40 protein-coding genes and 2 rRNA genes (1 of these 42 running past the window's edge) are annotated in these 57,671 nt (G+C 68.7%); 31 read left to right on the top strand and 11 right to left on the bottom strand.

The window, feature by feature from the left end; translation table 11 throughout:
• The 8 genes from nusA to ACFW5B_RS27360 form a co-directional block, all read left to right on the top strand.
• A protein-coding gene (gene nusA / locus ACFW5B_RS27395) for a transcription termination factor NusA (RefSeq protein ID WP_386444932.1) crosses the window boundary here: on the top strand, nucleotides 1–128 show its final stretch. It extends 871 nt beyond the left edge of the window; 128 of the gene's 999 nt are visible here — the last part of the coding sequence; its start codon lies beyond the left edge, outside the window; its stop codon occupies nucleotides 126–128.
• A gap of 135 nt (nucleotides 129–263) precedes the next feature.
• The gene (locus ACFW5B_RS27390; protein WP_386444929.1) at nucleotides 264–551 is read left to right on the top strand and encodes a YlxR family protein; all 288 of its coding nucleotides are present in this window, start codon (nucleotides 264–266) and stop codon (nucleotides 549–551) included.
• Between the two features lie 161 nt (nucleotides 552–712).
• Nucleotides 713–3,799: a translation initiation factor IF-2 gene (infB, locus tag ACFW5B_RS27385; protein WP_386444926.1), complete on the top strand. Its 3,087-nt coding sequence runs from the start codon at nucleotides 713–715 to the stop codon at nucleotides 3,797–3,799.
• 198 nt (nucleotides 3,800–3,997) lie between these two features.
• Entirely contained in the window at nucleotides 3,998–4,291 is a 294-nt protein-coding gene (locus ACFW5B_RS27380) for a DUF503 domain-containing protein (RefSeq protein ID WP_386444923.1), read from the top strand.
• A gap of 65 nt (nucleotides 4,292–4,356) precedes the next feature.
• A complete protein-coding gene (gene rbfA, locus ACFW5B_RS27375) occupies nucleotides 4,357–4,812 on the top strand; it encodes a 30S ribosome-binding factor RbfA (protein WP_386444920.1) in 456 nt (151 codons plus the stop codon).
• Nucleotides 4,809–5,792 carry a tRNA pseudouridine(55) synthase TruB gene (truB, locus tag ACFW5B_RS27370; RefSeq protein WP_386444917.1) on the top strand — a complete coding sequence of 328 codons (984 nt, stop codon included), beginning with the start codon at nucleotides 4,809–4,811 and terminating at the stop codon, nucleotides 5,790–5,792. Before rbfA ends, truB begins: the two co-directional genes overlap by 4 nt.
• Before the next feature lie 325 nt (nucleotides 5,793–6,117).
• Nucleotides 6,118–10,185, top strand: coding sequence for a hypothetical protein (locus ACFW5B_RS27365; protein ID WP_386444915.1), 4,068 nt, complete (start codon nucleotides 6,118–6,120; stop codon nucleotides 10,183–10,185).
• Between the two features lie 241 nt (nucleotides 10,186–10,426).
• On the top strand, nucleotides 10,427–11,374 hold the full coding sequence (locus ACFW5B_RS27360) for a bifunctional riboflavin kinase/FAD synthetase (protein ID WP_386444912.1): 948 nt from the start codon (nucleotides 10,427–10,429) through the stop codon (nucleotides 11,372–11,374).
• Nucleotides 11,375–11,955: 581 nt separating this feature from the next.
• Here the strand turns inward: ACFW5B_RS27360 and ACFW5B_RS27355 are convergent.
• The 3 genes from ACFW5B_RS27355 to eccE all read right to left on the bottom strand — a co-directional run bounded on the left by ACFW5B_RS27355 (nucleotide 11,956) and on the right by eccE (nucleotide 17,201).
• Entirely contained in the window at nucleotides 11,956–14,802 is a 2,847-nt protein-coding gene (locus tag ACFW5B_RS27355; protein ID WP_386444909.1) for an SCO5717 family growth-regulating ATPase, read from the bottom strand.
• Between the two features lie 333 nt (nucleotides 14,803–15,135).
• Nucleotides 15,136–15,975: a hypothetical protein gene (locus tag ACFW5B_RS27350; protein ID WP_386444906.1), complete on the bottom strand. Its 840-nt coding sequence runs from the start codon at nucleotides 15,973–15,975 to the stop codon at nucleotides 15,136–15,138.
• Nucleotides 15,975–17,201: a type VII secretion protein EccE gene (gene eccE / locus ACFW5B_RS27345; RefSeq protein ID WP_386444904.1), complete on the bottom strand. Its 1,227-nt coding sequence runs from the start codon at nucleotides 17,199–17,201 to the stop codon at nucleotides 15,975–15,977. The genes ACFW5B_RS27350 and eccE overlap by 1 nt, the downstream gene beginning before the upstream one ends.
• 346 nt (nucleotides 17,202–17,547) lie before the next feature.
• Here eccE and ACFW5B_RS27340 point away from each other — a divergent pair, with 346 nt between their 5' ends.
• The 9 genes from ACFW5B_RS27340 (at nucleotide 17,548) to ACFW5B_RS27300 (ending at nucleotide 27,783) form a co-directional block, all read left to right on the top strand.
• Nucleotides 17,548–19,149: a type VII secretion protein EccB gene (locus ACFW5B_RS27340; RefSeq protein ID WP_386444901.1), complete on the top strand. Its 1,602-nt coding sequence runs from the start codon at nucleotides 17,548–17,550 to the stop codon at nucleotides 19,147–19,149.
• A gap of 385 nt (nucleotides 19,150–19,534) precedes the next feature.
• Nucleotides 19,535–19,858 (top strand): WXG100 family type VII secretion target, encoded by a 324-nt coding sequence (locus ACFW5B_RS27335; protein WP_386444898.1) that lies wholly within the window; start codon nucleotides 19,535–19,537, stop codon nucleotides 19,856–19,858.
• Nucleotides 19,859–19,977: 119 nt separating this feature from the next.
• A complete protein-coding gene (locus ACFW5B_RS27330; protein WP_018093366.1) occupies nucleotides 19,978–20,271 on the top strand; it encodes a WXG100 family type VII secretion target in 294 nt (97 codons plus the stop codon).
• A 319-nt stretch (nucleotides 20,272–20,590) separates the two neighbouring features.
• Entirely contained in the window at nucleotides 20,591–21,742 is a 1,152-nt protein-coding gene (mycP, locus tag ACFW5B_RS27325) for a type VII secretion-associated serine protease mycosin (protein ID WP_386444895.1), read from the top strand.
• Entirely contained in the window at nucleotides 21,735–22,040 is a 306-nt protein-coding gene (locus tag ACFW5B_RS27320; protein WP_386444892.1) for a hypothetical protein, read from the top strand. The genes mycP and ACFW5B_RS27320 overlap by 8 nt, the downstream gene beginning before the upstream one ends.
• A gap of 42 nt (nucleotides 22,041–22,082) precedes the next feature.
• The gene (locus tag ACFW5B_RS27315) at nucleotides 22,083–23,570 is read left to right on the top strand and encodes a WXG100 family type VII secretion target (protein WP_386444889.1); all 1,488 of its coding nucleotides are present in this window, start codon (nucleotides 22,083–22,085) and stop codon (nucleotides 23,568–23,570) included.
• Between the two features lie 91 nt (nucleotides 23,571–23,661).
• The gene (locus ACFW5B_RS27310; RefSeq protein ID WP_386444886.1) at nucleotides 23,662–24,972 is read left to right on the top strand and encodes a S8 family serine peptidase; all 1,311 of its coding nucleotides are present in this window, start codon (nucleotides 23,662–23,664) and stop codon (nucleotides 24,970–24,972) included.
• A gap of 81 nt (nucleotides 24,973–25,053) precedes the next feature.
• Complete coding sequence (locus ACFW5B_RS27305) at nucleotides 25,054–26,361, top strand: S8 family serine peptidase (protein ID WP_386444883.1); 1,308 nt, start codon at nucleotides 25,054–25,056, stop codon at nucleotides 26,359–26,361.
• 81 nt (nucleotides 26,362–26,442) lie between these two features.
• Nucleotides 26,443–27,783 carry a S8 family serine peptidase gene (locus tag ACFW5B_RS27300; RefSeq protein WP_386444880.1) on the top strand — a complete coding sequence of 447 codons (1,341 nt, stop codon included), beginning with the start codon at nucleotides 26,443–26,445 and terminating at the stop codon, nucleotides 27,781–27,783.
• A gap of 103 nt (nucleotides 27,784–27,886) precedes the next feature.
• Here the strand turns inward: ACFW5B_RS27300 and ACFW5B_RS27295 are convergent, their stop codons facing one another.
• Both ACFW5B_RS27295 and ACFW5B_RS27290 read right to left on the bottom strand, forming a co-directional pair.
• The gene (locus ACFW5B_RS27295; RefSeq protein WP_386444877.1) at nucleotides 27,887–28,915 is read right to left on the bottom strand and encodes a PE-PGRS family protein; all 1,029 of its coding nucleotides are present in this window, start codon (nucleotides 28,913–28,915) and stop codon (nucleotides 27,887–27,889) included.
• A 169-nt stretch (nucleotides 28,916–29,084) separates the two neighbouring features.
• Nucleotides 29,085–29,414, bottom strand: a complete 330-nt coding sequence (locus ACFW5B_RS27290; RefSeq protein ID WP_386444874.1) for a WXG100 family type VII secretion target — start codon at nucleotides 29,412–29,414, stop codon at nucleotides 29,085–29,087.
• Between the two features lie 477 nt (nucleotides 29,415–29,891).
• Between ACFW5B_RS27290 and ACFW5B_RS27285 the strand changes: the two genes are divergently transcribed.
• The gene (locus ACFW5B_RS27285; protein WP_386444871.1) at nucleotides 29,892–30,191 is read left to right on the top strand and encodes a hypothetical protein; all 300 of its coding nucleotides are present in this window, start codon (nucleotides 29,892–29,894) and stop codon (nucleotides 30,189–30,191) included.
• 114 nt (nucleotides 30,192–30,305) lie between these two features.
• Here ACFW5B_RS27285 and ACFW5B_RS27280 read toward each other — a convergent pair whose 3' ends face one another.
• From ACFW5B_RS27280 to ACFW5B_RS27270, 3 genes are all read right to left on the bottom strand, one after another.
• The gene (locus tag ACFW5B_RS27280) at nucleotides 30,306–31,637 is read right to left on the bottom strand and encodes an SUKH-4 family immunity protein (protein WP_386444868.1); all 1,332 of its coding nucleotides are present in this window, start codon (nucleotides 31,635–31,637) and stop codon (nucleotides 30,306–30,308) included.
• Complete coding sequence (locus ACFW5B_RS27275) at nucleotides 31,634–33,856, bottom strand: ATP-binding protein (RefSeq protein WP_386444865.1); 2,223 nt, start codon at nucleotides 33,854–33,856, stop codon at nucleotides 31,634–31,636. The genes ACFW5B_RS27280 and ACFW5B_RS27275 overlap by 4 nt, the downstream gene beginning before the upstream one ends.
• A 437-nt stretch (nucleotides 33,857–34,293) precedes the next feature.
• A complete protein-coding gene (locus ACFW5B_RS27270) occupies nucleotides 34,294–34,701 on the bottom strand; it encodes a hypothetical protein (RefSeq protein WP_386444862.1) in 408 nt (135 codons plus the stop codon).
• 239 nt (nucleotides 34,702–34,940) lie between these two features.
• Between ACFW5B_RS27270 and ACFW5B_RS27265 the strand changes: the two genes are divergently transcribed.
• Complete coding sequence (locus ACFW5B_RS27265; RefSeq protein WP_386444860.1) at nucleotides 34,941–35,249, top strand: hypothetical protein; 309 nt, start codon at nucleotides 34,941–34,943, stop codon at nucleotides 35,247–35,249.
• Nucleotides 35,246–35,983, top strand: coding sequence for a WXG100 family type VII secretion target (locus ACFW5B_RS27260; protein WP_386444857.1), 738 nt, complete (start codon nucleotides 35,246–35,248; stop codon nucleotides 35,981–35,983). Before ACFW5B_RS27265 ends, ACFW5B_RS27260 begins: the two co-directional genes overlap by 4 nt.
• Before the next feature lie 131 nt (nucleotides 35,984–36,114).
• Here ACFW5B_RS27260 and eccCa read toward each other — a convergent pair whose 3' ends face one another.
• A complete protein-coding gene (gene eccCa, locus ACFW5B_RS27255; RefSeq protein ID WP_386444854.1) occupies nucleotides 36,115–40,071 on the bottom strand; it encodes a type VII secretion protein EccCa in 3,957 nt (1,318 codons plus the stop codon).
• A 256-nt stretch (nucleotides 40,072–40,327) separates the two neighbouring features.
• Between eccCa and eccD the strand changes: the two genes are divergently transcribed.
• The 6 genes from eccD (at nucleotide 40,328) to ACFW5B_RS27225 (ending at nucleotide 47,396) form a co-directional block, all read left to right on the top strand.
• The gene (eccD, locus tag ACFW5B_RS27250) at nucleotides 40,328–41,794 is read left to right on the top strand and encodes a type VII secretion integral membrane protein EccD (RefSeq protein ID WP_386444851.1); all 1,467 of its coding nucleotides are present in this window, start codon (nucleotides 40,328–40,330) and stop codon (nucleotides 41,792–41,794) included.
• Between the two features lie 155 nt (nucleotides 41,795–41,949).
• Entirely contained in the window at nucleotides 41,950–42,237 is a 288-nt protein-coding gene (gene rpsO / locus ACFW5B_RS27245; RefSeq protein WP_006602744.1) for a 30S ribosomal protein S15, read from the top strand.
• 293 nt (nucleotides 42,238–42,530) lie between these two features.
• Entirely contained in the window at nucleotides 42,531–44,750 is a 2,220-nt protein-coding gene (locus ACFW5B_RS27240) for a polyribonucleotide nucleotidyltransferase (RefSeq protein WP_386444847.1), read from the top strand.
• On the top strand, nucleotides 44,747–46,126 hold the full coding sequence (locus ACFW5B_RS27235; RefSeq protein ID WP_386444844.1) for a M16 family metallopeptidase: 1,380 nt from the start codon (nucleotides 44,747–44,749) through the stop codon (nucleotides 46,124–46,126). Before ACFW5B_RS27240 ends, ACFW5B_RS27235 begins: the two co-directional genes overlap by 4 nt.
• Nucleotides 46,127–46,183: 57 nt before the next feature.
• Nucleotides 46,184–46,936, top strand: coding sequence for a 4-hydroxy-tetrahydrodipicolinate reductase (dapB, locus tag ACFW5B_RS27230; protein ID WP_386444841.1), 753 nt, complete (start codon nucleotides 46,184–46,186; stop codon nucleotides 46,934–46,936).
• A gap of 4 nt (nucleotides 46,937–46,940) precedes the next feature.
• The gene (locus ACFW5B_RS27225; protein ID WP_386444838.1) at nucleotides 46,941–47,396 is read left to right on the top strand and encodes a hypothetical protein; all 456 of its coding nucleotides are present in this window, start codon (nucleotides 46,941–46,943) and stop codon (nucleotides 47,394–47,396) included.
• A 57-nt stretch (nucleotides 47,397–47,453) separates the two neighbouring features.
• Here ACFW5B_RS27225 and ACFW5B_RS27220 read toward each other — a convergent pair whose 3' ends face one another.
• Nucleotides 47,454–48,011, bottom strand: coding sequence for a PH domain-containing protein (locus tag ACFW5B_RS27220; RefSeq protein WP_386444835.1), 558 nt, complete (start codon nucleotides 48,009–48,011; stop codon nucleotides 47,454–47,456).
• Between the two features lie 101 nt (nucleotides 48,012–48,112).
• On the bottom strand, nucleotides 48,113–48,349 hold the full coding sequence (locus tag ACFW5B_RS27215; protein ID WP_386444832.1) for a hypothetical protein: 237 nt from the start codon (nucleotides 48,347–48,349) through the stop codon (nucleotides 48,113–48,115).
• A 230-nt stretch (nucleotides 48,350–48,579) separates the two neighbouring features.
• Here ACFW5B_RS27215 and thyX point away from each other — a divergent pair, with 230 nt between their 5' ends.
• From thyX to ACFW5B_RS27190, 5 genes are all read left to right on the top strand, one after another.
• Nucleotides 48,580–49,338 carry an FAD-dependent thymidylate synthase gene (gene thyX, locus ACFW5B_RS27210; RefSeq protein ID WP_386444829.1) on the top strand — a complete coding sequence of 253 codons (759 nt, stop codon included), beginning with the start codon at nucleotides 48,580–48,582 and terminating at the stop codon, nucleotides 49,336–49,338.
• 198 nt (nucleotides 49,339–49,536) lie between these two features.
• Nucleotides 49,537–50,436, top strand: a complete 900-nt coding sequence (gene dapA / locus ACFW5B_RS27205) for a 4-hydroxy-tetrahydrodipicolinate synthase (protein ID WP_386444826.1) — start codon at nucleotides 49,537–49,539, stop codon at nucleotides 50,434–50,436.
• 114 nt (nucleotides 50,437–50,550) lie between these two features.
• Nucleotides 50,551–52,236 (top strand): ribonuclease J, encoded by a 1,686-nt coding sequence (locus tag ACFW5B_RS27200; protein WP_386444823.1) that lies wholly within the window; start codon nucleotides 50,551–50,553, stop codon nucleotides 52,234–52,236.
• A gap of 600 nt (nucleotides 52,237–52,836) precedes the next feature.
• Nucleotides 52,837–54,365 (top strand): 16S ribosomal RNA (locus ACFW5B_RS27195).
• Nucleotides 54,366–54,666: 301 nt separating this feature from the next.
• Nucleotides 54,667–57,671: ribosomal RNA gene (locus ACFW5B_RS27190) — 23S ribosomal RNA — on the top strand; the annotation flags it as partial.

Here is a 57,671-nt window from a genome sequence, read left to right as displayed (position 1 = left end):
TCACCGTGCCCGACTACCAGCTGTCCCTGGCCATCGGCAAGGAAGGGCAGAACGCCCGGCTCGCCGCCCGTCTCACAGGCTGGCGGATCGACATCCGCCCCGACACCGAGCACGCGCCGCAGGACTGAGACCGTCCAAGACGGCCGAGCGCGCCGCGGCCCCGGAAAATCGGTGGTGCCGCGGCGCCCGGCCGGGAATTCTGAGCAGCTGTCCGGCCTTCACCCCATCGGGGCCGGACCGCTGTGGGGAGGTAGACTTAAGCAGTGTCTGGCCGGACGCATGCCCGCGCATGCCCTGAGCGCACCTGTCTGGGATGCCGGGAGCGAGCGGCCAAGGGCGATTTGCTGCGCATCGTGGTGATCGAGGGTGAGTGTGTCCCCGATCCTCGCGGTACGCTGCCCGGCCGGGGTGCTTACGTGCACCTCACACCGGTCTGCCTCGACCTGGCGGTTCGCCGCCGGGCGTTCAACCGGGCCTACCGGGCCCGGGGACCGTTCGACACCACGGCCTTGCGCCAGTACGTCGAACGCGTCGAGCAGCCCCTGCAATAACGCACAGCACGAAATGCACAGCGCACGGAAAACCGTGCGGTCAGGTACCTCGCGAGTCGGAAGTAGGTCGAGATTGCGATGAGCACTCGATGAGTACGCGATGAGTACGCCCATGAAGTAGCGACGGTCCGGTGGACAAACCCGGACCTAGAAGGAGCGAAGTGGCTAAGGTCCGGGTATACGAACTCGCCAAGGAGTTCGGTGTGGAGAGCAAGGTCGTCATGGCCAAGCTCCAAGAACTTGGTGAATTCGTCCGTTCGGCGTCCTCGACGATCGAGGCGCCGGTTGTTCGCAAGTTGACCGACGCTTTCCAGGCAGGCAGCGGTAACGGCCGCGCCGCCGGTAAGCCCGCGGCACCGCGTAAGTCGGCCCCCGCGAAGCCGTCCGCGCCCTCTCCGGCGCAGGCGGCGCGTCCTGCTGCCCCGAAGCCGGGCGCCCCCAAGCCGGGCCCCGCGGCTCCGGCAGCCCCCGAGGCACCGAAGGCCCCCGAGGCCCCGGTGGCTCCCAAGAGCACTCCCGCCGCCGGCCCCACCCCGGGCCCGCGCCCCACCCCGGCGCGCCCCGCGGCACCCAAGCCCGCTCCGGCCGCCCCCGCGCAGCCCGAGTTCCAGGCTCCGCCGGCCGCTCCGGCCGCCGGCCAGTCGGCTCCCCGTCCCGGTGCCACCCCCGGCCCGCGTCCGGCCCGTCCGGCGCCCGGCCAGGGTGGTCAGGGCGGTCAGGGCCGCGGTAACGCCCCGCGTCCCGGTGGCGAGCGTCCGGGCCCGCGGCCCGGCGGCCGTCCGTCCGGTCCGCGTCCGGGCAACAACCCCTTCACCTCCGGTGGCTCCACGGGCATGGCCCGTCCGCAGGCCCCCCGTCCCGGTGGCGCCCCGCGTCCCGGCGGCCAGGGTGGCCCCGGCGGCCCGCGTCCGCAGGGCGGCGGCCAGGGCGGCCCCCGTCCCCAGGGCCAGGGCGGCGCGCGTCCGACCCCCGGTGGTATGCCCCGTCCGCAGGGTGCGGCTCCCGGCGGTGCCGGCGGCCCGCGTCCCGGTGGCGGCGGTAACCGCCCGAACCCGGGCATGATGCCGCAGCGTCCGGCTGCCGGCCCGCGTCCGGGCCCCGGTGGCGGCGGTCGCGGACCCGGCGGTGCCGGTCGTCCCGGTGGCGGCGGTCGTCCCGGTGGTGGCGGCGGCTTCGCCGGCCGTCCCGGTGGCGGTGGCGGTCGTCCGGGTGGCGGCGGCGGTTTCGCCGGTCGTCCCGGTGGCGGCGGTCCCGGTGGCGGCGGCTTCGGCGGTCGTCCCGGCTTCGGTGGCCGTCCCGGCGGTCCCGGTGGCCGTGGTGGCACGCAGGGTGCGTTCGGCCGTCCCGGCGGTCCGGCGCGTCGTGGCCGCAAGTCGAAGCGGCAGAGGCGTCAGGAGTACGAGGCCATGCAGGCCCCGTCGGTGGGCGGCATCATGCTGCCGCGCGGCAACGGCGCGACGGTTCGCCTGTCGCGTGGTGCCTCGCTGACGGACTTCGCCGAGAAGATCAACGCCAACCCGGCGTCGCTGGTCCAGGTCATGCTGAACCTGGGCGAGATGGTCACCGCGACCCAGTCGGTCTCCGACGAGACGCTCCAGCTGCTCGCCGACGAGATGAACTACGTCGTCGAGATCGTCAGCCCGGAGGAGGAGGACCGCGAGCTGCTCGAGTCCTTCGACATCGACTTCGGTGAGAACGAGGGCGGCGAGGACATGCTCGTCGCGCGTCCGCCGGTGGTGACCGTCATGGGTCACGTCGACCACGGTAAGACCCGGCTGCTCGACGCGATCCGCAAGACGAACGTCATCGCGGGCGAGGCCGGCGGCATCACCCAGCACATCGGTGCCTACCAGGTCGCGACCGAGGTCAACGACGAAGAGCGGCGCATCACCTTCATCGACACCCCCGGTCACGAGGCGTTCACCGCCATGCGTGCCCGTGGTGCCAAGTCGACCGACATCGCGATCCTCGTGGTGGCGGCCAACGACGGTGTCATGCCGCAGACGATCGAGGCCCTGAACCACGCCAAGGCGGCCGAGGTGCCGATCGTGGTCGCGGTCAACAAGATCGACGTCGAGGGCGCCGACCCGACCAAGGTGCGCGGTCAGCTGACCGAGTACGGCCTGGTGGCCGAGGAGTACGGCGGCGACACCATGTTCGTCGACATCTCCGCCAAGCAGGGCCAGAACATCGAGTCCCTGCTGGAGGCCGTGGTCCTCACCGCGGACGCGGCGCTGGACCTGCGGGCCAACGCCGAGCAGGACGCTCAGGGTCTCGCGATCGAGGCCCACCTCGACCGCGGCCGCGGTGCCGTGGCGACCGTCCTGGTCCAGCGCGGTACCCTCCGCGTCGGTGACACGATGGTGGCCGGCGACGCGTACGGCCGGGTCCGTGCGATGTTCGACGACAAGGGCAACAACGTCGAGGAAGCGGGTCCGTCGACCCCCGTCCTGGTCCTGGGTCTGACCAACGTCCCGGGCGCCGGCGACAACTTCCTGGTTGTCGACGAGGACCGGACGGCCCGTCAGATCGCCGAGAAGCGCGCGGCGCGCGAGCGCAACGCCGCCTTCGCCAAGCGCACCCGCCGGGTGTCCCTCGAGGACCTGGACAAGGTGCTCAAGGCCGGCGAGGTCCAGCAGCTCAACCTCATCATCAAGGGTGACGCCTCGGGTTCCGTCGAGGCCCTGGAGTCCTCGCTGCTCCAGCTCGACGTCGGCGAAGAGGTCGACATCCGGGTGCTGCACCGCGGCGTCGGTGCGGTCACGGAGACCGACATCAACCTGGCGTCCGGCTCCGACGCGATCGTCATCGGCTTCAACGTGCGCGCCGAAGGCCGTGCGACGCAGATGGCCGAGCGCGAGGGCGTCGACGTCCGGTACTACTCGGTCATCTACCAGGCGATCGAGGAGATCGAGGCGGCCCTCAAGGGCATGCTCAAGCCGGAGTACGAGGAGGTCGAGCTCGGTACCGCGGAGATCCGCGAGATCTTCCGCTCGTCCAAGCTCGGCAACATCGCGGGTGTGCTCATCCGCTCCGGCGAGGTCAAGCGCAACACCAAGGCGCGCCTCATCCGCGACGGCAAGGTGGTCGCGGAGGACCTCAACATCCAGGGTCTGCGCCGCTTCAAGGACGACGTCACCGAGATCCGCGAAGGCTTCGAGGGCGGTATCAACCTCGGAAACTTCAACGACATCAAGATCGACGACGTCATCGCGACGTACGAGATGCGCGAGAAGCCGCGCGGCTGATCGGGCAGCAGCCCGCGCGCGGCGTGGTCCACCCGGCGTGGTGGTTCGGGCAACGGGCGGGCGACCGGCCGGGGCCGGTCGGCGGAAGAATTTCCGTCGATCGGCCCCGGCCGTTCCGTGTACGGTTCGAAATGACACGTACCCCCGGCTGTTGCCGGGGTGACCCCAAGGCCCCACGGGTGGCTTGACCCGTCTTGCATGTACGTAGGGACACTGTCCTTTGACCTGCTTCTCGGCGACGTACGGTCGCTGAAGGAGAAGCGCTCCGTCGTCCGCCCGATCGTCGCCGAGCTGCACCGCAAATACGCGGTGAGCGTCGCGGAGGTCGGGGACCAGGATCTGCACCGCAGGGCCCGGATCGGCCTGGCGGTGGTCTCCGGGGACACGGGGCATCTCACCGATGTCATGGACCGCTGCGAGCGCCTGGTCGCCGCACGGCCCGAAGTGGAGCTGCTGTCGGTGCGCCGACGGCTGCACGGTGACGACGACTGACCTGATGACCAGGCATCCCGTCGCCGGCGGAAGCACAATTGTGGAAGAAAGAAGGAGACGGACCAGTGGCCGACAATGCGCGGGCGAAGAAGCTGGCGGACCTCATCCGGGAGGTGGTCGCCCAGAAGCTGCAGCGCGGTATCAAGGACCCGCGGCTCGGTTCGCATGTGACCATCACGGACACCCGGGTCACCGGCGACCTGCGGGAGGCTACGGTCTTCTACACGGTCTACGGGGACGACGCGGACCGTGCCAGCGCCGCAGCCGGACTGGAGAGCGCCAAGGGCATGCTGCGCTCCGCGGTCGGCGCGGCGGCCGGCACGAAGTTCACGCCGACCCTGGCGTTCGTGGCGGACGCCCTGCCGGAGAACGCCAAGACCATTGAGGACCTGCTCGACAAGGCACGGGCCTCGGACGCCAAGGTGCGCGAGGTCTCCTCGGGCGCGCAGTACGCCGGCGAGGCCGACCCGTACCGCAAGCCGGGCGAGGACGAGGACGACGAGGGCACCGCGGCAGAATGAAGCGTGAGAGCAACAAGCCCATCGAGGGGGGCGGGCGCGGAGCGCACTCCGGCAAGGGCGGCGGTGGGCGACGGGCGGGCCTGGTCATCGTCGACAAGCCGTCCGGCTTCACCTCGCACGACGTCGTGGCGAAGATGCGCGGGATGGCGCGTACCCGCCGGGTCGGGCACGCCGGCACCCTCGACCCGATGGCCACGGGCGTCCTCGTCCTGGGTATCGAGCGGGCCACCAAGCTGCTGGGCCATCTCGCGCTGACGGAGAAGGAGTACGTCGGCACGATCCGGCTCGGCCAGACGACGGTCACCGATGACGCCGAGGGCGAGATCACCGCGTCGAAGCCGGCGCACGGCCTGGCCCGTGAGGACATCGACGCGGGGGTCGCCGAGCTGTCCGGCGCGATCATGCAGGTGCCCTCGAAGGTCAGCGCCATCAAGATCAACGGCAAGCGCTCGTACTCGCGGGTCCGCGAGGGCGAGGACGTGGAGATCCCGGCCCGCCCGGTGACCGTCTCCTCGTTCGTCGTGCACTCCGCGCACGAGACCGAGGCCGAGGACGGCACCCCGGTGACCGATCTGCTGGTCTCCGTCGAGTGCTCGTCCGGGACGTACATCCGCGCGCTGGCCCGCGACCTGGGGGCCGGGCTCGGCGTCGGCGGTCATCTGACCGCGCTGCGCCGCACCCGCGTCGGGCCGTACAAGCTGGACCGGGCGCGCACCCTCGAACAGCTGCAGGCGGCGGTGGACGACACCGAGGGCGAGGGCCTGCCGGTGATGCCGCTCGGTGACGCGGCCGCCGCGGCGTTCACCCGCTGGGACGTCGCGGAGCCGCAGGCGCGGCTGCTGCTCAACGGCGCGCGGATCCCGATGCCGCGCTTCGAGGGCAACGGCCCGGTCGCGGCCTTCGGGCCGGACGGCCGGTTCCTGGCGCTGGTGGAGAACCAGGGCGGGAAGGCCAAGAGCCTGGCGGTGTTCGCGGTCTGAGGGCGGACGCCCGGCCTGATGCGGAGGGCCGGGTCCGGGGCGTGGAGACACGCTGCCGGGCCCGGCCTTTTGCGTTGCCGCGGACGGGGCGCCGGACGCAGGTGCCGCTTCTGCCCGGCATCCAGACCGGCGGGCCGGCCCCGGGCGCCGCGCCGCGCGCCGCCCTTCCCCCTCTCCGCTCCGCAAGGTTTCGGCCATTCACTCATTCGGTGAGGCGCTCGAAGTGAACCGAGGAGTGGACGGGGGCGCGTTGGAAGGCGCCCCTCCCGCGACGATCACCGCCTGCCTACCGTGCGGAGGACTGGACAGGGCGAGAGGACCCACGATGGCACTGCTGGATGCCGATGCGGACGCGGCACTGGTACGGATCCGCGATCTGGCAGGTCGGACCCGGGGTACGGGCTTCCTCGCCGACCACGACGGCACCGTGGTCACCAGCCACGAAGCGGTGGACGGCGCGGCACAGCTGGTGCTGCAGCCCATGGCCGACGGTGCGGGCGGCGGCGCCGCTGGGGGCGGCGGCTGGACCTGCCTGGTGGCGGCCGAGGCGATCACGCCCCTCCCGGAGGCCGGGCTCGCCCTCGTACGCACCGACAGTTTCGGGCCGCACCGGCTCGTGCCGCTGCCGATCGCCGCGCGCCGCCCGGCACCGGCCACCCGCGTCCGGCTCTGGGCGGGCGGCTGGCTGGACGGCACGGTCGTCGGACCGGGCTCCGGGGTGATGTACACGGCCGCCGAGCGCGTCCATCTGCTCGACGAGACACTGGAGTTGGGGCTCTGTGCGGGCGGCCGGGAGGCGGTGCGGCTGGGCGGCCCCGCGGTCGGCGGGCCGGTGCTGGACGCCCGGACCGGGGTGGTGCTCGGCGTCCTCGGCACCGCGCTGCACCCTCAGGCTCCCGGCGGTGCCCGCGCGGGGGAGACCCCCGGGCGCCGGGCGGGCGGCTTCGCGATTCCGCTGCGCGCGGTCGCCGAGGCCGCGCCACGGGGCCCGCTCGCCGCACTCCTGGAGCGCAACGCGGCGGCCGTCCCGGCGTACGGCAGCGAGCTGAATCCGGCCGGTGCGCGGCATCTCGCCGAGGTGGCGCTGGGCGCCGCCGCGCGCCCGCGACCGTGGCGTGAGCCGGTCGAACGGCCGGAGGTGGCGGCGGAGTTCACCCGCTTCGGTGCGGAGGACGGGACGGCGGGCGCCCGGGTGCTGGCACTGGTGGGGGAGCCGGGGACCGGGCGGAGCACCGAGCTGGCCGGGCTGGCCGTCCGCCGGGCACAGGGGCCGGTGCCCGCGCCGACCGTGTGGCTGCGTGGTGCGGAGCTGCGGCCCGACGACGACGGCGTCCGCAGCGCCGTGGAGCGCGCGCTGCGCTGCGCCGGACGGGCCGTCGCCGACGCGGGCGGCACGGCCGGTGATCCGGCGGACGTCACGGCGCAGGGCGTGGCCCGCGCGGCGGCCGCGGCCGGATGTCCGCTGCTGGTGCTGCTCGACGGGCCGGAGGAGATGCCGACCGGCCTGCTGCGGCGGCTGGCCGAGTGGACCGGGGCGACGGCGGACTGGCTGGGAACGGCCGGGGTACGACTGGTGATCGCCTGCCGCCCCGAGTACTGGGAGCGGGCCGGTGTGCTCTTCCCGCCCGGTCTGCTGCACCGCCCGTATCGTCCGGCGCCCGCGCTGCCCGCCTGTGTGGAACTCGCCGGGCTCCCCGTGGACACGGCGGAGCGTGCCCGTGCCCGCTACGGCCTGCCGGCCGGCGCACCGGCCGCGCCGGACGCCCGCCATCCACTGTCCCTGCGGCTGCTCGCGGAGGTCCGGGCGGCGCTCCCCGGGGCGGACCCGGCCGGCCGCGACGAGGGCCTCGGCACACCGGACCGCCACCAGATCTTCGACGCCTACCTGGACCTGGTGTGCCTGCGCATCGCCGTACGCATCGCGGCCGCGCACCGGCCCGTGCTGCGCGGCACCGCCGTACGCCGGCTGGCCGCCCAGGTCGCCGGCCAGGTGCACGAGGCGGCCCGGCGCTGCCTCGGCCGTGGCCCGGGCGCGCTGGACCGTACGTCCTTCGAGGAGGTCTTTCCACGGGCGGCCGGCTGGGCCTCCGCGGTGCTCACCGAGGGTCTGCTGGTCCCGGCGGGCACCGGATACCGCTTCGCGCACGAGGAGTTCGCGGAGTGGCTGGAGGGCGCCCATGTCGATCTCGATCTGCTGCCCGTCCCCGGCCACCGCGTGGGCCCGGCGGTGCAGGCACTGCTGCGGCTCGCCCGGCGCGAGGGCTCGGTGCAACTGACCTTCCGGCTGGCGGAGTTGGTCCCGATGGCGACCGCTCCCGCCGCCGGGACCCCGCCCCCGCACGCCGTGGACGGCCGCTGGTGGGCCGCCCGGGTGCTGTCCGGGGTGCTGCTCCGGGTGCCCGACGCGAGGCCCTACACGGGCGTGCTGCGGCTGCTCGCCGACCGGATCACGGAACGGTCCCTCCGGGCGGGCGGTTTCGTGCACACCGGGCCGGCGCTCTTCGGGCCGTGGTTCTGGGAGCGGCTGGCACTGACGGACGCGGACCGGATGGATCTGCTCCGCCGCCTGCTCCCGGCGGACGGACCGCCGGTGGGGGCCGGGCGGGGGCGGGTGGATCTGCGGCCGGGTGGCGTGGAGTGGGGGGACGCCGAGCCGGGCGGGGCGGGGTGGGGCGGCCGGGTGGGTGCGGAGGGGGCGCGGTGTGGTCTGCCGGGGCCGCGGGGTGGGGAGGGGGTGGATTGGGGCTCGGCTTCGTCCGGTTCCGGCGCTTCGGCGGCCTCGGCGGCCTCGGCGGCTTCGGTCGGCTCGTTGTCGGCCGGCTTGTCGGCGTCCGGTTCGGTGCCGGCCCGGTCGTCGTCGGAGCCTTCGTCGGTCCGGTCCTCGGCCGGTCTTGTGGCCTCCGGTGGTCCGGTATCAGGGGATCTGGTGCCGTCCGACGACGGGGCGAGCGCCGGTCGCGGCTTCGCCACGCCTCCGCGCGTACGCGTCCACCCTGCCGATGAACGGTCCGCCGAGGCAGCGGGCGAGGGGTGCGGCGGAACGGCCGTCGGACATGCTGTTGGAGCGGCTGTCGTAACGGCCGGGCCCCGTGCGCCGCGTTCGTCGCGCTTTCTCGATGCCGCGGCCGAGTTGCTGTGCGCGGACCCGGAGCGGATGCAGCCGCTGCTGTGCGCCTGGTTCGACGACACCCGCCCGCTGCAGCGTCCCGGCGGCGAGGACGGCGACGGCCCGGCTCCCCGTGCGCTGCCCGGTGAGATCACCGTGGCCGCCGCCGCGCAGGCCCTGCTGCACACCCACCGGCGGCAGGCGCTCGACGCGCTCACGGAGGCGCTGGTGGCGGCCGCGCACCCCAAGGGCGACGAGCTGATGGACGCGCTCGCCGAGGACGAGCCGGCGGCGGTGTGCCGGGCCGTGGACCGCTGGGCACACGACACCCGCCCCGAGCGCCGGGCCGCCGCCGCGTCCTACGGCCTGCGGGCCGCCCCGTACGTCACCGCCCCGGCCGACCGCGCCCTCCTGCGCTACGCCGCCCTCTGCCTCCTCGCCCGGACCGCCGACAGCGCCCACCACGGCTCCGCGCTCGCCCTGCTGATCGGCGACCCGGCCACCCGCGCCCGCTTCCTGGACCGGGCGCTGGCCCGCTTCGTGGCGGGGGACCCACAGCTGCCGCCGACGGCCTTCCGGGCCGCCCTCGCCGATCATCCCGGCCCGGTGCTGGACGCCTTCCGGGCCCGGCTGGTCGGCGGGGCCGGTCCGCCGGTGGCCGCCGGGCTGCTGCAGATGCTCGCCCGCACCGCGGACCCGGCGCTCGCCGCCCGCATCGACGGCCTGGTGCGCGACTGCGCCCGGCACTGTCCGGACCGCGCCGCGCGGCCCGTCGCGGAGTTCGTCGAGTGCCGTCTGGAGCGCGGCCCGGCCGCCCGCGCGGCGCTCCGCCCGCTCGCCGCCGAGCTGCTGACCGGATACCCGGTGCCGGTCCGGTGCGCGCTCGCCGTGGTGGTGGCCGACGTCGGCTCCGGCGACTCGGCCCCGTTGCGCCGTGAACTGCTGGAGGTGCTGCTGGCGCAGGAGGCGTCGTACGCGGTGCCGCGCGGCGGGTACGCGGAGACCGGCCCGGACACCCGGGTGCTGGAGGCACTGCTGCAGGCGGCCGCCGAGGGGGCGGAGCGGCGGCCGGCCGCGCGCACCCGGGAGCTGGTGCACCGCACCGGGACGCTGCTGGTCCGGACGCCCGAGGGCGCGGCCCGCTTCGACCGGCTGCTGGTGGAGCTGGGGCGCCGGGTGCCCGGCTTCGCCCGCCGGGTCCGGGACTGGGTGGCGGACGAACCGGGGGAGTGGACGGCGGTGGTGGGCCCCGGTGCCCGTGCCACGCTCGCCGGGAGCCACCGCTGACGGGAGCCACCGCTGACGGGAGAGAGTGGAGCCGAGGTGGGCCGGGCGGGGCCGGCCGGGCGGTCCGGTGCCCGCGGGCCGCAGTGGCGCGCACCTGCGGCCCGCCCCGTGAACCGGTGGCGGACGGCTGTCCTGAACCCCCCTTCGCGCGGAGCACCATCCGCGGCATGGCAGTCTTAGACCTGCGCCATGCCGACGTGGCGCAATGGACGGACAAGGGTTCGGGCGAGGAGCGGGCACAGTGCAGCGCTGGCGTGGCTTGGAGGACATCCCCGAGGGCTGGGGGCGCAGCGTCGTCACCATCGGCTCGTACGACGGAGTGCACCGCGGCCACCAACTGATCATCGGCAAGGCCGTCGCGCGCGCCCGCGAGCTGGGGATTCCCGCTGTGGTCGTCACCTTCGACCCGCACCCGAGCGAGGTCGTACGGCCCGGCACCCACCCGCCGCTGCTGGCGCCGCACGACCGGCGCGCGGAACTGATGGCCGGGCTCGGGGTGGACGCGGTGCTGATCCTCCCGTTCACCAGGGAGTTCTCAAAGCTGTCCCCGGCCGACTTCGTGGTCAAGGCGCTGGTCGACAAGCTGCACGCACAGGTCGTCGTCGAGGGCCCCAACTTCCGCTTCGGACACAAGGCGACCGGCACCGTCGAGACCCTCGCCGAGCTCGGCACCACCTACGACTACACCGTCGAGGTCATCGACCTCTTCGAGCGCGGTACGGCGGGCGGCGGCGAGCCGTTCTCCTCGACGCTCACCCGCCGGCTGGTGGCCGAGGGCGATGTGGCCGGTGCGAGGGAGGTCCTGGGACGGCCGCACCGCGTCGAGGGCGTCGTCGTACGCGGTGCCCAGCGCGGCCGCGAACTGGGCTTCCCCACGGCCAATGTGGAGACCCTGCCGCACACCGCGATCCCGGCCGACGGGGTCTACGCGGGTCTGCTCCAGGTGGAGGGCGAGGCGATGCCGGCGGCCATCTCGGTCGGCACCAACCCGCAGTTCGACGGCAAGACGCGCACCGTCGAGGCGTACGCCATCGACCGCGTCGGCCTGGACCTGTACGGCCTGCACGTCGGGGTGGACTTCCTCGCCTACATCCGCGGCCAGGAGAAGTTCGACACGCTCGACGCCCTGTTGGAGCGGATGGCGGTCGATGTGAAGCTGGCACGGGGGCTGATCGCGGCGGCGGAGTGACCGCCGGGGCCGGCGCAGAGGGCTGAGCCGCAGCTTTTCCTGGCGCTCGTTCTTCGGAAGCTCTTCCCGGCGCTTGACTGCCGTAGCCATGGGGCGATGCCCTGCCTGCCGTCCGGGGTTTCCTGCGGCTCACCGTTTCGCTCCGGATTTTCCCTGCCGCGGTTTTTCGAGCGGTGGTTTTTCCGTGCCGCAGTTTTTTCCCCGCCGCCCACCCCCCTTCGGGGGGTGGGCGGGTGTAGACGCGCGGTTTGCTTGTGCCCGGGTGGGCCGGTGGCCTCGCGCGGGTGGATCGGTGGCTCGCGTGGGCGGGCCAGTCCCCCTGCAAGCGGGCCCGTGCCCTCCCCGCGCGGGCGCGCCGGTGACTCCGAACGGGCGGGCTGGTGGCTCCGCGTGGGCAGGCCCGTTCCCCTTCGGCTCCGCGAGGTGCAGAGCCGGATTCAGGGATTCTGCTGCTTCAACTCGGCCGATTTCAGATGGAGTTCGGCGGGGATCGGTTCACTCGTCCGGGGGTTGACGTGATACGGGGCGGGGCCCGGCACTCACATGTGCCGGGCCCCGCCCCGTTTTGCGCTACGTCCGCGTCACTGCGGAGGCGGCTGCTGCTGCCACCCCGGCGCCAGATTGACCCCGTCCGCCTGCGGCGCGTCCGGAGGCTGCTGCTGTTGCTGCTGCCAGTGCGCCGGCGGCTGGCCCTGCTGGGGCTGCTGGGTCCAGCCACCCTGCTGTGGCGGGTAACCGGCCGGCGGCTGCCCGTGTTGCGGCTGGCCCTGCTGGCCCTGCTGGCCGTACTGCTGCTGCGCGTACGGGTCGCCGCCCATCTGCTGCTGGGCGTACGGGTCCCCGCCCATCTGCTGCTGCGGGTACATGCCCTGCGCCTGCTGCGCCCGCGCGAAGTCCTCGGCCACCAGGGCGGAGAGGTTGAAGTACGCCTCGCGGGTCTTGGGCCGCATCATGTCGAGGTCGACCTCGGCACCGGCGGCGAGATGCTCGTCGAAGGGGACGACCACGACACCGCGGCAGCGGGTCTCGAAGTGCGACACGATGTCGTCGATCTTGATCATCTTGCCGGTCTCCCGGACACCCGAGATGACCGTGATGCCGCGCTGCACCAGGTCGGCGTAGCCGTGCGCGGACAGCCAGTCCAGGGTGGTGCTCGCGCTGCTCGCCCCGTCCACGGACGGGGTGGAGATGATGATCAACTGGTCGGCGAGATCGAGCACTCCACGCATCGCGCTGTAGAGCAGACCGGTGCCCGAGTCGGTGAGGATGACCGGGTACTGCTTGCCGAGGACGTCGATCGCCCGCCGGTAGTCGTCGTCGTTGAAGGTCGTCGAGACGGCCGGGTCGACGTCGTTGGCGAGGATCTCCAGGCCCGACGGGGCCTGCGAGGTGAACCGGCGGATGTCCATGTAGCTGTGCAGATGCGGGATCGCCTGCACCAGGTCACGGATGGTCGCACCGGTCTCGCGGCGCACCCGTCGGCCGAGCGTGCCGGCGTCCGGGTTGGCGTCGATCGCCAGGATCTTGTCCTGCCGCTCGGACGCGAGGGTGGCACCGAGCGCGGTGGTCGTGGTGGTCTTGCCGACCCCGCCCTTGAGGCTGATCACTGCGATCCGGTAGCAGGACATCACCGGCGTACGGATCAGCTCCAGCTTGCGCTGGCGCTCCTCCTGCTCCTTCTTCGCGCCCAGCTTGAACTTCGACGGCTGCGCATTGGCGCCCGGCTTGCGCTTCTTGGGCTGGTTGCGCAGCAGGCGGTCGGAGGTCAGCTCGACGGCGGCGCTGTAGCCGAGCGGAGCGCCGGGAGCGGCCCGCTGCTGCGGCTGCTGCTGACCCGGCGGCGAGTACGACGCGTAGTTGGCCGCGGCGTTCGGGTCGGCGGGCTGCTGACCGGGCAGCGGCTGGTACTGCGACTGCTGCGGCTGGGCCTGCTGTTGGGCGTGAGCCTGCTGTTGAGCCTGTTGCGCTTGCTGGGCCTGGGCCTGGGCCTGGGCCTGGGCTTGCTGCTGTTGTGCCTGCTGGGCCTGTGCCTGCTGTTGTGCCTGCTGTGCCTGTTGTGCCTGCTGTGCCTGCGCCGCCTGGGCCTGTGCCTGCGCCTGCTGTGCCTGCGCCGCCTGGGCTTGAGCCTGAGCCGCCTGCTGGGCCTGGGCCTGCTGCTGGTAGGCGTGCTGCGCCTGGCCCTGCTGCGGGTAACCCTGAGCACCGGCCTGCGGGTAGCCGTAAGCCGACTGCTGCGCGGCCGCGTGGGGCTGCTGCGCCTGCTGCTGGGCCTGCTGGGGGTACCCGTACCCGTACGAGGGCTGCGGATAGCCGTACGCGGGCTGTTGCTGCTGCGCGGCCGCGCCCTGCTGCTGTGCGTAGCCGGCCTGCTGCGCCGACTGCCCCTGCGGGTAACCGGCCTGCGCCTGCTGCGCCTGCGCCTGCTGCTGTGCCTGCGGGTGCTGCTGAGCGGCTGCCTGCTGCTGGCCCTGCTGCGGCTGCGGCTGCTGCGCGGCCTGACCCTGCGCCTGTGCCTGCTGCGCCATCCGCGGGTCCGCGGGCTGGTACTCCGGCGGCAGCGGCAGCGGCGGTACGCCCTGCCCGGGCACCCCCTGCTGCTGACCCTCCGCCGCGGCACCCCAAGGAGTGCCCTGCTGCGGAACGCCCTGCTGGGGAACCTGCTGTGGCGCCTGCTGAGGCACACCCTGCTGCTGCGGCACCCCCTGCTGAGGCGCCGTCTGCTGCGGAACTCCCTGCTGTGGCACGCCCTGTGCGGGCACGCCCTGCTGCGCCTGCTGCTGCGCCTGGGCCGGTGCGGGCTCCGCACCCTGCGCGGTGACCTCGGGCGCGGGCTGCGCGGGAATCGCGGCGTCAGGGGCCGGCGCACCGCCCTCGACGGGGGCGGTCACGGCCGAGGTCTCCGGCTGCGGCGCCGCGTCGGCGGCCGTGGCCTCGGGCTCGGACCCGCTCGCGGTCTCCGTCCCGGTCTCCGGCTCCGTGTCGTCCTCGTCGTCGTCCCAGAGGGAGGCCGACGGATCGTCACCCGTGCCCGAGCGGTGATTACCGGTGCCGGCCTCCGCGTTCGCGGTCGGCGCGGTCTCCACGGGAACCTCCGGCGTGGCCGGGGGAGTGGCGGCGGCAGCGTCCTGGCCCGATTCCTGCGGGCGCAGCGTCGGGAATCCCGGCGGCGCGGCCTCCGCGGGCCCGGGGGCCGGCTGGCCCAGGGGCGGCCCGACGGGGGGCTGCGCCCCGGCGGACGGAGTGGTGGGCGAGGACGCAGGAGGAGCCGCGGACGAGGCGGCGGCACCCGTGCCGCCACCACTGGTGTCGTTGCTCGCGTACCAGGCCGGTGCGGCGAAATCGATCTTGAACTCACCGGTCAGGTCGAACTCGGACTGGTCGTCGTCAGGATCGTTTCCGTCCGGACGGAAAGCCTCCTGCTCGTTCACTGTGCCTCCTGGTGTACTGCAACGCACCTGAACGGCAGGACCGGATACAGGCGGATCGATCGGATGTAGCGGAAGTCGGAACACACCACCCGGGGTTGCGCCAACACTAGCTGTCTCCATCCCCGTATCGGCTGCCGTTGTGCTGTGCTCCTGCGGCTCCACCCCACAGCCTAATCAAGAGTCGGCAGATCACGGCAGTCGATGTCATGTCGTCTTTGCGGCCCTTCGGCATGCTTACGGGCGCACCCGTGGATGCGCCCGTGAGTCATGCCCGCGGCCGGTTGCGGACGCGCTGCGCTCAGCGTTCCGCGGGCGGCCGGCCCGCCGTGACGGTCAGTCCATCCGCCGTGGCCCGCCGAGCAGGTTGGTCTCCGCCTCGGTCGGCTGGGTCATGACGAACTGGTGACCGTCGCGCGAGCACCACAGCATGGCGTTGTCGCTGAGCGTCGGCAGCACCGCACCGACCTGCTCCGGCAGCCGCATGATTCGCGTCACAACCTCCGCCTCTTCGGGCGAAAGCCGCTGCAGACCGACCAGATCGGCGCGGCTGAGCATCTGCGGCGACCGCGGTCCGAGGAACGGCAGCACGGTCAGCACCGACTGCCAGGGGCTCGGGGCGAGCTGATTGCGCGGCGGCCGCGCGCCCATGTCCCGGACGACCAGGACCGGGCTGGAAACCGACGGCCCCTGCGGCGCGATCTGCCGTACCTCGTGGACCGACACACACTGCTGCCCGCCGCCCGCGGCCTGCGCCATCTGGCCCCAGGCCTGCGGACGCGCCGTCTCGACCGCGACCCGGGCACCGACGGCGACCGTGCGCAGCGCCAGCACCTGCGCCATCCACATGCTGCCGACCAGCGCGATCTCCATCGACGTCGGCCGCAGCAGGCTCAGCACGGCGGGCTGGTTCTGCGGGTCGATGCCGATGATCACGCCGTCGTCGCCGACCGGCAGGGTCAGCGAGGCGAGCGATTCGGCGGTCAGCACGTGCGGGCTGCGCCGCGGGCCCCGCAGACCGTAACCGGGCCTCGGCTTCGGCCCGTTCGGCCCCGACTGCTCCTCGTCCGGCCGCGGCTGGTGCGAGAGCCGGCGGCTGCCGCCGTCGCCGAGCGGGGGATTGCGCCAGCCGTCGCCGCTGGTGTTGACACGGGGCTGATAGGTGGGAGAGGCCATCAGCGGGTACCTCCGAGGGGAAGCGTGGCCAGCAGGCCGGGCAGCTGTTCCCGGTCGAGCCGTACGAGGCCGACCTTGACGGAACCGGAACGGCGCTCCAACTCGCTCTGGGCGGAGGAGAGTTCGTTCTCGCTGCGGGTGGAAAGGCGGATGTAACCCGAGATGGCGGGGGCGCGGTTGCTGCCGTGGGTGGCGGTCAGCGCGAAGGTGCTGGCCATCGCCCGGGTGCTGGTCAGCAGCTGGGTGACGGCCGCCAGCGGAGCGGCGCCCTGGCCCAGTTGCGGCCACCGGCCGATCCAGTACGTGGAGTGCCAGCGGTCGTCGCAGCGCATCGCACGGGTCGTCTCCTGAGTACGGCGGGCCGCCCGGCCGTCCCGTCCCATCGCGCCGTTGGCGGCCCGCGGGCTGACGCACACCGCGGTGCCGATCGCGGCCACGACCTCGCGCTCGGCGAGCACCTTGGCGCGCACCCCGTGCGCGGTCAGCCGGCTGACGAGCTGGTCGGCGGCGCGCAGCAGCGAACGCTTGGCGCCCTCCATGCCGCCGCCGCGGGCCTCGATCGCCTCCGCGCACAGCTCGGGGTCGAGCTTGAGCGCGATCCAGGTCAGCTGGAGGCCGGGCGTCTGCGACTGGGCCTGCAGCGGTGCGTACGAGCGGGCCGCGACGGCCTGTTCGGGCAGATGCGGGGCCGGCGCGGGCTGGGTGTACTGGACGAACTGCACCGACTCCAGGTGGATGTCCTCGATGTCGAGCGCGGTGTGCAGCACCTCCAGCGGCAGCATGTGGCTGCCGCGCTCCGGGCGCAGCGGCTCGTCCCGGGCGTCCACCTGGACGAGAGCGGTGAGGAACGTGCCGTCACCGACGAAGCCGATGGCGCGCTGATCCGACTCGGTCGTGAACTCGTAGGTGCGCAGCGCCGGTTCGCACTCCACCACGGGGGCGATCGCCGGGTCGACGCCCTGTGTGGCGGCGAGGGCGGAGGCGCTCTCCTTGCCGCGGCGCTTCATGGCGCGGACGGTGGTGATCCATTCAGGCAGCGGGATCCGCCGGCGCCGGCCGAGCGCGAAAATGACCAGAATTGCCGCCAGCACGATGGCCACGGTCAGTGCGGCCGGGTGGATGGTCCAGCCCACCAGTACCAGGGCCGCGGCGAGTTCGATGATGGCCAGCTGCTGGACGCGTACCCCGCCGATGGTTCCGGCCTGTTGGCGCAGCCGCGGTGCCACCGGTCCTGCCTGGCGGGCCGAGGAACTCCCGCCGCCATTCCTTCTGTTGCCCCGAGCTGTACCGTTTTGGCCGCCATTTCCCGCGGATTGCGGGGCAGTGGAAGGCTGTTGTTGCTGTTGCCGCCCGTTGCGGCGTCGAGCCCTGGTGGCGCTGGACATCCCCCGGCCTGCTCCTCTACTGGTGATGATGGGCCTCTAGGCGTATCGGCCGCCGCTGAGACTGGTGCGTTGGAAGGTGGCACCCGTACCGTACGGGTCGATCGACACACGGCATAGTAGAGGGCGCTACGGCGTGAGTGCCGGGGGCGGTCGATGTTGATCCGACAGGCGGGGAGAGAAAGCAACAATGGCATCACGTCGGGACGAGCTGAATGCGTATTCGTTCGCTCGAAAGCGCACGAATGCGGCATTTCTGAAGCCGCTGCCGAACGGTTCGATCGAGAGCGCGCCCCGACCCCTCAAGGCGGTCGTGCCCAGCATCGTGATGGGGGTAGTCGTCCTCGTCGGATTCGGTGCCTGCGGCATTCTCAAGCCCGTTGCCCCGCAAGGCTGGGACGAGGTCGGAAAGAATGTCATCGTCGGGGACAAATCCACCACGCGCTATATCGTCCTGGATAACGGCAAGGGCGGCCAGAAACTGCTGCACCCCATCCTCAACCTCGCCTCCGCCCGACTGCTCATCGACCCGAATTTCAAGGTCGTGAAGGTCAAGGAAGAGGAGCTGGACGGAAAGATTCCGCACGGGCCGGCCATTGGCATTCCCTACGCCCCCGACCGGCTGCCCGACGTCGAGGACGCCGACAAGCCGAAGACCTGGGCGGTGTGCAACCGGCCCGGCAGCGGTCTCCACAGCAAGCCCCAGCAGGCCGTGTTCGTCCTGGGCGGCAAGGACAAGCAGGCCGTCGAGGACAAGCACAAGCTCGACGCCCGCCAGGCGCTGTACGTCCAGGATCCCCAGCAGAAGAAGTGGCTCGTCGACAGCGAGGGCAAGGCCTTCGAGTTCAGCGGCGGCAGCGAAGTGGTCAACGACAGGCTGCGTCAAATCATCTTCGGCTCCGCCAAACCGCAGCAGGTGTCGCAGGACTTCATGGACACCCTCCTGGTGATGCCGCCCAAGCTCGGGATCACCATGCCCGTGGTCGGAGGGGCGGGCGGACAGACCACCGACCCCAAGGTCCCGGAGCGGGCCAAGAAGGTCGGCTCGATCCTCCAGGACAGCCACGGCCAGAAGTACGTCGTGGAGCAGGACGGCGTCGAGCAGGTGACGGACTTCGTCGCGAACCTCCTGGAGAACGGCGCGAACGCGGACAAGGTGAACGGCGACGGCACGCCCGTCAGGCCCGCTCCCGTCGCCGCCATCGTCCCGAAGAAGGACAGCTCGGGGAACCCGACGGATTTCATGGGCGAGTTCGGCGGCTTCCCCTCCCCGTGGCCGAAGGAGAGCCTCTCGGTGGGCAACGACTTCGAGCACGGCTCCCAGACCGGCGGACTGACCAGTCCCACCCGGAGCGGTGTGTCGTGCAGCGTCTACAACGGCAAGAACATCAAGCTCCCGGGTGGCGCCGAGAATCAGCTGGGGTACCCGAACGGCATCCCGGACATGCAGGCCTGGGTCGGTACGGACTACCCGGTCAAAATCGCCACCGGAGCCAACGCGTACGTCACGCCCGGCAGCGGTCTGCTCTACACGCAGGTGCGCACTCCCCAGGACAAGACCGGCAGCGGCAGCCAGTTCCTGGTCACCGACACCGGACTGCGTTATCCGCTGCCGAAGAACAACGACAGCGAAAAGAAGTCCGGCAAGGCTGACGACGAACAGGACAAGGCGAAGATCCACCTCGGCTACGAGAACACTCATCCGCCGCTGATCCTGAAGGCCTGGTCCGACCTCCTCTCGACCGGCCCGTCGCTGGACATTCAGAGCGCCAAGACGCCGCAGTCGTCCTGATGAGGTGAAGGAAGGCCGCACTGGGTCCCGGAAAACGGGCATTCGGTGCGGCCTTCTGCGTAAGCCGGATTCCGCTGTCACCACATTTCCCCGGAGTCGCGACGGACTTCCTGGTCCACCCGGTCTTCTCGGTGTGATCTTCAACGGTCCGCGCCCTGTTGGTGAATGACCGATAGCGGTACATCTGTCCGCTTCTTGTGAACGACGTTTCACCGACGGGTAGTTGACAGTGTTGTGATCCCGTCACAAGAGTCCGCCCCCTGTTGGGGACAGCCATATCGAGTGGTTAAAGTAGGCAAAGGCGTCAGCAGGAGATGCCTGCCGCGCGAGCGCCTGTGGCTGCCCGGTGCGGTACGACGTACGAGTCTCATGGGGGACGTTGACTATGGCTGGTCAGCAGTACACAACCACCGAGGAGGAGATGGTCGCGTTCAGCGGCAAGATCTCCTCGGTCAACCAGTCGATCCAGGGCGAGATCTCGCGCCTGAACACGGTCGTCGACACCATCACGTCTGGTTGGAAGGGTGCTGCGGCCTCCTCGTACAACCAGCTCCAGTCCAAGGTGAACGAGGACGCCAACCGTCTCAACCAGCTGCTGGCTGAGATCAAGGAAGCGATCGACGAGACCACCAAGAACTACTCCGCTTCCGAAGAGGAGCAGGCGCAGTCGATCTCGCACATCTCTTCCTCGGCTTCCCCGTTCGGATGATGGGGCCGCGCCGCTGACCGCGGCGCCACGGCCCAGCCGCCACAGCCCGGGATCCGGCCTTCCGCCGGCCCGCTGTGGCGTGTGTATCGACCAGCATCATCAACTCCTGAGGAGACACCATGTCAGGCCAGATCCTCGTTAATTTCGCGACGATCTCGCAGGCCAGCTCCGACGTGCGCGGGACGGCCAACAACATCCGTCAGCAGCTCGACGACCTCGAGGCGGGCGTCAAGAAGATCGCCGCCAGCTGGGAAGGTGCGGCGCAGGAGGGCTACCAGGCCCGCCAGCGCGAGTGGGACCAGCGTGCCGCTTCCCTGCACTCGACGCTTGAGGCCATCGCCAAGGCGCTGGACCAGGCCGCTCAGAACTACCAGGCCACGGAGCACAAGAACTCCGGTATCTGGGGCGGCTGACCTTCCGGTCGGTCGAGCCGGAGACGGCCAGACCTGAGCAGCCCGGCTGCTCGCACAGCGGTCCATGAGGGCGAGCGCGCTGCTTCAGTGCGCTCGCCCTTCTGCCGTCCACCACTCCTTCACGCCTCAACCTCCGTTCTTTCACCCTTCGTTCCTGCCCATTTCGCCACACATGGAGAGCAGAAAGCCCGTGGGATCTCGCGTCATTGGTCACCGAGCCGGGCACCGTCGCCGAGCGGCGGGTGCACTGGTCACGGCGGCGTGCTTCGTCGGCCTGTCGAGCGTCGCCGCCACCCCGGCGGCCGCGGACGACCCGAACGTGCCGCTCAACAGTGGCGAGTGCAAGTTCGGCACCAACGACATCAAAGAGACCCCCTGGTCACTGCAGCGCCTCCTGACCAACCAGATGTGGGCCGACACCCGGGGGAAGGGCGTCCGCGTCGCCGTCATCGACACCGGCATCGACGCGGGCAACTCGCAGATCAAGCCCAACATCGAAGGCCCCGGCAAGAAGTTCGTCCCCGGCGGCAAGCCGACCGTCGATCAGGTCGGCCACGGAACCAAGGTGGCGGGCATCATCGCCGCCCGTCAGAAGCAGGGCTCGGGTTTCTACGGCATCGCCCCCGAGGCGAAGGTCATTCCGCTGCAGCAGACCACCCAGGAGAAGGCCGGCACCTCCGACAGCCTCGCCGCCGCCATCGATTACGCGGTCCAGCTGAAGGTCAACATCATCAACATCTCCCAGGGCACGGACGCCACCCCGGACAAACTGGGCCCCCTCAGGGCGGCGATCCAGCGCGCCGCCGCACAGGACGTCCTGATCGTCGCGTCGGCCGGAAACGACGGCGCGAGCGGCAAGAAGAAGAACATGTACCCGGCCGCGTTCCAGGAATTCGACAACGTCCTGTCCGTTGCCGCCTCGGACCGCAACAACGAGCGCGCCCCCTTCTCCCAGCCGGGCGACTGGGTCGACATCGCCGCCCCCGGCGTGAACATGGTCTCCACCGTCCCCAACGGCGGCAACTGCGTCGACCAGGGCACCAGCTTCGCCGCACCCTACGCCGCGGGTGCCGCGGCCCTCCTCATCGCGAAGCACCTGCACGAGACCCCGAGGTGGACTCCGCAGCAGGTCATCTGGCACCTGGAAAAGACCGCCGAACGAGTGCGCCCGAAGGCGGACCAGAACATCGGCTGGGGCGTCGTCGACCCGGTAGCCGCCCTCAACGACGACACCAGGCCCACCGCCTCACCCAAGCCCGACAAGCCTTCGAACATGGCCAACGGCTCCAACATCCAGCCGGCCGCCGTCACCATCGGCGAATCCGCCGAAGACCGGCGCGCCCGCATCTCGATCTACATCGTCGGCGGCGGACTTCTGGCTGTCGCCGCGGTCGTCGGCTCCGCCATCGCGCTCCGCGACTGGCGTCGCAAGAACGGACTGACATCTCACGGGGAGGCCAGCAATGGCTAAGGAATATCGCGTTGATCTGGATGCCTTGGACCAGGTGGTCAAGGAGCTCAACGGGGTGCTGAAGGACATGAACGGGACTAAGGGTAAGGCTGGTAGTGGGACTTACCTGCCGTCAAGTGCTCTGGGGAAGAAGTACGTTGAGCACGAGATGTTGCACAAGGCTCATGCTGACATGAAGAAATTCATCGAGGAAGAGATCGTCGGAAAAATCGAGAAGTTGGTCGATGAATTCGGTCACAAGTCGAAGAAGACGAAGGAAGCCTACGACGACGCCGAGCACGAGAACAAGATCCACTGACGGTGGTTGGCTGATCGCCGACTGAGGAAAGGGGGCCCACAGGTGGGTAAAGGCGAGAGCGGCGTGCCTCAGGAGAGGTACGAGAGCTATCGGCATGTCACGGATTTCAACCAGAGCAACTTCAATGGCCTGAAAGACATGCTCGACGGTGCTGATCCCGAAGTGCTTTACTCTGTCGCTCGGCACTGGCAGGACGTTGCCGACGACCTGGAGACACACAAGAAGAGTTTCTCCAAGGCCGTGGACAAGGTGATGCAACACTGGCAGGGCGAGTCTGCTGAACGCTTTCAGAAGAAGGCTGAGCAGATCGTGGCGAACTTCGAGGCCGGGGCGCCTTGGTGCACCCACACGGCGAAGGTCATGGACGCGTCGGCCAAAGCCCTTCAGACGGCCATCACAAAGGTCAGGATGAAGGAAGAGACCTGGGAACTCGGCGATCTCAATGACTGGGGATTGGACATCTCCGACGACGACCTCGACGAGATGCTCAAGAAGGGCGAAGACGCCGCGGGTCTCCTGGAGGCGAACAAGGGCAGGCTGGACGATGAGCAAACGCTTCGGCTTGAGTCGACTGTCGCCATGCAGCAACTGGGTTCGTCATTCGTCAGGGCATCGAAGGCACTGAAGGCGCCGGAGCCGGGGAAGGGGGGAATTGACGACAAGATCCCCGAAAAGGACCCGTCAGACGATCCAGGCGCTATCAACACCCCCATGATTCCTGCGGGTGGAGGATCGAAAGGCGGAGGGGGTGGGCTCAAGCTCCCGAGCCGACGGCCGAACTCCGGTAGCACCCCCAAGATGCCCAGCCCCCCGAGCCTCAAGCATCCGGGCGTCAGCGGTGGCCTGGGAGAACTGAAACCCAAGGGACCCAATGTGGGGACTGGCCTCAATGGCCTCCACGATGGCCCCAACGGTGGACTTAAAGCCCCCAGTGGCGGCCCCGGTGGCGGAGGTCTCCACGCGCCCAGCGGCGGTGGTCCCGGCGGTGGGTCTGGCTTGTCTGGAATGCCGGGCGGCATGCCTGGGCCTGGCGGCCTCAAGAGTGGCGGCCCCGGCGGCCTCAAGGGCGCCGGCCCCGGCGGTCTCAAGACTGGTGGCCCGGGCGGCCTCAAGGGCGGCGCTCCCGGTGCCACCCCGGGGGGTGCCCAATCGGGGGGCCGCGCCGGCATGCCCGGCATGGCCGGTGCGCATGGTGGTGGCGCTGGGAAGGGCGCGGGCGGCGGGGGCGTCAGCGCCGGCGGTGCCCAAGCGCGGCAGAAGGGCGGGATCATCGGATCGCCCGGTGGTGGTGGCAAAGCCAGCGGCGGGTCCCAGGGTGGGGCCGGCCTGCACCGCAGTCGAGGAGGAACGACACCTGGGGCCAATTCGGGTGGCGGACGTCGCCCGGCGGGCATGATGGGCGGCGCGCATGGTGCGCCCGGCGCCAGGGGCGAGGGCGGAGGTCGGGACGCGAGCCGTCCCGACTACCTTGTGGAAGAAGAGCAGACCTGGACGTCCAAACGCAATGTGGCTCCCCCGGTCATCGAGTAGGAATGGCCGGTTGAGCAATCGGCGGACATGCTTGGGGCCCGCAGTCCCTCGGGCTGTGGGCCCCATTCTGTGAGGAGAGGTGTTGTACGGCATGAGCTTCACGCGGACGCTGCGTGCGGTGGGTGGCGCGGTGGTGGCGGGGGCGCTGCTCTTCGGCACTGCGCCGGTTGCTTCGGCAGACCAGACCAGAAAAGACCAGTGGCCGTTGACGGTCTTCGGCGTTGACGATATTTGGAAGGTGTCAACAGGCAAGGGCGTCACGGTCGCGGTCATCGATGATCCGGTGGATGGCAGTCATCGGGACCTGAAGGGGAACGTGCTTCCAGGGAAGAGTTTCTTCACTGGAGGAACGGCAGATCATCCTTACGGGGAGCGCGAGCACGGCACAGCTATGGCTTCGCTCATTGCTGGGCACGGGCATGGGCCGGGGGGCCGTGACGGTGTCAAAGGGCTAGCACCTGATGCCAAAATCCTTCCTGTCGGGATTGACCTTGGAGATCCTGACGAAAACTCAGGTTCCAGCGAGGAGAGGCTGTCCTACGCTGCACCGCTGAGGTATGCCGTAGACCACGGTGCGCGTGTGGTGAACATGTCGTTCATGACTGATGATGTGGTGCCCTCAGATGCAGAGCAGGCGGCCGTTGACTACGCTCGGAAGCACGATGTGCTGCTAGTTGCGGGGTCAGGGAATTCTGGGGTCAGCTCTCCACGTAATCCTGCGGTGGCGCATGGGGTTCTTGCCGTGGGGGCGGCGGACATTGACCTGAAGGTCTGGAAGTTCTCCAATTACGGTTCGCATATCAAGCTACTGGCTCCAGGGCTTCATATTCGGTCGGCGGGAGTTGAGACTCCATACCGTTTGGCGAATGGCACGTCAGACTCCACAGCGTACGTATCCGCCGCCGCTGCCCTCGTACGCTCCAAGTTCCCTGACCTCACCGCCGGCCAGGTTGCTAACCGTCTGGTGAAGACCGCTGTTCTGCCGGACAGCATGAAGGGCAGGAAGCTTCCTGACCCTCACTACGGTTACGGCATCGTCAATCCCTGGCAAGCGCTCATCAAGAAGATGCCCGAGGGATCGGAGAATGGGCCGTTGCCTGCCCTCAAGGACGGTTCGTCCAGGGCATCCGGCAGCGGCAAGGACGCTCAGCAGGCAGCCGAGAGCGATAAGGGCATGAGTACGGGCGTCATCATCGGCATTGTCGGTGGTGTGGTGGGCCTTCTGGTCGTCGTGCTGATCGTGGTGCTGGCGGTCAAGAAGAAGAACGGGCGCAATGACCCGCCTCCGGGTGGCCCCGGGGGATTCGTGCCCTACCCGCAGAATCCGAACTCCTACCAGCAGCAGCCGAGTGCGCCCGGTTCGTACCCGCCGGCGCCGCCTGCGCATCCGCCGGGGCGGTAAGTCCAAACTTGTTCATCAAAGGTGCGGCCCGCAGCTTTCGAGTTGCGGGCCGTCTCCTGTTGAGGAGAGGTGTTGTACGGCATGAGCTTCACGCGGACGTTGCGTGCGGTGGGTGGCGCGGTGGTGGCGGGGGCGCTGCTCTTCGGTACCGCGCCGGTTGCTTCGGCGGATCAGATCAGGCATGAACAGTGGCCGTTGAGGTCCTTCGGAGCTGACGACGTCTGGAAGGTGTCAACCGGCAAGGGTGTCATTGTCGCGGTCATCGACGACCCTGTAGACGGAAGTCACCCTGACCTCAAGGGAAATGTGCTTCCTGGCAAGAGTTTCCTCGATGGGGGAACGGCAGATCGCCCGGATGGGAAGAATGAGCATGGCACCGCTATGGCTTCGCTCATCGCTGGGCACGGGCATGGGCCTGGGGGATCCGACGGGGTAAAGGGACTGGCGCCGGATGCCAAGATCCTTCCCGTGGGAATCGACCTTGGCGACAAGGAGGAGTCCTACGCGGAACCGTTGAGGTATGCCGTGGACCACGGCGCGAAGATCGTCAACATGTCGTTCGAGGACTTTGGCGACACGTCACCTGCTGAAAAGGCGGCTGTTGACTATGCCCGAAAGCATGACGTACTGATGGTTGCGGCATCTGGGAACTCCGGCTCCAGTATTCCTCGTCTTCCTTCTGCGGCACCGGGGGTTCTCGCTGTCGGAGCGGTGGACATTGACCTGAAGGTCTGGAAGTTCTCCAATTACGGTTCTTATATCAAGCTGCTGGCGCCAGGGCTTCATATCCGGTCGGCGGGAGTTGAGACTCCTTACCGCTTGGCCAACGGCACGTCAGACTCCGCAGCGTACGTATCCGCCGCCGCTGCCCTCCTCCGCTCCAAGTTCCCGGACCTGACCGCCGGCCAGATCGCCAACCGTCTGGTGAAGACCGCCGGCCTGCCGGACGACATGAAGGGGAAGAAGCTGCCTGACCCCCACTACGGCTACGGTTTCATCAGGCCGTCCAAGGCACTCACCGCGAACATCCCCGCCGGCTCGAAGAACGGACCGCTGCCTGCCCTCAGCGAGGACTCTTCCAAGGCGTCCGGCAGCGGCAAGGACGCTGAGAAGGCAACGCAGAGCGATGCGGGTATGAGTACGGGCGTCGTCATCGGCATTGTCGGTGGTGTGGTGGGCCTTCTGGTTGTCGTGCTGATCATTGTGCTGGTGGTCAAGAAGAAGAGCGGGCGTAACGGTCCGCCTCCTGGGAGTTCCGGTGGACCCAGCGGACCGGGCGGCCCAGGCAGCTTTGTGCCGCAGCCGCCGGCCCCGGGCCCTTACCAGCAGCAGCCCAGTGCGCCGGGCGCGTACCCGCAGGCGCCACCCACGCATCCGCCGGGGCGGTAAGTCCAAACTTGTTCATCAAAGGTGCGGCCCGCAGCTTTCGAGTTGCGGGCCGTCTCCTGTTGAGGAGAGGTGTTGTACGGCATGAGCTTCACGCGGACGTTGCGTGCGGTGGGTGGCGCGGTGGTGGCGGGGGCGCTGCTCTTCGGTACCGCGCCGGTTGCTTCGGCGGATCAGATCAGGAAAGGCCAGTGGCCGTTGACGGTCTTCGGGGCTGACGACATCTGGAAAGTGTCAACAGGCAAGGGCGTTACTGTCGCGGTCATCGATCAGCCGGTGGACGGAAAACATCCTGACCTCAAGGGGAACGTACTTCCAGGCAAGAACTTCGCAGGTGGGGGCACGGCAGATCATGCTGACGGGAAGCAAGAGCATGGCACTGCCATGGCTTCGCTCATCGCTGGGCACGGGCACGGCGCCGGGGGATCCGAAGGAGTGAAGGGGCTGGCGCCAGACGCCAAGATCCTCCCCCTCGGAATGGACTTTGAAGGATCCGCCGACAGCGCTGAATTCGGTAAGGGTTCCATGTCGTATGCTGCGCCGCTGAGATATGCCGTGGATCACGGTGCGACCATTGTGAACATGTCGTTCGACACTGCCAACACAGAACCGTCCTCCGCTGAGCAGGCTGCTGTCGAATATGCGAGGAAGCACGATGTGTTGCTGGTCGCGTCGTCGGGAAATGCTGGGGTCGAGACCCCTCGCAACCCGGCAGCAGCGCCTGGAGTTCTTGCCGTCGGAGCGGTGGACGTTGACCTCAAGGTCTGGAAGTACTCCAATTACGGGCCCCATATCAAGCTGCTGGCCCCTGGTGTTCATATCCGCTCTGCGGGAGTCGAGGACCCGTACAGGCTGGCCAACGGCACTTCGGACGCCGCAGCTTACGTGTCCGCCGCCGCCGCCCTTCTCCGGGCCAGGTTCCCGGACCTGACCTCAGGGCAGATCGCCAACCGTCTGGTGAAGTCCGCAGTGGTGCCGGACGACAAGAAGGAAGCAAAGCTTCCCGACCCGCACTATGGTTACGGGACCATCAGGCCGTACAGCGCCCTGACCAAAGACATTCCCCCCGGTTCGAAGAACGGCCCGTTGCCGGCGCTCGGCGGTGGGTCGTCTTCTGGCTCCTCCAAGGATCCTGAACAGGGCGCCAAGGCTGACGGGGACAAAGGCATGAGCACTGGCGCCCTTGTCGGCATCTTTGCGGGTGGGGCGGTCGTACTCGCCATCGTCCTGGGTGTCGTTATCGTCGCCGTTCGGAAGAAGAACCGTCGTAACGATCCGCCGTCGGGTGGCCCTGGTGGCTATGGCGGTCCGGGTGGCTCCGGCGGTTTCGTGCCGCATCCGCCGAACCCGAACCCCTACCAGCAACAGCCCAGCCCGCCCGGTTCGTACCCCCCGGCGCCGCCCACTCGGCTTTCAGGGCAGTGAGATCTCCTCGAGGCCCCGTGTAGGGACAGGAATGGAGCACCGAATTGGGCCCACAGTCGAGGAGGCTGTGGGCCCAATCTTGCTGTGAACGTGGGAAGTCGAATCAGCCGAAGACCGAGCGGACCTCGTCTGTTACGTCCTGGTGGCGGGTGGCTGCGCCGCCCGTGCGGCGGTCGACGCGGCGTTGTGCGTGGTCGAGGCCCCGGTTGGTGAGGTCCTGCTTGGCGTGGTCGACGTAGGTGCCGGGGTCGGCGAGGCCGGCGACGCCGTCCTTGTAGTCCTGGGCGCCTTCCTTGATGCCGTCAACGTATTCGCCGGCCTTGTCCTTGGCGATGTCGGTGGTTTCGCCCCAGTCGATTCCGTCGCGGGCGCCGAAGTGGCTTTCGATGCCCTGCTGCGCGACGTTCTGGGCCATCTCCGTGGCGGCTTCCTGGGCCTTGGCCTTGCCCTCTTCGACGATTTTGTCGCGGGCGATTTCCTTCGCCTGGTCGACGACCTTGTCCTTGACGGTTTCCTTGACCGTCTTCTTCACGTAGTCCGCCGCGATCTTGCGGGCTTCCTTGGACACCGCCTTCTTCGCCATCTTCTTGATGGCGTCCATGGTGGCGTGCTCCATGGCCTTGGTGGCCGCCTCCATGACCTCGCGTTTGATCTTGTCGAGGATCTGGCGGACGAGCATGCGGGTCGCCTGGGTGGCGCCCGCGGCGCCGATTTCGGAGAGGCCGAGTGTGAATGGTGCTGCGGCCTGTGCCGCGATGATTTCCGAGGCCAGGATGACGAGCTGGACGATGACCGCGATTTTGCCGGCGAGAACGGCCAGTGCGGCCGCGTCGAAGGCGACGGCGATCACCTCGGCGGCCGCGGCGGCATCGCGGAGGTAGTTGTCCCCGCTGTCCCCACCGCCGGAGAAGGAACCCCATTCGTGGGAAAAGCCGTCGATCGCCTCGCCCGAGTTGGCGGAGGCGACTTCATTGGCTGCCGAAGAGCCTTGGGTGGACGCCTGATTGACGGACTCGGCGAAGTTGCGCCAGACCTGTGCGCATTCGTGGAGCTTGTCCTCGTCGGCGTCCGGCCAGCTGTAGCCGAGGAGGTCCAGGACCCAAGCTACTTCGCCTGGCAGCGTCAATGACACAGTGATCGTCCCCCGTGCAGTTATGGCCGATTGTGGAGTGGCATGGCGGTGGAGATGGAGATGGAGATGAGGAGATGGAGATCGAGGGGGGGAGAGATGGGGTGTTTCGGGTGTGTGTGGAGCCGTGGCTCACCGGGGCCGCCCGGGTTCCTCTGGGGTGGGGCGGGGGTCAGATGGCCGGGCGGCCGACCGCGCTGATGGTGTGGGTGCCCTGCTGGTCGGAATCGGTGTACGAGCCGGCCATGTTCCCGAGCTTGTCGCCGATTGCTTCGAGGCGTTCGCCCAGGGAATCCATCGATTCGAACATGCCGTCCCTGATGGGCGTGTAGATCGTTTCGAAAATATCGCCGAAGTCGCAGTTCTCCCAGGGGCTGCCGAGTCCTTCAAGATCATCCTGAAGCTTCTTCGACGCCTTGGAGAAATCGCTGCCGATGTGCACGAACGCGTTGCCCTGCGTACGCAGCACATCGGGATCTACGTCAAATGCCTTACCTGCCACCGATGCCCCCGTTTGGCGATGTGTCTCTCGCGCGCTCGCGCTGAAACTTGTCGCATTCTCAATGATCCCAGATTAGGTGATCGGAATGCCGGAATGTCAAGGCGAGGAGTGTGGAGGGAGCGTGGGCATGAGGTTGCGTCAACGGTGGGTGGATTCCGGGGGGTTGGTCCACCGGGGCGGCATTGGTGGTTGTTGTGGGGCGCTCGGATTCGGGCGTCGCGAAGGTGTTCTGAAAGGGGAGGTTAAATATTGGTAGGGGGTTGGTCAATCATGGCCAATCAATTCGGAGTGCTGGGCTCCGAAAGTGCTGAGCTCGGAGTGGTGAGTGCTCAGTGCTCAGTGCTGAGTGCGGGGCGGCCGAGTGTCACGCGCGGCAGTGTCGGGGCGCGGCGCCAATCGGGCGGGGGCAGGCCGGGGTGAGTGGACGCTCAGGGAACGGGGCGGTCGGCGATCATTCGTCCCGTAGCATTCCTGGTCATGGACATACCCGGCGATGAAGAGCCGCTCCCCGAAGACCTTGCAGGCCTGACGCCTCGTCAGGCCCGGCGGGTGCGCGTCGTTCTGGCCTCGGTGCTGATGGCCACGATGGCGGGGGTGCTCGTGGTGCGCCTGGCGTCGCGTACGTCGGTGCTGGTGGTCGGGGTGTACGGAGCCGCGCTGGTGCTGTGTGGTGTGGTGATCGAACTCAGCCGTAACGGGCGCACCCGGCTCGGCACCTGGCTGCTGGGCATCGGCCTGGCGGCCGCACTCGCCTCGGACTGGCTGCTTCTGCCTTGAGGGGAAGGGGCCGGGGCACGCAAACCCCGGCCCCGGCCCGCCCGGCTCGGCTCCGGCCCGCCCGGCTCGGCCCGGCCGCAGCCCCCGGCCCACCAGCCCCCGGCCCCCTCACCCTCAGAACAACCCGTGCCACATCTGCTCGATGACCAGCGACCACCAGTTGCTGTCGTCGTCCAGTGCCCAGGAGTCGAGCGCAGCGATCTGCTCCTGGAAGGTGGCGACCGCCGTTCCCGCCGCGTACGGGTCCATGCCCTGCATCTGCCGGCGCGTGGTGGTCAGCAGGGCGAGCGAGCGGAGGTACGCGGAGAGGGTGCGGTTGACGAACCGGCCGCCGCCCGAGGACGGCTGGACCGCCCAGACCGTGCCGACCAGGTTCTGGCTCTGCTCCGGGGCGGTGCACTGGACGGCGAGTGTGTACAGGCCGTCGGTGCCGAACCGGACGTAGCCGCCGAGAGTGGTCAGGGTCTGCTCCCGAGCCTCGGTGCCGGTCTGGCGCAGGTAGGTCGCCACGTCCGGGAACAGGCCGCCGGCGGGCGGCGAGTCCTGCCGGTCGGCGGTGAAGAAGTGCGGCACCTGAGCCGGCAGACCGGCCCAGATCAGGGTGTTCTTGGTGGCCTCGGGCAGCTGGGTGGCGGCGAGATCGTCGGCGTCGGGGCGGGCGACGCCCTGCGGCCCGAAGACCTCCACGAGGTGCTTGCCGAGCGCCACGTCCCGCATCTGCGGTGCGGCCTCGACCCGCTGCGGCACCGGCAGCCGGTGCGGTCGCGGCGGTGCCGGCCGGCCCGCCAACTGGTGCATCATCGCGACGTGCTGGAGCAGCCCGGCGATGCCCTCGGCGCGCTCCTCGGGCCGCATGCCATAGCCCTGGGTGCAGGAGAACGAGGCGTTCGGGAAGGTGCGGAGGATGAAGTCGCCGGGGTAGCCGCCGGGCAGCAGCGCCGAGCGCAGATCGGTGTGCAGCGCGCGGACGTTCGCGGGGTGCACGCCCAGCCGCTGCAGCTCGTCGTACAGCTGGTACTCGGCGGGCGGCAGGCCGGGCGCCGAGACGCGGGCGAGGCTGGTCTCCTCGCCGGTCGACGGGTCGGGGTAGGTCGCGACGGCGGTGTTGCCGGGGCCGGTGACCGGCGGTGCGGCGGGTGCCGCCGGCGCCGCGCCGGACGCGGCACCGTGCTTTTGCTGATACCTCCGTATGACCTCGTCGACCGGCACCGACGGCCACACCGTCAGCTCGCCGGACGCCCGGTCGACGACCCCGCAGGCGGCGCCGACCTCGGCGGGCGGACGCCGCTGCCCCGTCGCCGGGTCGACCTCCGGGGGCGGCGGTACGGCCCACACCACCCAGCCGAGGTCGAACTCCTGCATGGCCACCTCGCGCGGGGGACCCTGATGTCCCTCGGGGTTGAGCCAGCGGGCGGCGGTGGCGTGTGCCTGCGCCTGGTTGATCACAAGTGGTCTCCTTCGAGGCCGTCGGAAGCGTCGGAGTCGGCGGCGCCGGTGCGCTGGGCCGGCAGGGTGGGCGTGACCGCGGGGGCCGGGGCGAGGATCTGCCGGGCGGTCACCCCGCGGGCGGTGGCGACGACGAGCACCCCGTCGGGCGAGAGGTCGGCGCCGGTGAGCGGGGTGTCCGAGAGCAGCGCGGCCACGACCTCCTGGCCGGCGCGGGACCAGACCCGCAGACAGTCGGCGCCCCGGCTGAACCCGTAGGGGGCCGCCGCCTTCGCCTCCTCGGAGGGCAGCCGCACCCGCGCCGGGTCGGCGTCGATGAATCCGGGCCGCAGCAGATCGTGGAGGAGCAACACCGAGTCGCCGCCCTCGGAGGGGGCGCCGTCCGGGCCGGGCATCGTACGGGAGCCGGGCGTGTCCTGGGGGACGACGAAGGCGGCGACGGGGCGGGGCGCGGGCGCGCCGGAGGCGGATGCCGGGCCTCCCTCGGGGGAGCCCGCAGCCCCAGCAGCTCCATCAGCCCCGGCCATCCCACCGGTCCCGGTGCCGTCCGCGCCCGGAGCGGTCCCCGGCGTCGCCCCGTCCCCGCCCTCCTGGGGCAGCGAGCCGGTGGTCACGGCGCGGACGCCGGCCAGCGGCACGCTCCAGAGCGTGCGCCACGGCAGCGCGAAGTCGAGGGTGTGCAGCGCCTCCGCGTACGGCGTCAGCCCGTCCTCGACGAACGCGGTCTCCAGGAACGCCGCCCGCATCTCGGCCGGAGCCTGGGAGCGGGTCAGCAGCGGCGCGGTGCGCAGGTATGTACGGGCCGGTGCGCCGAGCTGTTCGAGCGGTACGGCCTCGATGGCGGTCCGCATCGTCACCGGGTCGGCGTGCGCGAACAGGCCCGGGTCGGTGAGGAGCTGGGGAAGCAGACCGGCTTCGAGGGTGTGCGCGGCGAGGTGGTCGCGGATGTACGGATCGGCCTTGGACCAGTTCTGCTGCGGCACCGCCTCCAGCAGCGCCATCGCGATCTTGGTCTGGGCGTCCCGGACGTCCGGCAGACCGGCGCGGATCTCCTCGGCGAGCGCGGGGTGCTGGAGACGCAGCAGCGTACGGCCACCGTCGGCTGTGGCCTCGGCCCCGCCCCGGGCCGCGTCGTCCGCGTCCCTCTCGGCATCCCCGTCCGTGTCCCCGTCCGAGGACGGCTCGACGACCTCGATGAACGGTGCGGTCAGCAGCATGTCGTCGGCGAGGGCCCGGCTCATGTCCCGTCCGGCCACGGCGTTCACCAGCGTGCCCCACAGGGGGGCGGGCAGCCCCTCGCCCTCCGCGAAGGCGAGCGGCGCCAGCAGCAGCCGCAGGGTCTGCGGGTCGGTGCCCAGTCGGCGCGCATGCAGGTCAAGGGTCTCGCCGACGCTTCCGGGCAGCAGGGAGGCGTCCGCCGGGTCGAAGCCCTCGGGCTGCCTCAGCAGCGACTGCAGGGCGAGCCGGACGGTCAGCCGGCTGCCGTCCGCGCGCCCGGCGAGGGCCTCGGCGAGCGCCCGGCGCGTGGACGGGTCCGTGGTGAAGGGGAGGTCCGGCGCCCCGGTATCGGGGTCGAGCGCGGTCATGGCCTGCAGCAGCAGACCCTTGGGGTCCGCCCACTCGGGCGCGTCGAGGTCGATGAGCTGCGCCTGACCGGGCGGCAGCGAATCGGCCAGCTCCGCGGCCAGTTCGCGCGGTACATCGGCGAGCAGCTGCACCGTTTCGGTGGCGGCGAGCGGCTTGAGCACCTCCCGTACGACGCGGGCGGGCTCGTGCGCGGCACGTACCGGTCCGGCCCGGTCGACGTCCGGCACCACAATCGTCACCGGCTCTTCACGAGCGGCGAGTTCGGGGCAGATGTCGTCGGCGCGGCCCGCGCTCAGCCCGAAGTGATCGGCGATCAGCCACAGCAGCTGTGCCGCGGTGCGCCCCGAGGGGTTCGGCACGGCGGGCGCCGGGAGGTCCGGGGGGACGGTCGTCGGGTCCAGGTCGCCCAGCGGCAGCCGCCGGCGGTGGCCGGGGTCGCACATCATCAGGAAGCCGGTGACCAGGCGCGAGCGCCCGCTGCCCGGATTTCCGGTGAGCACGATGACGCGCGGGGCGCCGGGCCACCGCATCCGCCAGGCCGCGAGCGCGCGGAGTGCCGTGGTGCGGCCGCCGACGTACGGATGAGGTGCGTATCCGGGCGCTGCGGAGTTTTCCTCGTTTGAGGCACTCATGGCTTCCTCGTCCCCCATCAATCCCGCCTCCACTTTTGTGGATTCCTGCGTGTACCGGCTCGATCCTATGATCCGGATCGGGGGCACATGATGCTGCGGGGGGTGGCTGTGCCGGAACGGGAACACGCAGGCCGTGCCCCTTACCGGACAACTGTGGCGGATGGCATCCGGGACAGGTGTTAAGTGCGTTGTTCCTGGGCTGTGTTGTGCAGAAAGCGGGAATGGCGTGTGCGGACTTGTGCGAAAAGGAAGCAGATCCGCCCGATGAATCCGGTGCCGGATCTGCTTTCCTCCGTATGGCGACTGTTGCCGCTGTTGTCTCTTTCGCCGCTGCTGCCGTTATGGAGCCTTTGAACGGATTTCGGTGGCGGAAAGGAGCGGCAGGATGCCGCAGCGCCGAGCCGGAGACGTGCCCCCGCCCGTGCACCCCGGCCGGGTCAGCCCCGGTGCCCGGTGCCCCGGCCGCCGCGCCGCGGTGTGGTCACGATGGTGCCGGACGGACCGTCGCGCTCGGCGCGCTCCTCGTCCTCCTTGGCCTCCTGCTCCTTCTGCCAGGCGGCGAACTTCTCGCGCGACTCCTCGCGCTCCGCCATGGTCTGATCCTCCGCCGCCCGCCGGATCTCGCTCATCCGGTCGCCCAGCGCGTCCATGTACCCGGGCGTCTGGATCGCGTCCTTCATGCCGATACGGCCGGAGAGCACTTCCTGGGCCATCTCCTGGAGCTTGCCGCCGACATTGGGGTTGTCCGCCAGGACCTTCAGTGCCTTGCGCAGCCGGTGCGCCTGCTCGGCGTCCTGGGCGACGTCCATCAGGTCCTCGTCCTGGATCTGCCGCTCGTTGCTCATCCCTGCCCCCTTGAACGTGATGGCACAGCAACCGCATGTGCTGCACCGGCGTCCTGAAGTCTAATGACGGGTGTGAACAGGTCGTCAAGGCGGGGGTTGTCGGTATTGCCGGATATTGCTGCGTATGCATTCCGGGGTTTGCCGTCCTTCCGCTCCGCGGTGGGCTTCGGTCCTATTGCGGGTGTGCTAGACCTGAGGCGATGTTGGCAGGCAGCTGTCATTCAATTCGGGGAGAAATGATGTCCGACGAAGTCCGGCTCAGTACGGAGGAGTTGCACAAGCTCGGTGCGGCCTTCGAGATACGCGCGGAAGAACTGAGCCGGCAGCTCGCCGCATTCAGACGGCGGGCCGATGCCGAGGCCCTCCGGGACGGCTTCGGCAGCGACGAGGCGGCCCGGCCGTTCCGCGAGCTGTACGAACAGGCCGAGCATGCGCTCGTCCAGCTGCAGCGGCGGCTCGCCGAGGTCGGCGGGGGGATCAAGGAGACCGTCGCGAACACGCAGACGGCCGAGGACGAGCTGGTCGAGATGATGCGGAGCGTCAAGTGAGCGAGCGAGGCAACCCCGGGGCCCTGCGCGAGGCGGCGGCCGGCTGGCGGGAGATGGGCAAACACCTCGACGGCCTGGTACGCGACCTCGACCGGCAGGTCGGCACCGCCGCCGCGGCCAACTGGCACGGCCCGGCCGGCGAGGCGTTCGCGGGGGAGTGGCACCGCCTCAAGCGGTCCGTCGACGACTCCCTGCCGGCCTTCGAACTGGCCGCCGCCGACCTGGAGAACGCGGCCGCCGCGCCCCCCGAGGACAAGGGCGGGGAGGAACACCACGCGGCGCCGCCGGTGCAGAACTCCGCCAACTCCTCGTCGTCGTCCGGCACCGAGGTCGCTTACGGCTTCATGGCGCTCGGCCAGCTCGCCAACGGACTCGGCGGCGCCTTCGGCAAGCGCGGCGGGGGCGGCGGCCAGTCGCGGGGGCCGGCCGTACGCCACCAGTGGGACACCTCCACGGCCGCGCAGGGGCCCGATCCGTTCGGACCGGCGAAGGCAGGCGAGGCCCGGACGCACGGCGGCGAGGGCATCGCCAAGGGCGTACGGACCCAGCCGGACGTCGCGGAACCTGCCTCCGGCGAGGAGCGGGACCCGAAGGGCGAGCAGGGGAGCAAGGGGACGGCCGCCGCCAGGCCGGGCCCGGACAACGACGGTGCGGCGAAGGGCTCATCGGCACCCGTCGGCGAGGTGCCCGGCCGGCCCAGCCCCGACGTCACCCAGCACGGCGCCTTCGGCTGAACCGAGGCCGCACCGGCGCCGTGCCGGCGCCCACGCACCACCGCACCACCGCACCACCGCACTCAGGAAAAACGGCGGTGGGGCGCCCCTCCCAGGAGGGACGCCCCACCGCCGTTGCGTTTCCGCGCCGGTCAGCGGCTGTTCGCCGGCAGCCAGCCCGTCTGGACCAGCTGCGCACCGCGCTTGCGCGTGATGAACATGGCCCGTCCGGGCGTCAGACGCTGGCCCTTGATGTTGCCCATCAGCGGCCCCTCGCCCGGGTCGGCGGAGAGGACCAGACCCTGCGCACCGAGCTCCTTGGTGCGCTGCATCACGGGCTCGAAGGACGACCGTCCGGCACCCGACGAGCTGCGCGCGATGATCAGGCGCAGACCCAGGTCACGCGCGAACGGCAGGTACTCCAGCAGCGGCTGCAGCGGGTTGCCGCTGCTGGTCGCCACCAGGTCGTAGTCGTCCACGATGACGAACGCGTCCGGCAGGTCGTACCAGCTGCGGTTGCGCAGCTGCTCCGGTGTGACGTCCGGGCCCGGCATCCGCCGGCCCAGCGAACCGGCCAGACCGGTGATGACCTCCTGGAGCTGCGGACCCGCGGCACAGTACTTGTACATGTGGCTCTCGGGCATCTCGCCGAGCTGCGCGCGGCGGTAGTCGGAGACCACCATCAGCGCCTTGTCCGACGGGTACCGCTCGGCGATCTGCTTGGCCAGCAGACGCAGCAGCGACGACTTGCCGGACTCGCTCTCGCCGTAGATGACCAGCAGCGGGTCGGTCTCGAAGTCGATGAACGCCGGGGACAGCGTGGTCTCGTCGACACCGATCGCGATGCCGTGCTCCGGGTAGTCGCTGCCCTTGGGCAGCTCGTTGACGTGGAGCATCGTCGGCAGCATCCGCACCGCGGGGGCGGGCTCGCCCTGCCAGTGCTCCTTGACCGTCGACACCAGGTTCGCGATGCCGTCGCTGAGCGTCTCCGGGTCGCTCATCCCGTCCAGGCGCGGCAGCGCCCCCAGGAAGTCGAGCTTCTCGGGAGACATACCGCGACCGGGCTTGCCCATGGGGACGTTCTCCGCGCGCTTGCGGTCGAACTCCGACTCCATCGGGTCACCCAGGCGCAGCTCGACCCGGTTGAGCAGCTGGTCGCGCAGCGCGGGGCGCACCTCGGTGTAGCGCGCACCGGCGATGATCAGGTGGACACCGAAGCCGAGACCGCGGGCGGCGATGTCCAGGATCACCGGGTCCATCTGCTCGTAGTCGGTCTTGAACGTCGCCCAGCCGTCGATGACCAGGAAGACGTCGCCCCACTTCTGGTCGGGGTAGGCGCCCGAGGCCCGCCGCTGGCGGTAGGTCCCGATCGAGTCGATGCTGTTGGCCCGGAAGAACTCCTCACGCTCGTTGAGGATGCCGACGACCTCGGAGACCGTACGGCGCACCTTCTCCGCGTCCAGACGCGAGGCCACGCCGCCGACGTGCGGCAGGTCCTCCATCGTCAGCATGCCGCCGCCACCGAAGTCGAGGCAGTAGAACTGCACCTCGGCCGGGGTGTGGGTGAGCGCGAACGAGGCGATGGCGGCCCGGATCAGCGTGGACTTACCGGACTGCGGACCACCCACGACGAGACCGTGACCGGCACCGGCGGAGAAGTCCAGGTACATCACGTCACGCCGCTGCTCGAACGGCTTGTCCACCAGCGCGACCGGCACCACCAGCTTGCCCAGCGCGGTGTACTCCGCGGCGTGCACGCCCCGTTCGGGGGTGACCGCGAGGGTCGGCAGCAGCTGGTTGACGGTGGGTGCCTCGTCCAGCGGGGGCAGCCACACCTGGTGCGCCGGCGGGCCCTGGCCCTGCATCCGCTGCACCATCACGTCGAGCACGGTGTCGGCCAGCGCGTCGTCGATCTCCGGCTCGCTCGCCTCGACGACCGGCTCCTCGATGATCTGCTCGACGACCGGGGCCGCGGTGAACGGCACCGGCATCCGCGTCGCACCCCCGCCGGAACCGCTGCGCCCGCCGCCGCCCGGGCCGCGGTAGGTACCGGAGACGTACGCGGCCTTGAACTGGACCATCGTCTCGGTGTCGTACTTCAGGATGCCGGAGCCGGGGACGTTCGGCAGGTGGTAGGCGTCCGGCACACCGATCGCGGTGCGCGACTCGGCCGCGGAGAACGTCCGCAGACCCAGCCGGTAGGACAGGAAGGTGTCCAGGCCGCGCAGCTTGCCCTCTTCCAGGCGCTGCGAGGCGAGCAGCATGTGCACACCCATCGACCGGCCGATCCGGCCGATCTGGATGAACATCTCGATGAAGTCCGGCTTGGCGGCGAGCAGCTCGGAGAACTCATCGATGATCATCACCAGCGACGGCAGCGGGTCCAGCGGGGCACCCGCGGCACGCGCCTTCTCGTAGTCGGTGATGTTGGCGTAGTTGCCCGCGGAGCGCAGCAGCTCCTGGCGGCGCTGGAGTTCACCGGTGATCGAGTCGCGCATGCGGTCGATCAGCGTGACGTCCTCACCGAGGTTGGTGATGACGGCCGCGACGTGCGGCATCTCCGACATGCCGGTGAAGGTGGCGCCACCCTTGAAGTCCGCGAGGATGAAGTTCAGCGTCTCGGAGGAGTGGGTGACCGCCAGGGCGAGCACCAGGGTGCGCAGCACCTCGGACTTACCCGAACCGGTCGCACCGACACACAGGCCGTGCGGGCCCATGCCCTGCTGCGAGGCTTCCTTGATGTCGAGCATGACCGGCTGGCCTTCACGGTCGACACCGATCGGCACCCGCAGCCGCTCCGCCAGAGTCCGGGGCCGCCAGGTGCGGGACACGTCCAGCGCACCGGCGTCGCCGATGTTGAGCAGGTCGGTGAAGTCCAGTGCGGACAGCAGCGGTTCCTCGCCGTCGGCACCGGAGCCCGCCCGCAGCGGGGCCAGCTGGCGCGCCAGCGCCTCCGACTCGGCGATCGACAGGGTGTCGCAACTGCCGTGGTAGACCGCGCCGCTGGCCGACTCCAGCACCAGCTTGCCCGGCTGCACCTGTACGGCCAGCCCGCCCCGGATCTCGTCCAGGTCGCCCGGCACGACCTCCAGGATGGTGACGCCCTGCAGGCCCTCGGCTCCGGCGATCACCGAGTCCATCGGCACGTCGCCGCCGTCCAGCACGATCACCACGTGCGGGGTGTCGGTCACCGGCGTGCCCTGCGGGTTGAAGCGGCCACGGCCGTCCAGCTCGTCCGCCAGCAGCTCCTCGACCTCACCGAGGTCACCGACCACCAGCCGGCGCGATCCGGCGCCGTCCGTGGTCTTGTCCTGCACGTGCGGCAGCCACTTGGTCCACTCCCACTCCGCCTGCGCACCGGGCGCGGCGACGACCGCGACCATCAGGTCCTCGGGCGAGTGCAGGGTGCACAGCTGGGCGACGAGGGCGCGCGAGGCGCCGTAGACCGTGTCCGGGTCGCCGGAGACGGTCAGGTGGTAGAAGGCGCGCAGCGAGACCGCGAGCGGCAGGTTGTCCAAGTGGCCGTGCTTGTCGAGGAATTCCTTCATCGCATGCGCGGTGAGCGGCTCCAGCTCGTCGACCGGGGCGGTCTCCGGAGCCCGCAGGGGAGTGGCCAGCTGCTGTGGCCCGAGCCCCAGCCGGACCTGCCCGAAGTCCGGATCGCTCGCCCGGCGTTCCCACACCCGCTTGCCCTCGGCCACGACGGACCACAACTGGCTGGGATCGGGGTGCGTGAACAGCTGGGCGTCGCGCTGCTTACGTGCGGTGCGCCGTACCTCTTTTCGCTTCTGCGTAAGGTACTTGAGGTAATCCTGGCGCTCTTGGAGCATTTGCCCGGAAGGCCCTTGCCGGGCCTTGACGATCTGCACGATCGCCATTGCCAGAGTGGACGCCACCATAAAGCCGCCCATGATTTTCATGAACGGCTGATTGCCCATGAACAGGAATCCCGCCGATGATGCCATGCCCATCATGGGCATAAGGGTCATCAGCATGTTCTCTGATTCACCCTCACGCGGAAGCTCCGGAGGTGCCTCGAGTGTCACCTCCTCCGAGGGGACTTCGGGTGGCAGCGCGCGGGGCGGGCGCTTGACGATGACAACGCTCACCGAGGCATCAGTCCTTCATGCATCTCGCAGTCTCGGACCGCCCCCGTTGGATTCGACGGTCCCCCCGAGCCAAGTCCTTGGCCCGAACCAGGCGTTGATCCTACTGTTAAGCGTCAAGCCTCGGGGTGGGTGGGGCGGTCGCCGAATTGGACGGTACGCTGACGCCTCGCGAGCGTGCCACGGCCCCGTAGAGACGGCTTCTATATATAGGGCGCGCGACGCGACAAAACGCCCAACGGATAGGGGGAACCGCCAGGTGAGCACGAGCACTGGCACCGGCTTTTGCCGGGTCACAGTCGCCGCGCCGGATGCACGGATCGACGTGGCTCTGCCGGAGGACGTCGCACTCGTGGATATTTATCCGGAGATTCTGCGGCTCTCCGGCCAGTCCCAGGCGGAGGGCGCCCCGACCGGCTTTCACCTCGTACGCCGCGACGGCACGGTTCTTGACGCCGGGCAGTCGCTCGCGCAGCAGCAGATCCTCGACGGCGACCTCCTTCTGCTGAAGCCGTTCGCCGAATCGCTGCCGCTCCCGGTCTTCGACGACGTCTCCGACGCCGTCGCCTCCGCGGTCAAGCGCAACCGCAGCCGCTGGAGCGACGACCTCATGCGCGTCGTCGGCCTCACCGCCGGTGTGCTCCTGCTCGTCATGATGGCGTTCGCCCTGTGGTTCTCGAACCCCTTGGACCGCGACATGCACCGGCTCCCCGGCATCATCGCCGGTGTCGTCGGCATCGTCCTGGTCGCACTGGCCGGCGTCCGCGCCCGCGTCTACGACGACCACGCCTCCTCCATCGCACTGGGGCTGGCCGCACTCCCGCACCTCCTGCTCGCCGGCTCCGGCATCTTCCCCGTGGAAGAGGGCGGCGGCCCCGGCCGGCTGCACCTCCTCGTCGGCTGCGTGACCGTCCTCATCGCCTCCGCGCTTCTGGTGGTCCTGCTGCCGCGCGGTGACGCACCCTTCGTCGCCGCCGCGTTCCTCTCCGCCATGGGCACCCTCGCGGTCTTCGCCGCGATCCTCACCGACGCCGGCCCCAGCGAGGTCGCCGCCGTCACCGCCGTCGTCTCCATCGCGCTGGTCGCCTGGCTGCCCGGCCTCTCCGCCCGCTTCGCCCGGCTGCCCATCGGCTACAAGTCGCCCGACCAGATCGCCAAGGGCTCCTACGACAACAGCGGCGAGACCGAGTCCGTCGACTTCGTCAAGATCGGCAACCAGGCCAAGCGCGGCCACGAGCTGCTGCTCGGCCTCGTCGCCGGCTGCGCCGCCCTGGTCGTCGGCTCGGCCGGCGTGGTCCTCGGCTTCTCCGACAACATGTGGGCGCAGCTGCTGGCGCTGGCCGCGGGCATCACGATCATGCTGCGCGCCCGGCTCTTCGACTACACCGCGCAGGTCGCCTGCCTGACCATCGCGGGCATCCTCACGATCGTGCTGCTGATCCTGGGCATCGCGCTGAACCCGCCGACCGAGATCTTCGTCGAGCTGGCCCGCTTCCAGGACTCCGGCCCGCTGAACATCCGTACCGTCTGGTTCTCCAGCAGCATCGCGGCGGGCGCCGCCCTCCTGGTGGGCGTCGGCCTGGTCGTCCCCCAGAAGGGCGTCACCCCCTTCTGGGGCCGGATCTTCGACCTCTTCGATGGTCTGATCCTGCTGTCCCTGGTGCCGCTGTGCCTGGCGGTCCTGGACGTGTACGCCACGGTGCGCGGCCTCACCAGCAGCAGCTAGCCCCCGCTCACCGGCCTTTTCCGCGGCCCCCCGACCAGCCGGTCGGGGGGCCGTTGCCAGCTGGTACGCTGTGTGACGGCCCGGTCGAGTCATCGAAGATTCCCTGTGAAGCAAATCCAGGGGCGCTCACGGGCCGAAACCACGAGGAGTACCGCGTGTCGCTCGACGCCGCTACGAAGAAGCAGATCATGGCCGAGTTCGCCACCAAGGAGGGTGACACCGGCTCCCCCGAGGTCCAGGTCGCGATGCTCTCCCGCCGCATCTCGGACCTGACCGAGCACCTCAAGACCCACAAGCACGACCACCACTCCCGCCGTGGTCTGCTGCTGCTCGTCGGCCAGCGCCGCCGCCTGCTGCAGTACCTGGCGAAGAAGGACATCACGCGCTTCCGTGCGCTGGTCGAGCGCCTGGGCATCCGCCGCGGCGCGGCGGGCGCCAAGTAAGACGCCACAGAGGGAGCGGTTCCCACCGGGGGCCGCTCCCTTTGCCATACGCACCGGACCTCCGCCCCGCCGCGAGGTGGACGGAAGCTTTGTAGTCTGGTGCCATATCGCAAAACGCGAATGCGGTAGGAGCGCCATCTGGCCGCCGGTCCTCGGTAGTGGCCCCCGGATGATCCATGGAGAACATGGTCCGCACTCCGGGTGCTTCGATCGAAGACCGGCCCGTACCGGCGCTCCACCGAAGACGGTCCCCTGCCACACGGGCAGCGGACACATACGAGGAGATATTCCTGGTGGAGAACGAGACCCACTACGCCGAGGCCGTGATCGACAACGGTTCCTTCGGCACCCGCACCATCCGCTTCGAGACGGGCCGCCTGGCCAAGCAGGCCGCCGGCTCCGCCGTGGCGTACCTGGACGACGACACCATGGTGCTGTCGGCCACCTCCGCTTCCAAGACGCCGAAGGACCAGCTGGACTTCTTCCCGCTGACCGTCGACGTCGAGGAGCGGATGTACGCGGCCGGGAAGATCCCCGGCTCCTTCTTCCGCCGTGAGGGCCGCCCCTCCGAGGACGCGATCCTCACCTGCCGTCTGATCGACCGGCCGCTGCGCCCCTCCTTCAAGAAGGGCCTGCGCAACGAGATCCAGATCGTCGAGACGGTCATGGCGCTCAACCCCGACCACCTCTACGACGTGGTCGCCATCAACGCCGCCTCCTGCTCCACGCAGCTCGCCGGCCTGCCCTTCTCGGGCCCCGTCGGCGGCACCCGGGTCGCCCTGATCAACGGCCAGTGGGTGGCGTTCCCGACCCACACCGAGCTGGAGAACGCGGTCTTCGACATGGTCGTGGCCGGCCGTGTCCTCCCGGACGGCGACGTCGCGATCATGATGGTCGAGGCCGAGGCCACCGAGAAGACCATCCAGCTGGTCAAGGACGGCGCGGAGGCCCCGACCGAAGAGGTCGTCGCCGCCGGTCTCGAGGCCGCCAAGCCCTTCATCAAGGTCCTGTGCAAGGCGCAGTCGGACCTCGCCGCCAAGGCCGCCAAGCCCGTCGGCGAGTTCCCGGTCTTCCTCGACTACCAGGACGACGTCCTGGAGGCGCTCACCGCCGCGGTCAAGGACGAGCTCTCCCAGGCGCTGACCATCGCCGGCAAGCAGGACCGCGAGGCCGAGCTGGACCGCGTCAAGGCCGTCGCCGCCGAGAAGCTGCTCCCGCAGTTCGAGGGCCGCGAGAAGGAGATCTCCGCCGCGTACCGTTCGCTGACCAAGAGCCTGGTCCGCGAGCGCGTCATCAAGGAGAAGAAGCGCATCGACGGCCGCGGCGTCACGGACATCCGTACGCTCGCCGCCGAGGTCGAGGCCATCCCGCGGGTGCACGGCTCCGCGCTGTTCGAGCGTGGCGAGACCCAGATCCTGGGCGTGACCACCCTCAACATGCTCCGCATGGAGCAGCAGCTGGACACCCTTTCCCCGGTGACCCGCAAGCGCTACATGCACAACTACAACTTCCCGCCGTACTCCGTCGGTGAGACCGGCCGCGTCGGCGCCCCCAAGCGCCGCGAGATCGGCCACGGCGCGCTCGCCGAGCGCGCCATCGTGCCGGTGCTGCCGACCCGCGAGGAGTTCCCCTACGCGATCCGCCAGGTCTCCGAGGCGCTGGGCTCCAACGGCTCGACGTCCATGGGCTCGGTCTGCGCCTCGACCATGTCGCTGCTGAACGCCGGTGTGCCCCTCAAGGCCCCGGTCGCCGGTATCGCCATGGGCCTGATCTCCCAGGAGATCGACGGCCAGACCCACTACGTCGCCCTCACCGACATCCTCGGTGCGGAGGACGCCTTCGGTGACATGGACTTCAAGGTCGCCGGCACGAAGACCTTCGTGACCGCCCTCCAGCTGGACACCAAGCTGGACGGCATCCCGGCCTCCGTCCTGGCCGCCGCGCTCAAGCAGGCCCGCGACGCCCGTCTGCACATCCTCGATGTGATGAACGAGGCGATCGACGTTCCGGACGAGATGTCCCCGAACGCCCCGCGGATCATCACCGTCAAGATCCCGGTGGACAAGATCGGTGAGGTCATCGGCCCCAAGGGCAAGATGATCAACCAGATCCAGGAGGACACCGGCGCCGACATCACGATCGAGGACGACGGCACGATCTACATCGGTGCCGCCGACGGCCCGGCCGCCGAGGCCGCCCGCGCCACGATCAACGGCATCGCCAACCCGACCATGCCGGAGGTCGGCGAGCGCTACCTGGGCACGGTCGTCAAGACCACCACCTTCGGTGCGTTCGTCTCCCTGCTCCCGGGCAAGGACGGCCTGCTGCACATCTCGCAGATCCGCAAGCTCGCCGGTGGCAAGCGCGTGGAGAACGTCGAGGACGTGCTCGCGGTCGGCGCCAAGGTCCAGGTCGAGATCGCCGAGATCGACCAGCGCGGCAAGCTCTCCCTGATCCCCGTGATCGAGGAAGAGGATGCGGCCGCGGACACGAAGGACGACGCCGCCAAGTGACGTCCCGTACGCACACGACGACGGCCCGCACCTCCACGGAGGGGCGGGCCGTCGCCCGTACCCAAACGCTTCTCAAGGGCACCGCGGGCGCCGGTACGGTCCGCCGGACCACCCTCCCCGGCGGTCTGCGCGTCGTCACCGAGACACTGCCGACGGTCCGCTCCGTCACCTTCGGGATCTGGGCGAACGTCGGCTCCCGCGACGAGACCCCGACCCTGAACGGCGCCACGCACTACCTGGAGCACCTGCTCTTCAAGGGCACCGAGCGGCGCAGCGCACTGGACATCTCCGCGGCCGTCGACGCGGTCGGCGGCGAGATGAACGCCTTCACCGCGAAGGAATACACCTGCTACTACGCGCGGGTGCTGGACACCGATCTGCCGCTCGCCATCGACGTGGTGTGCGACATGCTCACCGGTTCGCTGGTGGAGGCCGAGGACGTGGACGCCGAGCGCGGCGTCATCCTCGAAGAGATCGCGATGACCGAGGACGACCCGGGCGACTGCGTGCACGACCTGTTCGCGCACACCATGCTCGGCGACACCCCGCTCGGCCGCCCCGTCCTGGGCACCGTCGACACCGTCAACGCCCTCACCCCCGAGCGCATCCGCCGCTTCTACAAGAAGCACTACGACCCCACCCACCTCGTCGTCACGGCCGCCGGCAACATCGACCACGCCAAGGTCGTCCGCCTGGTGCGCCGCGCCTTCGAGCAGGCCGGGGCCCTGGACCGGACGGACGCCGTCCCGATGGCGCCGCGCTCCGGCAGCCGCGCCATCCGCACCGCCGGCCGTGTCGAACTGCTCAACCGCAAGACCGAGCAGGCCCATGTGATCCTCGGGATGCCCGGCATGGCGCGCAACGACGACCGGCGCTGGGCGATGGGCGTGCTGAACACCGCCCTGGGCGGCGGGATGAGCTCCCGCCTCTTCCAGGAGGTCCGCGAGAAGCGCGGCCTGGCCTACAGCGTGTACTCGTACACCTCGGGCTTCGCCGACTGCGGGCTGTTCGGCGTCTACGCCGGCTGCCGCCCCAGCCAGGTGCACGACGTCCTCAAGATCTGCCGCGACGAACTCGACCAGGTGGCGTCCCACGGCCTCACCGACGACGAGATCCGCCGCGCGATCGGCCAGCTGCGCGGCTCCACCGTCCTCGGTCTGGAGGACACCGGCGCGCTGATGCACCGCCTCGGCAAGAGTGAGCTGTGCTGGGGCGAGCAGATGTCGGTCGACGAGATGCTCTCCCGGATCGCGACGGTCACCCCGGACGAGGTGCGCGAGGTGGCCCGGGACATCCTGGGCACCCGGCCCTCGCTGTCCGTCATCGGCCCCCTGAAGGAGCGGCAGGCGGCCCGGCTGGACGACGTCGTCGCCTAGGCGGCGCCGCGGACACCACCAAGAGGCCGCGACACCACAAGAGAAAGACGGGAAACGATGAGCAAGCTGCGCGTGGCCGTACTGGGAGCCCAGGGACGCATCGGCTCCGAGGCCGTACGGGCCGTCGAGGCCGCCGAGGACATGGAGCTGGTCGCCGGGCTCGGCCGGGGCGACAAGCTGGAGACGCTGGTCGAGGCCGGCGCCCAGGTCGTGGTCGAGCTGACCAACCCCGGCGCGGTGATGGGCAACCTCGACTTCTGTGTCCGTCACGGCATCCACGCGGTGGTCGGGACGACCGGATGGACCGATGAGCGCCTCGCGCAGCTGCGCACCTCGCTCGCCGCCTCCCCCGGGGCGGGCGTGCTGATCGCCCCGAACTTCTCCATCGGTGCGGTGCTGACCATGCAGTTCGCCCAGCAGGCGGCCCGCTTCTTCGAGTCGGTCGAGGTCGTCGAGCTGCACCACCCGAAGAAGGCGGACGCCCCCTCCGGCACCGCGGCCCGCACCGCCCAGCTGATCGCCGCGGCACGGCAGGAGGCCGGCTGCGCACCGCAGCCGGATGCCACCAGCACCGCGCTGGACGGCGCCCGCGGCGCGGACGTGGACGGCGTCCCCGTGCACTCCGTACGGCTGCGCGGTCTGCTGGCCCACCAGGAGGTGCTGTTCGGCGGCGAGGGCGAGACCCTCACCATCCGCCATGACTCCCTCCACCACAGCAGCTTCATGCCGGGCATCCTGCTCGGTGTGCGCCGGGTGGTGAACACTCCGGGCCTGACCGTCGGCCTGGAAAACTTCCTCGACCTGGGCTGACGGCATGGGCGGAAAGATCACCTACTTCTTCCTCGCCACCGTGCTGGTCCTGGTGTTCGGCGTGGTGGCGCTGGAGGGCGTACTCCTCCTGCTGACCGGCGAGCCGGCTGCCATGGGCATGGGAGCGGTGGCCTTCCTGCTGCCGTGCGTCGGCGGCTGGTTCCTCTGGCACAACACCCGCTTCGCCCGCGACGCCCACCGGCTGGCGCGGGTGCTGGAGGCCGAGGGCGGGCTGCCCGCCGACGAGTTGGCGCGGACCCCCGGCGGCCGGATCGACCGGGATGCGGCCGACGCGGTCTTCGCCCGGCGACAGGCCGAGACGGAGGAGGCGCCGGGCGACTGGCGTACGTGGTTCCGGCTCGCGGTCGCCTACCACGACGCCCGGGACACCCCGCGCGCCCGTAAGGCGATGCAGCGCGCCATCGCCCTGCACGACGGCAAGCCCGTCCGGACCGCCTGAGCCGTCCCGCGGACCGGGGCGGACGGGCCCCGGCCCGGGGGGCGGACGGCCCCGGGCTCAGTCGCGGTGCTCCGCCGCCCATGCCTCCAGGACGTCCGCGGCCCGCTCGAAGGCCTCCGGACGCGACAGGAAGTCGCCGTTGTGGTCCGTGACCAGGGTCCGCAACCTCTCACCGCCGGTCCGCTCGATGACCAGGGCCTGGCCCTGGACCGTCCGCGGCAGCCCCAGCCACCGCACCGGCTGCTGACGGGTGCGCACGGAGGCGACGGCGCTCCACGGCTCGGTCACCGTACGCAGCAGATTCACCTGCCGCAGACCCTGCGCGCTGACCCACAGACCGACGCGCAGCAGCCGTAGCGCGAGGGCGATCATCAGCGCCCCCACCAGCGCACAGACCGCGGCGCCGGGCAGCGAGCCGGCCATCGCGATGATCATCGCGGAGAGCAGGACGAACGAGGCGAGCAGCAGAAGCACCGCCGCCGCCCCTACACGCCACGGTCCGGGGCGGTAGGGACGGCGCCAGTGGCCGGGCTCGTCATGCGGGAGTGCGGCGGCATCCACGGCACCGGGATCGAGATCGAGGTCGCGGTCGGCCGTCAGGAAGGGCAGGGGCACGGCTGGTCCTCACTCATGGGCACGCTGACGGAAGCTGTGACCGGTGAGGCTATCGGGACCGGCGGGGTGGAACCACTTCGTGGCACACGCCGCCCGTCCGATCAGCGATGTGCCTCGGACTGATGGACCCGGCTCGGCCCGGAACTGTCCTGCTGCAGGGCGGGAACGCCGAACAGCAGGGCGCCGACCAGGCCGCCCACGACTGTCAGCGTGATGAGAGACTGGCCGAGGAGCTGCGCGCGCGAAGCGCGCTGACGCGGCGGGGGAGTGACATTGCTGCGGAACCGGTCTGCCTCGGCAACGAAGGCGAACGGGACGGGCTCTCGCCGGCGGAACATGAGCGGGCTCTCCTAGGAACCTCGAAGTGGGCACTGTCACAGGGTTAGACGTCTGAGCCGTCCGTTTGGTGCCCGTTATCAGGGACTTCTGTGAAAAATATCAACCGCCGCTCCCCGTGCTGCTATAACGCGCCCGATTTGCGGCTAACGCGGCATCATGTCCACTTCCCCGGGCTGTCAGTGGCGGGCCGTAGGCTGGTCGCGCACGAAACGATTGGAAGGAACCGCCGGTGTCCCAGACCCCCGCCCAGAGCACTGAGAGCTCCGACAGTGCAGCCGTCAGCTTCCGGAGCGAGGTGACGGTCGAGCTGGTCAAGCACAGCGCCGCGGACAGCGATGTGCTGTGGGCGGCCCGTGTCTCCACGGCCGGCGAGCAGTCCCTCGAGGAACTCCAGAAGGACCCGGAGCGCTCCAAGGGCTTGATCAACTTCCTGATGCGGGACCGGCACGGCAGCCCCTTCGAGCACAACTCCATGACGTTCTTCATCAGCGCGCCGATCTTCGTCTTCCGCGAGTTCATGCGGCACCGCGTCGGCTGGTCGTACAACGAGGAGTCCGGCCGCTACCGCCGGCTGGAGCCGGTTTTCTACGTCCCCGGCGAGTCGCGCAAGCTCGTCCAGCAGGGCCGCCCCGGCAAGTACGAGTTCGTCGACGGCACCCAGGAGCAGCACGAGCTCACCGGCCGCGTCATGGAGGACTCCTACCGCCAGGCGTACGAGGCCTATCAGGAGATGCTTGCCGCCGGTGTCGCCCGCGAGGTCGCCCGCGCGGTGCTCCCCGTCGGCCTGTTCTCCTCCATGTACGCGACGTGCAATGCCCGCTCCCTGATGCACTTCCTCGGTCTGCGCACGCAGCACGAGCAGGCGAAGGTGCCGTCCTTCCCGCAGCGCGAGATCGAAATGGTCGGCGAGCAGATGGAGGCCCAGTGGGCCAAGCTCATGCCGCTCACGTACGGCGCATTCAATGCGAATGGCCGGATCGCTCCGTAAGGCCGCAGGTTGCGGGCCGGATCCCGGAGCGCACGGGACGGTCCGGCGAAGTGTCCGGATTGCGACACTTTGAGAAGTTCATCTACGCTGAACAGACGGACCCGGCACTGCTTGAACCCCCGAGCAGGCAGTGCCGGTGTCCACATCCCTGCTCCCCAGAGGCGCATCCCGCGGTGAGCTACGAGTAGCGTGGGACCCATGGCTCCGACTTCCACACCGCAGACCCCCTTCGGGCGGGTGCTGACCGCCATGGTCACGCCGTTCACGGCGGATGGCGCTCTCGACCTCGACGGCGCGCAGCGGCTCGCCGCCCATCTGGTGGACGCCGGCAATGACGGCCTCGTCGTCAACGGCACCACCGGAGAGTCCCCGACCACCAGCGATGCGGAAAAAGCGCAGCTGGTACGGGCCGTGGTCGATGCGGTCGGCGATCGTGCCTTTGTCGTTGCCGGAGCCGGCACCAACGACACCCACCACAGCCTCGAGCTGGCCCGTGCCGCCCAGGACGCCGGCGCCCACGGCCTGCTCGCGGTGACGCCGTATTACAGCAAGCCCCCGCAGGAGGGCCTGCTCCGCCACTTCACGGCCATCGCGGACGCCACCGAGCTCCCGGTGATGCTCTACGACATCCCCGGCCGCAGCGGTGTCCCGATCAACACCGAGACCATCGTCCGGCTCGCCGAGCACCCCAGAATCGTCGCCAACAAGGACGCCAAGGGCGACCTCGGCCGAGCCAGCTGGGCCATCGCGCGCTCCGGTCTGGCCTGGTACAGCGGCGACGACATGCTCAACCTCCCGCTGCTCTCGGTCGGCGCCGTCGGTTTTGTCTCCGTGGTCGGCCATATCGTCACCCCCGAGCTGCGCGCCCTCCTGGACGCCCACCTCAACGGTGACGTCACCAAGGCCACCGAGATCCACCAGAAGCTGCTGCCCGTCTTCACCGGCATGTTCCGCACCCAGGGCGTCATCACGACCAAGGCCGCGCTCGGCCGCCAGGGTCTGCCCGCGGGTCCGCTGCGGCTGCCGCTCGTGGAGCTCTCCCCGGAGGAGACCGAGCAGCTGACGCGCGATCTCGCCGCCGGCGGGGTACAGCTCTGATCACAGACTTCATAACTGAATACGGACCAACAATCGCCCTACAGCAAGTGCACGAATGTCATGCGCGCCACGTGCCCTCGACGGCAGCGTGGCGCGTGTGGTGAGGAGAGTCTTTTGAGTCATCCGCATCCTGAGCTCGGCGCCCCGCCGAAGCTTCCCAAGGGTGGCCTGCGCGTCACCCCCCTCGGCGGCCTGGGTGAAATCGGCCGCAACATGACGGTCTTCGAGTACGACGGCCGGCTGCTGATCGTCGACTGCGGAGTGCTCTTCCCCGAGGAGGAGCAGCCCGGAATCGACCTGATCCTTCCGGACTTCACGTCGATCAGGGACCGTCTCGACGACATCGACGGCATCGTGCTCACGCACGGCCACGAGGACCACATCGGTGGCGTCCCCTACCTCCTGCGCGAGAAGCCGGACATCCCGCTCATCGGCTCCAAGCTGACCCTCGCCCTCATCGAGGCGAAGCTCCAGGAGCACCGCATCCGCCCCTACACCCTTGAGGTGAAGGAGGGGCACACCGAGAAGATCGGCTCGTTCGACTGCGAGTTCGTCGCGGTCAACCACTCGATCCCCGACGCCCTGGCCGTCGCCATCCGCACCCCCGCGGGCATGGCCGTGCACACCGGCGACTTCAAGATGGACCAGCTCCCGCTGGACCGCCGTCTGACCGACCTCCCCGCCTTCGCGCGGCTCGGCGAGGAAGGCATCGACCTTCTCCTCTCCGACTCCACGAACGCCGAGGTCCCGGGCTTCGTCCCACCCGAGCGGGACATCTCCAACGTCCTGCGCACGGTGTTCGCCAATGCCCAGAAGCGCATCATCGTCGCCAGCTTCGCCAGCCATGTGCACCGCATCCAGCAGATCCTCGACGCGGCCCATGAGTACGGTCGCCGGGTCGCCTTCGTCGGCCGCTCGATGGTCCGCAACATGGGCATCGCCCGCGAGCTGGGCTACCTGAAGGTCCCCGCCGGCCTGGTCGTCGACGTCAAGACGCTGGACGACCTCCCCGACGACGAGGTCGTGCTGGTCTGCACCGGCTCCCAGGGCGAGCCGATGGCCGCCCTCTCCCGGATGGCCAACCGTGACCACCAGATCAGGATCGTCCAGGGTGACACCGTGATCCTGGCCTCGTCCCTGATCCCGGGCAACGAGAACGCGGTCTACCGCGTGATCAACGGCCTGACCCGCTGGGGCGCGGACGTGGTCCACAAGGGCAACGCCAAGGTCCATGTCTCGGGCCACGCCTCGGCCGGCGAGCTGCTGTACTTCTACAACATCTGCAAGCCGAAGAACCTCATGCCGGTGCACGGCGAATGGCGCCACCTCCGGGCCAACGCCGAGCTGGGCGCACTGACGGGCGTACCGAAGGACCGGATCGTCATCGCCGAGGACGGCGTGGTGGTCGACCTGGTCGACGGCGTCGCCAAGATCGTCGGCAAGGTCCAGGCCGGCTATGTCTACGTCGACGGCCTCTCGGTCGGCGATGTCACCGAGGCCCATCTCAAGGACCGCCGCATCCTCGGCGACGAGGGCATCATCTCGGTCTATGTGGTCGTGGACAGCACCACCGGCAAGATCGTCGGCGGCCCGGACATCCACGCCCGTGGCTCGGGCATCGACGACGCGGCCTTCTCCGGCGTGGTCCCCAAGATCGACGAGGCCCTGGCCAAGTCGGCGCAGGACGGCATCACCGAGCCTCACCAGCTCCAGCAGCTGGTCCGCCGCACGGTCGGCAAGTGGGTGTCGGACAACTACCGCCGTCGCCCGATGATCCTTCCCGTGGTCGTCGAGGTCTGACGCACAGAGCCGTACGAACGTACGCAAGTAGGAGCGGGGCGCCCGGATTTGCATCCAGGCGCCCCGCTCCAGTACGTTTACGGCTCCGCCTGAACGGGAAGCGCCGCACGCTGTGCGTACGGAGCACCCCGAGACACAGGACGGAATTCCGGCCCAGAGCAATCTGATAAAGTCGGATCAGCCGAAAGGCAACCCCCTCCGATGGGAAATCGGAACGAATTCGAACCGGAAACGGAACGGAATCGGATCTGGTAAGGTCGGAACCGCGAAGAAGCTGAAAGGCCGAAACGCACCGGAAAATCAGAACCGCAAGGATCTGATAGAGTCGGAAACGCAAGACCGAAGGGAAGCGCCCGGAGAGCCTGGTGAAACAGGCGCAAAGGAAGCGTCCGTTCCTTGAGAACTCAACAGCGTGCCAAAAGTCAACGCCAGATATGTTGATACCCCGTCGACCGGAAACATCCGGGAGATGAGGTTCCTTTGAAAGTCCTACCAGCCATGTGCCGGTAGGCAATACACAGCGAGGACGCTGTGAACCGTGAGGACTATTCCTCCGAACGGTTCCGCTCAACGCGAGTGTCACCCGATTACGGGTAAACATTCACGGAGAGTTTGATCCTGGCTCAGGACGAACGCTGGCGGCGTGCTTAACACATGCAAGTCGAACGATGAACCGGCTTCGGCCGGGGATTAGTGGCGAACGGGTGAGTAACACGTGGGCAATCTGCCCTTCACTCTGGGACAAGCCCTGGAAACGGGGTCTAATACCGGATACGACACACGACCGCATGGTCTGTGTGTGGAAAGCTCCGGCGGTGAAGGATGAGCCCGCGGCCTATCAGCTTGTTGGTGGGGTGATGGCCTACCAAGGCGACGACGGGTAGCCGGCCTGAGAGGGCGACCGGCCACACTGGGACTGAGACACGGCCCAGACTCCTACGGGAGGCAGCAGTGGGGAATATTGCACAATGGGCGAAAGCCTGATGCAGCGACGCCGCGTGAGGGATGACGGCCTTCGGGTTGTAAACCTCTTTCAGCAGGGAAGAAGCGAGAGTGACGGTACCTGCAGAAGAAGCGCCGGCTAACTACGTGCCAGCAGCCGCGGTAATACGTAGGGCGCAAGCGTTGTCCGGAATTATTGGGCGTAAAGAGCTCGTAGGCGGCTTGTCGCGTCGGATGTGAAAGCCCGGGGCTTAACCCCGGGTCTGCATTCGATACGGGCAGGCTAGAGTTCGGTAGGGGAGATCGGAATTCCTGGTGTAGCGGTGAAATGCGCAGATATCAGGAGGAACACCGGTGGCGAAGGCGGATCTCTGGGCCGATACTGACGCTGAGGAGCGAAAGCGTGGGGAGCGAACAGGATTAGATACCCTGGTAGTCCACGCCGTAAACGTTGGGAACTAGGTGTGGGCGACATTCCACGTCGTCCGTGCCGCAGCTAACGCATTAAGTTCCCCGCCTGGGGAGTACGGCCGCAAGGCTAAAACTCAAAGGAATTGACGGGGGCCCGCACAAGCAGCGGAGCATGTGGCTTAATTCGACGCAACGCGAAGAACCTTACCAAGGCTTGACATACACCGGAAAACCCTGGAGACAGGGTCCCCCTTGTGGTCGGTGTACAGGTGGTGCATGGCTGTCGTCAGCTCGTGTCGTGAGATGTTGGGTTAAGTCCCGCAACGAGCGCAACCCTTGTTCTGTGTTGCCAGCATGCCCTTCGGGGTGATGGGGACTCACAGGAGACTGCCGGGGTCAACTCGGAGGAAGGTGGGGACGACGTCAAGTCATCATGCCCCTTATGTCTTGGGCTGCACACGTGCTACAATGGCCGGTACAATGAGCTGCGATACCGCGAGGTGGAGCGAATCTCAAAAAGCCGGTCTCAGTTCGGATTGGGGTCTGCAACTCGACCCCATGAAGTCGGAGTTGCTAGTAATCGCAGATCAGCATTGCTGCGGTGAATACGTTCCCGGGCCTTGTACACACCGCCCGTCACGTCACGAAAGTCGGTAACACCCGAAGCCGGTGGCCCAACCCCTTGTGGGAGGGAATCGTCGAAGGTGGGACTGGCGATTGGGACGAAGTCGTAACAAGGTAGCCGTACCGGAAGGTGCGGCTGGATCACCTCCTTTCTAAGGAGCACTTCTCACCAGTTTCGGCTGGTCAGAGGCCAGTACATCAGCGAATGTCTGATGCTGGTTGCTCATGGGTGGAACGTTGACTATTCGGCGCACTTGATTGGTTGTCACTAGTACTGCTTCGGCGTGGAACGTGGGGACGGGTCGGGTGGGCCGGGCACGTTGTTGGGTATCTGAGGGTGCGGACTTGAGTCTGGACCTTCGCGATGCCGGCCCCAGTGAACTCAGCCTTCGGGTTGGGGTGGTGGGTGGCTGGTCGTTGCTTGAGAACTGCACAGTGGACGCGAGCATCTGTGGCCAAGTTTTTAAGGGCGCACGGTGGATGCCTTGGCACCAGGAACCGATGAAGGACGTGGGAGGCCGCGATAGGCCCCGGGGAGCTGTCAACCGAGCTTTGATCCGGGGGTGTCCGAATGGGGAAACCCGGCAGTCGTCATGGGCTGTCACCCGCTGCTGAACACATAGGCAGTGTGGAGGGAACGCGGGGAAGTGAAACATCTCAGTACCCGCAGGAAGAGAAAACAACCGTGATTCCGGGAGTAGTGGCGAGCGAAACTGGATGAGGCCAAACCAGTCACGTGTGATACCCGGCAGGGGTTGCGTGGCTGGGGTTGTGGGATCTCTTTTCTGCAGTCTGCCGGCTGTGGGACGAGTCAGAAACCGTTGGTGTAGGCGAAGGACATGCGAAAGGTCCGGCGTAGAGGGTAAGACCCCCGTAGCTGAAACATTAACGGCTCGTTTAAGAGACACCCAAGTAGCACGGGGCCCGAGAAATCCCGTGTGAATCTGGCGGGACCACCCGTTAAGCCTAAATATTCCCTGGTGACCGATAGCGGATAGTACCGTGAGGGAATGGTGAAAAGTACCGCGGGAGCGGAGTGAAATAGTACCTGAAACCGTGTGCCTACAAGCCGTGGGAGCGTCGCACAAGGACTTGTTCCTTGTGTCGTGACTGCGTGCCTTTTGAAGAATGAGCCTGCGAGTTTGCGGTATGTTGCGAGGTTAACCCGTGTGGGGAAGCCGTAGCGAAAGCGAGTCCGAAGAGGGCGTTGAGTAGCGTGCCCAAGACCCGAAGCGGAGTGATCTAGCCATGGGCAGGTTGAAGCGGAGGTAAGACTTCGTGGAGGACCGAACCCACCAGGGTTGAAAACCTGGGGGATGACCTGTGGTTAGGGGTGAAAGGCCAATCAAACTCCGTGATAGCTGGTTCTCCCCGAAATGCATTTAGGTGCAGCGTCGTGTGTTTCTTGCCGGAGGTAGAGCACTGGATAGGCGATGGGCCCTACCGGGTTACTGACCTTAGCCAAACTCCGAATGCCGGTAAGTGAGAGCGCGGCAGTGAGACTGTGGGGGATAAGCTCCATGGTCGAGAGGGAAACAGCCCAGAGCATCGACTAAGGCCCCTAAGCGTGTGCTAAGTGGGAAAGGATGTGGAGTCGCAGAGACAACCAGGAGGTTGGCTTAGAAGCAGCCACCCTTGAAAGAGTGCGTAATAGCTCACTGGTCAAGTGATTCCGCGCCGACAATGTAGCGGGGCTCAAGTACACCGCCGAAGTCGTGTCATTCATACAACAGCCCTAACGGGTGTGTGGATGGGTAGGGGAGCGTCGTGTGCCGGGTGAAGCAGCACCGGAAGGTAGTTGTGGACGGTTCACGAGTGAGAATGCAGGCATGAGTAGCGATACAAGAGTGGGAAACTCTTGCGCCGATTGACTAAGGGTTCCTGGGTCAAGCTGATCTGCCCAGGGTAAGTCGGGACCTAAGGCGAGGCCGACAGGCGTAGTCGATGGACAACCGGTTGATATTCCGGTACCCGCTTTGAAGCGCCAAACATCGAGCCCATTAATGCTAAGGCCGTGAAGCCGCCCTGATCTCTTCGGAGTTGAGGGGAGTGGTGGAGCCGCTGACCCAAGGTGGTAGTAGGTGAGTGATGGGGTGACGCAGGAAGGTAGTCCAGCCCGGGCGGTGGTTGTCCCGGGGTAAGGGTGTAGGGCGCTGTCCAGGTAAATCCGGACAGTACGTAGCCTGAGACCTGATGCCGAGCCGATTGTGGTGAAGTGGATGATCCTATGCTGTCGAGAAAAGCCTCTAGCGAGTTTCATGGCGGCCCGTACCCTAAACCGACTCAGGTGGTCAGGTAGAGAATACCGAGGCGTTCGGGTGAACTATGGTTAAGGAACTCGGCAAAATGCCCCCGTAACTTCGGGAGAAGGGGGGCCATTTCTGGTGATGAGACTTGCTCTCTGAGCTGGGGGTGGCCGCAGAGACCAGCGAGAAGCGACTGTTTACTAAAAACACAGGTCCGTGCGAAGCCGTAAGGCGATGTATACGGACTGACGCCTGCCCGGTGCTGGAACGTTAAGGGGACCGGTTAGTCGACCTTCGGGTTGGCGAAGCTGAGAACTTAAGCGCCAGTAAACGGCGGTGGTAACTATAACCATCCTAAGGTAGCGAAATTCCTTGTCGGGTAAGTTCCGACCTGCACGAATGGCGTAACGACTTCTCGACTGTCTCAACCATAGGCCCGGTGAAATTGCATTACGAGTAAAGATGCTCGTTTCGCGCAGCAGGACGGAAAGACCCCGGGACCTTTACTATAGCTTGATATTGGTGTTCGGTTCGGCTTGTGTAGGATAGGTGGGAGACTGTGAAGCGGCCACGCCAGTGGTTGTGGAGTCATTGTTGAAATACCACTCTGGTCGTGCTGGATGTCTAACCTGGGTCCGTGATCCGGATCAGGGACAGTGTCTGGTGGGTAGTTTAACTGGGGCGGTTGCCTCCTAAAGGGTAACGGAGGCGCCCAAAGGTTCCCTCAGCCTGGTTGGCAATCAGGTGTTGAGTGTAAGTGCACAAGGGAGCTTGACTGTGAGACTGACGGGTCGAGCAGGTACGAAAGTAGGGACTAGTGATCCGGCGGTGGCTTGTGGAAGCGCCGTCGCTCAACGGATAAAAGGTACCCCGGGGATAACAGGCTGATCTTCCCCAAGAGTCCATATCGACGGGATGGTTTGGCACCTCGATGTCGGCTCGTCGCATCCTGGGGCTGGAGTCGGTCCCAAGGGTTGGGCTGTTCGCCCATTAAAGCGGTACGCGAGCTGGGTTTAGAACGTCGTGAGACAGTTCGGTCCCTATCCGCTGTGCGCGTAGGAGTCTTGAGAAGGGCTGTCCCTAGTACGAGAGGACCGGGACGGACGAACCTCTGGTGTGCCAGTTGTCCTGCCAAGGGCATGGCTGGTTGGCTACGTTCGGAAAGGATAACCGCTGAAAGCATCTAAGCGGGAAGCCTGCTTCGAGATGAGG

The sequence above is a fragment of the Streptomyces sp. NPDC058773 genome (assembly GCF_042746015.1).
In the GTDB taxonomy this organism is placed as follows: Bacteria; Actinomycetota; Actinomycetes; order Streptomycetales; family Streptomycetaceae; genus Streptomyces.
The sequence above is the reverse complement of the archived record's forward strand: the minus strand, read 5'-3'. Positions and strand labels throughout refer to the sequence as shown.

What these genes read in the sequence shown, in the direction of transcription:
- ACFW5B_RS27380 (WP_386444923.1), top strand. Translation starts at nt 3,998, where the DNA reads ATGTACGTAGGGACACTGTCCTTTGACCTGCTTCTCGGCGACGTACGG.
- truB (WP_386444917.1), top strand. Translation starts at nt 4,809, where the DNA reads ATGAAGCGTGAGAGCAACAAGCCCATCGAGGGGGGCGGGCGCGGAGCG.
- ACFW5B_RS27365 (WP_386444915.1), top strand. Translation starts at nt 6,118, where the DNA reads ATGGCACTGCTGGATGCCGATGCGGACGCGGCACTGGTACGGATCCGC.
- ACFW5B_RS27350 (WP_386444906.1), bottom strand. Translation starts at nt 15,975, where the DNA reads ATGGCCTCTCCCACCTATCAGCCCCGTGTCAACACCAGCGGCGACGGC.
- ACFW5B_RS27340 (WP_386444901.1), top strand. Translation starts at nt 17,548, where the DNA reads ATGGCATCACGTCGGGACGAGCTGAATGCGTATTCGTTCGCTCGAAAG.
- ACFW5B_RS27335 (WP_386444898.1), top strand. Translation starts at nt 19,535, where the DNA reads ATGGCTGGTCAGCAGTACACAACCACCGAGGAGGAGATGGTCGCGTTC.
- ACFW5B_RS27330 (WP_018093366.1), top strand. Translation starts at nt 19,978, where the DNA reads ATGTCAGGCCAGATCCTCGTTAATTTCGCGACGATCTCGCAGGCCAGC.
- ACFW5B_RS27320 (WP_386444892.1), top strand. Translation starts at nt 21,735, where the DNA reads ATGGCTAAGGAATATCGCGTTGATCTGGATGCCTTGGACCAGGTGGTC.
- ACFW5B_RS27310 (WP_386444886.1), top strand. Translation starts at nt 23,662, where the DNA reads ATGAGCTTCACGCGGACGCTGCGTGCGGTGGGTGGCGCGGTGGTGGCG.
- ACFW5B_RS27305 (WP_386444883.1), top strand. Translation starts at nt 25,054, where the DNA reads ATGAGCTTCACGCGGACGTTGCGTGCGGTGGGTGGCGCGGTGGTGGCG.
- ACFW5B_RS27300 (WP_386444880.1), top strand. Translation starts at nt 26,443, where the DNA reads ATGAGCTTCACGCGGACGTTGCGTGCGGTGGGTGGCGCGGTGGTGGCG.
- ACFW5B_RS27285 (WP_386444871.1), top strand. Translation starts at nt 29,892, where the DNA reads ATGGACATACCCGGCGATGAAGAGCCGCTCCCCGAAGACCTTGCAGGC.
- ACFW5B_RS27275 (WP_386444865.1), bottom strand. Translation starts at nt 33,856, where the DNA reads ATGAGTGCCTCAAACGAGGAAAACTCCGCAGCGCCCGGATACGCACCT.
- ACFW5B_RS27270 (WP_386444862.1), bottom strand. Translation starts at nt 34,701, where the DNA reads ATGAGCAACGAGCGGCAGATCCAGGACGAGGACCTGATGGACGTCGCC.
- ACFW5B_RS27265 (WP_386444860.1), top strand. Translation starts at nt 34,941, where the DNA reads ATGTCCGACGAAGTCCGGCTCAGTACGGAGGAGTTGCACAAGCTCGGT.
- dapB (WP_386444841.1), top strand. Translation starts at nt 46,184, where the DNA reads ATGAGCAAGCTGCGCGTGGCCGTACTGGGAGCCCAGGGACGCATCGGC.
- ACFW5B_RS27225 (WP_386444838.1), top strand. Translation starts at nt 46,941, where the DNA reads ATGGGCGGAAAGATCACCTACTTCTTCCTCGCCACCGTGCTGGTCCTG.
- ACFW5B_RS27215 (WP_386444832.1), bottom strand. Translation starts at nt 48,349, where the DNA reads ATGTTCCGCCGGCGAGAGCCCGTCCCGTTCGCCTTCGTTGCCGAGGCA.
- dapA (WP_386444826.1), top strand. Translation starts at nt 49,537, where the DNA reads ATGGCTCCGACTTCCACACCGCAGACCCCCTTCGGGCGGGTGCTGACC.